The organism is Haliscomenobacter sp. (assembly GCF_041740695.1).
In the GTDB taxonomy this organism is placed as follows: Bacteria; Bacteroidota; Bacteroidia; order Chitinophagales; family Saprospiraceae; genus Haliscomenobacter.
Map to the genome: position 1 here is coordinate 57,672 of NZ_JBGSLK010000044.1, position 55,972 is coordinate 113,643.

Consider the following 55,972-nt stretch of genomic DNA (forward strand, 5'->3'; position numbering starts at 1 on the left):
GTATTCCTTCAAATACTGTTGCAGTCGTTTAGGGTCAAAAATGCCCGCTTTTTCAATTTTTTTAGGACTCAAATACCGATCGAGAAGCAACTGAAATGCCTGCTTTTTTGAGGCAGAAGTATGACTTGGCGGTGCCATAAACGCAAATTTTTCCCGAGTATACAAAGTATGTGGAAGAATCTGGCGCATGGCTTCCCGCAAAACCCATTTTTCAGTATTTCCTTTGATCCGCATTCTTGGTGGGATCATTTTAGCCACGGAGGCTACCCGATGGTCAAGAAAGGCAGGTCGACTTTCCATAGAATTGGCCATATCTACTCGATCACCGCCCCAGTTCAGTATTTGACACTCCAGCATGGTCTTGATCCAGGTATATTGAGCCTTGTCGAGGGCATGACGTCCGTCAAGTTGATCCCGATCAAAAGACAAGGCAATGGCTTCAACCGGGTCATAATTTTTTAAATCAGCCAACAGGTCATTGCTCAACAATGGTCGAGCCATGGCCAGGGTTTGAATCCAGGGCTGAATCCAGGAGGGCGTAAATCCACATGCGGCCTCCAGTGCAGGGTGTGAAACGGGAGATTCGGCTAAAATGGCCCCTTTGAATAGTTGATTGGATTGAGCTAGGGCTTCCAGATGCATTTTATCTTCAGGACTCCCAAATCGAAACATGTCCTGCTTAAATGCAGGATATCCACCAAATAACTCATCGGAACCTTCACCCGTAACGACAACTCTAAATCCACATTCATTCACCCGCTTGCTCATGCACCATTTCGCTACCCCCAGCGTATTGTAAAAGGTGCGTTCGGCATGGTACATGGTTTGAATGTAGTTGTTGCCGTATAATTCATCCGCACCCAAGCGTATTTCTTCCTGATTTGCACCAGTTTTGAGTGCCATTTCACGGGCGATGGGTGCTTCGTCATAAGCGTCATGATCAAAACTAATCGTAAATGCTTTGACCGGTGATTGTTGCAGAGAAGAAGCTAGTCCCAACATGGAACAACTATCAATTCCGCCCGAAAGATAGCAGCCAACGGGAACATCTGCTTCCAGGCGGCAGGCTACAGCATCCGTCAACGCTTCCTGCACCTGTTGAATGTGGAAAGCTGCGGGTTTACTGCTATCCCGGTCAGTATCTTTGGGGAAGTCCATGTCCCAGTACTGCCGCTCAAGCACCTCAAATCCATCCTTCCGTTTGCTAACGATCAGCATATGCCCAGGTTTCAATGCATGGATTTGGTCAAAAGCCGTATCTCCAGGCACCATGGTATGCATCAATTGCTGCAATACGCCTGTATTGGAAAAGCGCCGTGGAACCTCGGGGTGCGTAAAAAGTGCCTTGATTTCCGAACCGTAACAAATCCGGTTCGGCCCAACATGGTAAAAAAGTGGCTTGATGCCAAAACGGTCACGCACCAAAATCAGCTGCTGGGATTTGTGGTCAAAGAGCGCAAACGCAAATTCTCCTTGTAAATGCTCCACAAAATCAAGGCCATATTTTTGATAAAGTGGGAGTGCAATTTCACTATCGGATTTACTACTGAATGAAAAACCTTCCAGGCGCAATCCGGTTCGGATCCTTTTGTAATCATAAAATTCACCATTGACCGTAATGACTTGGCTCTGATCCCGATTGTAAAGGGGCTGTTGCCCGGTATCTAAATCAATAATCGAAAGTCGGGCATGGGCCATAGCCAGGCCTTTGTTTTGATCCATATGGTAACCAAAACCATCCGGGCCACGATGTTTTAAGCGGTAAATCATGTCCTGCAATTGATGCTTTGCCTTGATATGCAAAGGTTGCAGTTGCCAAAAGCCAGTAATTCCACACATAGAAATATGTTTTCCCGGGTTTCCATAGGTTTTGAGATCAAACCCTATGGGGCGATAAAAAAATGAACATTTATTTTTGCCCCACTACTATGGAAACCCGGGTAGTTGATTAAAGCATTAATTTTTCGGGTAGCCGATCAAATCGATTTAAAATAGAAATGAAGAGTGCCTGACGAATAAATACAGCACCATGTGCTTGGGTAAAATAGAGGTTGTGATGGGTCTCGTCCAAGAGCGGATCCAACTCATCAAGACGAGCCAAAGGATGCAATACTACTGCATCCTCCTTCAGATTACTATCGGCGTCCAGCTTGAATCGGGAATTGAGGGATCGATAGTGGTCTCCTAAAAAGGCGATCGAATTCATATAAATCACATCCAAATCGGGCAGTACCTCATTGATGTCATTGGCAATGAAAAAATCGATGCCGGAGGCTTCCATCTTTTCGGTAAGCTCCGGGCCTAAAGGATCAGCCAGTTCAGATACAATTGAAATCTTGCGGATTCCTGATTTAAAAAGGATGGACATCCGCAAAAAACTGTTTACAGCTCGCATGCTCCCCGGAGTGCCCAAGATGCCCAGATGAATTTGAGACGCTGGCCTGATTTGCTTTTTCTTGAGCTCCGGTTTCCATTTCAACAAGGCAAACCAATCAGCCAGAGCCTGGGTAGGATGTTCACCAGAGCCATTACCCGCATTGATGAGCGGCAAACGCAAATTGTGCATGATTTCTTCTACCGAACTGGTTTCAGTATGCCGCATCACAATCAAGTCGCCGTAGGCATTGAACATCTCTCCGATGTCTGAGAGTGATTCTCCTTTCGCAATTCCGGTAATTTGTCCGGTAGGAATACTGATGATTTTACCATCCAGGCGTTGTACCGCACTTTCAAACGACAGCCTGGTGCGGGTACTGGCTTCAAAAAATGCGGTGATGATAATCTTCCCCGTCAATGGTCGGAAGGTGGAGATATCCGTTGCTTCCAGCATGGCCGCAAACTTGCACAATTCCAAAACCAGGTTTTTATCGAATTGGTCAGCCGAGACGATGGATTGTCCAACCAATCGCCTGAGCACACTAATATTGACTTGTTCGTGTTCCAGTAAATTGACCGGGTCGGGATACAGTCCAGTAGAGTCCAGGGGGTTTTCCAGTAGATTTTTAGACGATGAGGTAGAGAATCTGCTTACCATAACTTTCTGTTTTTGACGTCTGCGAATAAGAGCACAAGAAGCGCTAACGCACAGCCGAGCATCATTGACAAGGAAATAAAGATGATGACGCGAAAAAAAAGGGGTGAAAAGAGTAAGTCCATTCCGCTATAGTTTTGATTCATCCAGTTTTTTCCAATCAAACTGTTCGGGTTGCCATTGGGAAAAAACAAAAGTGACCACAATCGATACACTAGCCCCAATCAAGGAAGCAGTATACCAACCTATCGTAAAATAGGCGACCAATCCAGTGGCCGAACCCAGCACCATAGCCCAAAATGCCCCGTTTGCACTCGCCGAGCGCCAAAACAGGCCCATCGCAATGGGATAAATGGTACTGGTAACCAGTGGGCCAGCAAAAAACAACACAGAAGCAAGGGTACCGATGCGGGGCAAACAAACCATCCAGGCCAGAACCCCAATTGCAACAATGACGTACATGGAAACTTTTCTGATTTCTTTTTCCTGAGCTGCAGGTTTGAGCATCTTTTTATAAATGTCCTCCACAATCAAGTCTGATGTAGCCGCCAACAAACTATCAATGCTGGAAGCCAAAGAACAGAAAAAGACAATAAATACGATCACTGCGCCTGCTTTACCTAAAATGTGACTAGCCATTAAAGGGCCAACCATATCTGGACTGGGAATATTGATGCCCAAAGTGCTACTGGTTAGTGCTATAAATCCAGCAGCAATAGGAACTGGGAACCAGAACAATCCGGCCAGCAGGTAGGCCTTTTGTCCAATTGCCTTGCGCATGGCAAAGGCTCGACTCCACCAAACATTGCTGTGAAAAACCTCCCCAACCCCAAACAGCAGGTTGTTGAAAACAGCCATGAGTGAGGCGGGTAACATGACTTTTAGCAACATTGGTTTTTCCACTTTTATATCGGCGTACACCTGATTCAAATCGATGGAGTACAACACGCTAGCTCCGAGTAAAACAATGCCGATAATAATGACCAAAGATTGAATGTAGTCAGTACCGATCACTGCATATAGTCCACCGAATAAGGTATAAATGATACAAACCAGCAAAATGGCCGTCATGCCAATCGGATACGGAATGCCGGATAATGCATTCATCAAAATGCCACCAGCCATACCCATACTCACCAACCAGGTGAAACCATAAAAAATAGAAATGGCTAAAAAAACATACCAAACCCGCTTGCCATACCGCAAGCGAATAAAATCGCCACTCGTATACCCCGCAGGCATCAATTGTTTGATACGTTTGGCCAATGGCGCAAACAAAAACAAACCAAAGGCTGCGGTGGAGTAAGCGATCATTCCCCAAATGCCCAGTTCAAGGGCAAATTGGGGGGCGAGCATGGTCGTGTTTGACGTGACCCAGGTTGCCATCGCAGTAGCTGTCCCAAATGCCAGCCCCACATTGCGGCCTGCCAACATGAAACCATCAACACTTTTCGCTTTGCGCCCCCAATAAATACCCAGGTAAATCCAAAGCACTGCAAGTAGCGCTAGAATAATAAATCCAGATTTCGCAGAGAGAATTTCGGATTGGTGCTCCATAATTTTACTGATTTTTTGAGGTAGACACGGCCCCTTGAACGACGATTCCCACGGTGATCAAAAAGACGGTAGCACCAATTCCAAACAACCAAAGTGCCAAGCTGAGCGAGTGATGTTTGACTTTAACCAAAATTGTGGATGACCAATCGCTATGGGCTACTCCCCTTATACTTGTTCGTACCCGGTAATAATAGTTACCATTGGGAAGCCCCGATAAAAAAGTAGCCAAATCAGGTCCTTGATACAGTTGAATGGATTTACTAAAATTTGGATCGTTTGATTTTTGCAGCTCGAAAACCCAAGGTGTTGCGCTGGATGAAGATGTTGGAACCTTCCAGCTGAGCTTGACATGCCCTGATTCAGTTTGCTCAATTGGGTTGTTTACAAATGTGGGAATAGGAAGATTGGATGCCCATACCCATTGAGAAAAAGAAATTAAGGCAATTGAAAATATCCATTGGAGATGAGGCATGAAAACAAATTGTGCAGCGATTGAAAAAATAGGTCGGCACAATTTTTTGAAATTCTCTGATGACAAAACCTGATAACTATCAGGTTTATGCCGATTTTTACTTTTTTTGGATAAGATTAAACGATGAAAAGGTGAATGCGGAGCAACGACAAATGGAGTTACGGAAGTATTATTTTAAGCCAGAACCATTTTGGGAAAACCTATCCCCCATGGTTTGGGAAGAGCTAAAAAGTGCATCTTTCACCAAAAAGCACCCCAAAAAAAGCATCATTTACGAGGAGGGAAAGTACCCAAGTGGGCTATACATTATCCGTAAAGGCCTGGTCAAAGTATTTGTCATCAATCATGATGGATCAGAGCAGATCATTTATTTTATGGGCAAGGACGAAATGTTTGGGCTTCGCTCGATCGTCTCTGAAGATACCAGCCCGGTTTTTATTGAAACCCTTGAAGACTGTACAGTGGATTGTATTCCCAAAGCAGAATTAATTCGAGCGCTTTATGGCTCAACCGAGCTAATGGCGGCAATCCTGCGGTATTTAGGCAATGAGTTTCGGGTATTTGTAAATAAGATCAGCTTTTTTACCAACCGTCCAGTCAGCGAACGGGTAGCCCTGGCTTTACTCGTGCTCAATGAAAAATTTAATCCCCATCAGCCTCTGGTCAAAGCCATTTCTTTTTCTCGGAAAGACCTTGCCAATTACATTGGAATAGCCACCGAAAATTTAATTCGTCAACTAAGCAATTTAAAAAATTCTGGTGCCATAGTTGTCAAAGGCCGCAGGATCATCCTGCACAACTTTGAGCTTCTTTTTGAACAGGCAAAACTATCTTGAGCGCTTCATCTGCATTTAGTTAATGCCCATCAATAACTCCCCAAATACCTTCTCAAAAACCACTCCGTAGCAATCAACAGCAACAGTATTGCAAACAACCATTTGAGGTTGATCAACGATTTGGTGGTGGCATTTTCATAAATGACGGGTTTGACCGTACCGACCGCTTTGATCATAGCCGGAATGTCATTCATCTCCGCCTGGCTGACCATTTTACCCCCATATTGCTCGCTCAACAAGCGCAGGAGTCGATGATCCGCAGTAGTTTCATACTGCTCCAATTGGATCGGTTGTACGCTGAACTGGCCATTGTAGCTCAATTGTTCGCCACCACTGTTGACTTTTCCCACAAACTTGTAGTTGCCTACAGGGAGCGTACCGGCATTGAGGCTGTAGGCTTTGCCCGACTTATTAAAGGTGTAGGTATAATCTTTTCCTTTTTCACTGGTAATGACGAGGAGTACATCCGCCTCATTGATCAACTCGTAACTCTTGTTGTACAATTCTGCATCAAAAAACACCTGTTCATTTTCACGGTAGATGTTTTTGGACACATTGACCCGGAATTTGCGTTTGTCCTCTTTTACACCCAGGTATTGGGTCACTTTGCTCACCCAATCGTCAAACAACTCATGGTTGTCCACATTCAGGAAGTTGAACAAACGCCAGCGCCAGATTCCTTCTGCGAGGAGTGCTCCCGTACGTGCGCCATTTTGTTCGCCAAAAATAAACAAAGGGTATTGGGTATCAATCTTTCGAATGCGCTGGTACATCATTACCTGTGCGGAACCACCCACTCGGAATTCGCCGAATGGCGCCTGAATCGGAGGATAATTGGCAAACTCGGTTTTGAGTTTGTCATCCAGCAAAAACAGACTAAAATTCCCCGCAAAACGCCCCTGTACATCATTGGTATTGCGGCCATCCGTTTGGACAGTGACGAGGTTTTGCACCCGGTTGAACTGGCCATAATCCGTCTGGGCCCCCGTGACGAACAAACGGGGAATTCTTTCCCGATCCAAAGTGGCCAAAACACCCGAAGCATCTACCCCTTTACCGGGCAATTGGTGCAGCACAACATAGTCATAAGCGGCCACATTGCCTTTAAAATCCCGGAAATCCGCTACTTCAACCTGGTAGTTTTTATTGGCAGAAATACTTTGGCGAATGGCGGAAATATCGGGGTGGGGGGAATGGGCCAGCAACAGAATTTTTTGCCGGGCATCCAATACATCCACAAAAATATCCTGGCTGTTGTTGTTGCTTGAGGCCTCACCCAGCACTTTGTTGACCACTACCCGGTAGCGCTGTACACCCGCCTCGTTGGCGTTGAGGATGATTTCTTTGGTGGAAAAATAGTCTTTGCGATCAATGTTCAGAGGCTGGGAAGACATCAATTGTGTTTTGCCACCATCCACTTTATAAACCGAAAGTGAGGTCGTATTGCCTGCACAATTGATGGCCGAAATGTCGACCAGCACGCTAAACTGATCACCGAGGTAAACAATTTTATTGTGAAAAACCCGCTTCAACACCAGGTCTTTTTTCGGCGTAGTATCTCCTAATGCAATAGTAAAGACAGGCACTGCCGATTTTTCACCCGAATACAAGGGATTGTTGCCTTCGTTGTAAATGCCATCGGAGGCTAGAACAATGGCACCCAGATTGTCACCTCCGTACAAATCGTAGGTACTGGAAAATAGGTCGGCCAGATTGCTGATTTTGTCTTCGTATTTTTCAGGAAGTCCTTCTCGTACCGAACTCCCAAAAGCAAAGGATTTTACTTCGTAATCAGTGCCCAGGTCGCGCTGCAGGAGTTCGAGTTTTTGCTGGTATTCGGCTTTACTTTTCCCAATCGCATTGCCGACCGATTCCGAAGCATCCTGAGCCAGTACTACAATGGGTTTGCGGGTGTCAATTTGTTTGTAGCGCAACAGCGGCGACAATAAGAAGAAAGCGAGGAAACTAGCACCCAAAAAACGCAATCCGCTCATCAACCAACGCAACCAGGGGGCCTGGTCTTTGAAACTATTGTCTCGATAATACAAAACAAAGGCATAGCCTAAGCCAAGCAACAAGCAAAACAGCACAAACCAAGCAGGGTAAGAAAAAGTCAAACGATCCATAATTGTACCTAAATTGTCGGGTTATCGAGCGAGAAGTCAGCAAATATAAACGATTTTGCTCTCTCAATGGTTGCAATAGAAAATTTATTGTCGCGAAGCAACCCAAGCTATAGTAAATTCGTTTCGTAGTAAATTCGTTTTGTGGTAAATTCGTTTTTTAATACGAACTTAAATAAATCTGGCAATGATCAAAAAATGCTTGCTTGTTTTGGGGCTGATTGGCGCAACCCTTGGTCCCCTTAAAGCTGCCTACATGCTACTGCCCATGGAGGCTGACAAGCAGAAGGACCACTTGAAGGCGTATGGCATCACTTTTTGGGTGCTGAACAACGGGGTAGAGGCTTGGTGGCTCCTGAATTACCGGGGCGGAAGTTTTGCCTTTCAGCACAGTAAAGCTTTTGAAAAAGAATGCCTCACCCGTGGGGTTTCTTTTGAGATCGTCCCCGATGCTCAGTTCAATGGGATACTCAATCAAATTGCCGATCCAGAGGCCAACATGGAGGCCATGAAGCTGGAAAAGGCACCCAAAATCGCCGTGTATACCCCCGATGTAGACTCCAAGGGGCAACGCATCCAACCCTGGGATGACGCCGTAACCCTGGTGCTCACCTACGCCGAAATCCCTTATGATGTGATTTATGACCGCGAGGTAATGAGCGATAAATTGGCCCAGTACGATTGGCTCCACTTGCACCATGAAGACTTTACAGGGCAATACGGGCGTTTTTATCGTTCCTTTAGCTCCTATGCTTGGTACCGGGAAAACCAAAGAAGATCAGAAGAATTGGCCCGAAGTTTGGGTTTCAACAAGGTCTCTGAGGCAAAATTGGCGGTAGTCAAAAAAATTCGCGACTTTGTTGGCGGCGGCGGCTTTATGTTTGCCATGTGTTCAGCAACGGATACTTACGACATTGCCCTTGCTGCCGATGGCATCGATATTTGTGCCGAAATTTACGATGGCGATGGTTCCGACCCCAACGCTCAAGCCAAACTGAATTACAATAACACCTTCGCGTTCAAAAACTTCACCCTGGTGCGGAATCCCCTGGAATACGAATTTTCCAACATTGACGTCGGGCAAGCCCCCGGCCGGGATGTACCCTCTGATCAGGACTATTTTTCCCTCTTTGATTTTTCAGCAAAATGGGATCCTGTACCCACCATGTTGACGCAATGCCATACTCGTACCGTCAAAGGTTTTATGGGCCAAACCACTGCTTTTAGAAAACAATACATGAAAACGAACGTACTCATCCTGGGTGAAAACAAAGCCCATGGTGAAGCCCGTTACATCCACGGCATTTTTGGCAAGGGTTTTTGGACCTTCTACGGTGGTCACGATCCCGAAGATTACCGCCACCTGGTCAACGACCCCGAAACCGACTTGAGTTTGCACCCCAATTCTCCGGGATACCGCTTGATTTTGAACAATATCTTATTTCCAGCGGCGAAGAAGAAAGAACGGAAAACCTAAATAAAAAGGTTCCAGGGTACCAAAGTTCCTGGGTTCAGCCAGTCACTGAGCGGAGTCGAAGTGCTGGCTGAACCCAGGAACTTGGAATTTACTCATCTATCTCTCTATTTTTTTTGTTTACAAATTAAATAAATTAGAGATGATTAGGAAATGTTTACTCATACTAGGGTTGATAGGGGTGGTCCTCGGCCCGCTCAAGGCTGCTTATATTCTGCTTCCGATGGAGCATGACAAGCAAAAAGACCATCTAAAAGCATATGGCATCACCTATTGGGTGCTGAACAAAAATGTTGAAGCCTGGTGGTTGCTCAATTACCGGGGCGGAAGTTTTGCCTTTGAACACAATAAGGCTTTTGAAAAAGAATGCCTCACCCGAGGAGTATCTTACGAAATTGTCCCCGATGCCCAATTCAATGGCATTCTCGATCAAATTGCTGATCCAGCGGCCAATATGGAAGCCATGAAGTTGGAAAAGGCACCAAAAGTGGCAGTTTACTCCCCGGAAGTGGATGCCAGTGGCAAAAGTGTTCAGCCTTGGGATGATGCCGTGACCCTGGTGCTCACCTATGCAGAGATTCCTTTTGACATGTTGTACGACCGGGAAGTGATGGGGGATAAACTGGCGCAGTACGACTGGCTGCACTTACATCACGAAGACTTTACGGGGCAGCATGGCCGCAACCATCGTGGGTATCGATCGAATTCCTGGTATGAGGAAAGCAAGCTGCGTTCAGAAGAATTGTCGCGTAGTTTGGGTTTCAACAAAGTATCCGAATGCAAACTGGCGGTGGTCAAAAAAATCCGCGATTTTGTGGCTGCAGGTGGTTTTATGTTTGCCATGTGCTCGGCTACCGATACTTACGACATTGCCTTGGCGGCGGATGGAGTGGACATTTGTGCGGAAATTTTTGATGGAGATCCCGAAGATCCCCAGGCGCAGTCCAAAATTGATTTTAATAAAACCTTTGCCTTCAAGAACTTTACCCTGGCAAGTAGCCCCTTCGAGCGTGCATTTTCGAATATTGATGTGGGTCGCATGGGGCGGAATGTATCCCCTGATCAGGATTATTTCAGTCTTTTTGATTTTTCGGCAAAATGGGATCCCGTGCCCAGTATCCTTACTCAATGTCACACCCGAACTGTCAAGGGTTTTATGGGGCAGACTACAGCTTTTAAAAAACAATACCTGAAAACCAACGTACTCATTCTTGGTGAAAACAAAGTGCACGACGAAGCCCGGTACATCCACGGCATTTTCGGCAAAGGTTTTTGGACCTTTTATGGCGGCCACGACCCGGAGGATTACCGTCACCGGATAGAAGATCCCGAAACCGACCTGAGCTTACATCCGAACTCCCCAGGATACCGCTTGATTTTGAACAATATTTTGTTCCCAGCGGCGAAGAAAAAAGAACGGAAAACCTAATAAAGTTGAAGTCCTTCAACTTCTTTTCAACCTTTCAACTACTTGACAATGACATCTGGCTTTATGCGCATCCTGCTCGCACTTCTCCTCTTGGTTGGTGCCTTTTTTGCTGGCGCAGCATGGCGAAACAAAGACACCAATGACGAATCTGGCACCGAAGTGGTGGCCAGAGACAAAAATGGACACAGTTCTTTACCCACCCGGGCTGCTAGAGTGCGGGAAGGTATGACCCCGGAAGAATCGCATACCATCGACCTGTTTGAAAAGGCCGCACCCAGCGTATGCTACATCACGACCTCGGTGGTACGCCGCGACTTCTGGTCCCGCAACGTCATGGAAATTCCGCAGGGATCGGGCTCCGGGTTTGTTTGGGATCGTAGTGGGCACATCATCACCAATTACCACGTGATTCAGGGTGCTTCCAAAGCCCAGGTTACCTTGGCCGATCGCAGTACCTGGGACGCGGAACTCGTAGGTTCTGCGCCTGAAAAAGACCTTGCGGTATTAAAAATCAAAGCACCCAACAGCAAAATGGTTCCGATCTCAGTCGGTACTTCGGAAGATTTGCGCGTGGGACAATCGGTATATGCCATTGGTAACCCCTTTGGTTTGGATCAAACGTTGACTACCGGGATTGTCAGCGCATTGGGCCGGGAAATCCAAACGGAAAGTGGCTTCCCTGTACGTGATGCCATTCAAACCGATGCTGCCATCAACCCAGGCAATTCTGGCGGGCCATTATTGGACTCTTCCGGTCGGCTCATTGGGGTGAATACCGCGATTTATAGTCCCTCTGGTGCTTCCGCAGGGATTGGTTTTTCTATCCCTGTAGCAGTGGTGCGCTGGGCGGTGCCTGAATTGATCAAATACGGCAAAATCATGCGCCCCACCATCGGAGTAGAACTGCTGGAGACGTCCGACATCAAGCGCAATCAATTGGAGGGCCCACTCGTAATGGAAGTGACCAAAGGTGGCCCGGCTGCGAATGCTGGATTGCGCGCAACCCGCCGCGACGAATACGGTCGCATCGTTTTGGGAGACATCATCATGGCCATGAACAACAAACGGATTGCTACCAAAGAGGAGTTGATCCTGGAGTTGGAGAACTATCAGGCTGGAGATGAAGTGACGCTCACCCTATTGCGGGATCAGCGGGAAGTAAAGGTAAAAGTGCGGCTGGCGGCTTCGAAGTAATTTATTTTGCCACAAAGACACAAAGGCACTAAGGCGACGGCTTCTTAGTGCCTTTGTGGCAAATAAACAGGGTGAAACCTTCCCATTTACCCAATCCTCAATAACGAAAATCAAATAAAGGAACGAGAAAAATATATACGGATTACTGTTTCAAGATCTTGAGCGTATTTACACCCTGACCTTGTTTCAAACTGAGGAGTAGTAATCCAGAGGGACCGGTAAGACGCAAAGGAATTTGATTGAGACCAGTATTAGGTCGCTTGATCACTTGATTAAAAATGGTTCTGCCTAGTAGATCTGAAATGGTAATTTCAATGGGGGTATTTGAATCTTCGAGTTCGAATTCAAGTAAACTTTGTTCTGAAAAAGGGTTTGGACTTACCCTCAAATTTACATTATTCAAACTGGTATTATCTATACCCGTGCTGACATTACCCTCCCATTTAAAAATTGCGGGATTTGAGGTGCCATAATCGAAGTCTGGCACCCTTCCAGCCCAGCCAACCGTAGGAGAAACAAAATCGATTGCATTTCTGGGAATACCTTGATCTATGATCTTCCAAGAATTTCCACCATCCTTGGTAATTGCGGTGGTGTATTTTCCAATTTGTTGACCAATGGTAAACCAATTACCAGAAATGCCTATAAATGAATTTTCAGTTCCAGGTATATAGGTAAGTATCGAAATAGGAAAAGGAAGGGTATTTAATTGATTCCAGGTTTCGCCAAAATCTTGACTTTGTAAGATTACTGTTTCATTGATTGAGGTGTAGTTCCCGACGGTTACAACATCAGACACCGCAAGTCCTAACCCTTTAGGATTAAATTGAATAGATTGAATGGTATTTTGTTGGGGCAGGTTCAGACTAAATAAATCCCAAGATTTTCCTCCATTCAGACTTTTGGCGATGCTTCTGCTAGTCCCCCACCAAAGCGTGTCTCCTTTTACATCCCACCAATTATTTTGAGCAATTTGCCCCCAATACCATCTGCTACTTGGTATGGGTAGTGGGTTTGTTGTCCATGTATTGCCCCCATCCTCGGTTTGCCCAACCAGACGTCCCCAGACATCAATGAAAAACCCTTTCTGCTCATTGACAAATTTTACTGTTGGTGCCCAAATGAAATTAGGGCGTGCCAAAACTGAATATTGTTGTACCCAGGTTTCACCCCTATTGGTGGTTTTAAAAATTCCCCGCTGCACCGTAGCATTATTTTCTGTAGTGATCCATGCGACAGAATCACTGATGGCAAAGAGTCCAACCACATAATTGGGAGCTATGCTGTTTAAGTCGGTTATTTTCCAGGTTGTACCTCCATCAACCGAGCGGATTAATTTGCACTCAATTGATTCACCAACATCTTTACGCATCAGTGCCCAAACTACTTTTTCGGAGACTGCCGAAAGATCCCAGGTAAAATAATCTTTGGGAAGTAGGTCATTACCTTGAGCAACCCATTTTCCCTCTTGTTGGGCATAGGAAAAAATCATTGAAGTGGCTAAAAGCAATAAAAATAAAGTAAACCTTTTCATAGGGTAAGATTTAAATGAATAATTACCCTACAAATGTCCATCACATTTCAAAAAAGCACTTGTATTCAGCGTGTATTCATTTGGACGGATCGCTCATTTTCTATTTTCTATCCGATATTTTAATGGAGACGCTCCATAAATCTTGCTGAATGCTCTGGAGAAGTAAGCGGGGTCGCTAAATCCGCAATCGAAGGCGATGCTAGTCACAGAATCCTCAGTTTGGAGTAAGCGTAACAGTGCTTTATGCAAACGGAAATGCAAGAGGTAGTCTTGTGGAGGCATGCCTGTAAGTGCCTTTAATTTGCGTCGCAAGTGGGGCTCACTCAAATACATTGCCGCAGCAATTTCAGGTATCGTGAGGGTTTCTTTTTGGTAATTTTGTTCAATAAACGCTTGGAGTGACCTGACAAAAACATCCTCTTTGGCAAAAGGAGAAATGGTCGATTCTGAAACAAGTATCATTTTACGCCCATAGTATTCACGAAGTCGTTTGCGTAAATCGAGCGCCTTGCGCAAGCTGACTTCCAGTTCTTGTTCGTGGAATGGCTTGGTCAGATAAGCATCAGCACCACCCTCCAAACCCTCGATCCGTGAATTCATATCCGCTCGGGCGGTCAACAGGATAATGGGAATATGGCTGGTACGCCTATCCGATTTAAGGGTTTTGCAGAGGTCGAAACCATCCCGTTCGGGCATCATGATATCACTAATGATGAGGTCGGGTATGCGCTCTAATGCGGTATCAATTCCATCTTGACCATTTCGGGCAATCAATAGGCGGTATTGTTGCTCCAGGCAAATCGTCAGGTATTGCACTACGTCTTCATTATCCTCTACGATCAACAATAAGGGCAACTCCGGATCTTCAACTCGGTTGGCTTCTAATTCTCTTGTTTTTGGTGTTGTGTTGCTGGGAACTATTTCCGCTTGGTGTTCCATTAAAGGAGCCGAAGCATCTACTGGAAGCACTACTGTGAAGATTGACCCTTTGCCAAACTGGCTTTTCACCTGAATGGTTCCACCCATCAACCTCACCAATTCATGGGTAAGCGCCAGCCCAATGCCCGTACCCTCCGCCCGACGGGTTACAGAATCATCACCCTGATAAAACCGGTCAAATATATACGGCAATTTTTCATCCGCAATGCCATAACCATTGTCTTCAACCATGATCATGATTTGCTGGTTTGGTGCTTCAACCAATCGCAGACAAATGATGCCTCCTGCCGGAGTAAATTTGATGGCGTTGGAGAGTAGATTTGAAACGACATCCTTAAGCTTTTGCTCGTCGAAATCAATCATCAATTGTTCCAAAGCTGGCTCAAAGCGCAGGGTTTTGCCTTCTGCCTCAACATAAGATGCAAATGTTCCAGTCAATAGCCGTAGATAGGCCACCACATCGCCCTGAACCAGGTGAAGGGGCATAATACCCGCGTCAAGTTTTGACAAATCGAGAATTTGGTTGATCAATTGGAGCAGTTGGGTACCGTTTCGCCGGATCATGGCCAGCCCCTCCCGAAACCATCGGTCTGGAGCTTGTTCAATTTTGCCCACCATCCCCAAGATGACGGTCAATGGGGTACGAAATTCATGGGTGATATTGGTGAAAAAACGGGTTTTGAACGCATCTAACTCTTGCAGACGTTGTACATCGGCTCGGATTTTTCTCCTCCGCTGGTCATAGTTATACAAAAAAGTCAAAACACTTAGGGCACCAATCAGATACAATATTTTGGCTAGATTGGTCCACCACCAAGGTGGTTTGATATTGATCTGCAAACTTACCCCCTTTTCATTCCAAACCTGGTCTCCGTTGGAGCCTTTTACCCGCAAGGTGTACCGTCCTGCTGGTAATTGGGCAAAGGACACTTCCCGATTGGTACCCAGTGCGATCCATTGCTTTTGCAAACCTTCCAGTTTATAGGCGTATTGGTTTTTGTTGGGTTTGCTAAAACTCAACGCGGCAAACTCAACCTGCACGAAAGTCTTTTGTTGATGATCGAGGATAATGGATTTTTTTTCACCAATCCCTTTTGCTTCTATTAATTGGGAAGAGTTTTTCCCCTCTGCATAATATTGCAAACGGCTAATGATGATATTGGGACGTATTGGATTGTCGCGAATGCTGTCTGGGTGAAAAACGGTAAGCCCGTTGATACCTCCAAAAAATAATTCACCAGTACGGAGGCTATGGTAGTAAGAGCCGTCGTTGAACTCATTGCTTTGCAATCCATCGGATACATCATAAAGTCGAAAACTACCATCGGCATTCATACGTACGATTCCCTTATTGGTACTCATCCATAAATTCCCGTATGAATCTTCTAAAATTCCATAAACATAATTATTTGGCAGGCCGTCTTTTGTGCTGAATCGGGTAAACGTACCGTCTTTATTGCGTCGATTAATGCCCACTGGTGTACTTATCCATAACTGGCCTCTATGGTCTTTCATTAGGCCGTGCACTACATTGTCACTTAAAGACTTTGGATCATTAGGATCATGCTGAAAATGTACAAAAGTCTTTTGTTTTCGATCGAATCGCACTAGGCCACCGCCTCGTGTTCCCAACCACATAGAACCTTTACCGTCGTCGAGAAAATGGTTCACTCTATTTGGTCCTAGCCCATAACGATTCTTCGAATCATGAAAGTAATTTTCAAATTTTTTTTCTGCGGGATAAAAAATGCTAATTCCCCTGGCCGTTTTCAACCAAATCGTCTCATCTTTAGCAAGATAAACATTCCAGATTGTGTCGCTTCCAATTGAATTATTATCGTTAGGCCTGTGCCGATAACGTTGAGTTAAATTATTTTTCCAGTTCCAGCCAATCAGTCCCTCGTTTCCACCGATCCAGATGTCTCCTTGTTTACTTATAGCAAATCTTCCTTTTTTAAGTAATGATTTCCCTAGAGTAGGGGTGATTTCTGAGTCCAAAATCAATCCTTTCTTAAGATCAAGAGGAACTCTGCCTTGATTTGTAGTTATCCAAAATACGCCATTATTGTCCTCGTTTATTGTTCTTATAATTTTGCCTGGTAAACCGTGCGAATTACCTGGCTCTTCTGTATAATGACGAAATTGATGTATTTTTGGGTCGTATCGATTGACTCCATCGCTGCTTCCAAACCAAATTCCATCTTCTTTATCGGCATAAATACAATAAATACCACAGGAACTCAAACTGCTGGGATCAGCAGCATTGTAAGTAAATTGACGAAGTTGTTTTCGTTTGAAATCAAAAAACAAAACGCAGCGATTGGAAGTTCCTAGCCAGAGTCCGCTAGAGGGGTCTTCCTGGATAGCAACAACACCATAATCTTTTCCCAGAGACATAGTGACTTCACTCCCCATCGGAAGTACATGATCAAAGCTGCCTTTTTTTGGGTTATAACGGTCCAGCCCACGAGAGGTGCCCACCCAAATGTTTCCTGCCCGATCCTGGTAAAGTGCATTAATAGTATTCGAACTAAGACTTTGGGGATCTCCCGGAACCTGGAAGTATCGTTTAAATTTTTTGGTTTTGGTATTGAAAAGATTTAACCCGTTGGGAGTACCCACCCAAAGAGTATCTTTTCCAATGGGCAATAGTGCGGTAATTCGATTGTCACTCAAACTATTTGCATCCTTTGGGGCGTTTTGGTAGCGTAAAAACTTTCTTTTTTTTAGATCAAAATGGTTCAAGCCCCCTCTGAATGTTCCAACCCAAAGCCCATTTTTGGCATCCTCAGCCAATGCCCAGATATTGTCATTCGTGAGATCGTTGGGATTGCTAGTTGGCATTTGAAAACGCTGAAAAGTCTCCGTCTTTCGATCAAAGCGATGCAGAACCCCATAAAAGCTACCCGCCCAGAGGTTTTTATTCCGATCTTCCAAAATTGCTCTAATGTTATTGTAACTCAAGCTCGTGGTATCTGCTGGTACATTACGGTATGCTGTAAAGCGGTAACCATCAAACTTGTTCAACCCATCTTCAGTACCAAACCACATCTGCCCTCTGCTGTCCTGCAACATGCAGAATACATAACTTTGTGACAAACCCTCTTCTAAGCTATATCGCTTGAACTTGACTTTAGGCTGGGCGAAGCAGAAATGAGTGCACAATAAGCATGAAAAAAATCCAATAGTCCAGATAAAATAAAGCAGTTTGCCTTGCTGAAGGCTAAAAAGGTAGATATCACAGGAAAATTTTAGCATACGGGCTGACATTTTTACCCCTAAATTAATCAAAACATCCAAATGTAATCATACTGCCAATTGGAAATGGGTGATTATATCTATCTAAACTAACTCCGCTTCTTTTTTTTCTCGTTCCAAAGAAAACAAAGCATTTTTTAGCACAAAGGAAAAAAGAGATCACAAAGCGAAGCTTCGTCAACGTCTAACTTTGTGTCCTTTGTGCTGCCTTGAGGTTTTCTTTGTGATAAAAAAATGTCGCTTTGGTCACATTAATACAACAGTGTCCTTAGGGTGAAACCTTCCCATTTACCCAACCCTCATAAATCGCTCGTTGCAATTTCCCTGGGTTAGCCAGTGGACTCATCTTGAAAGAGCGCTCCATTTTTTTACCCATCACAAAGCGCAGATAACGCTTTTCCTGCCCTTGCAATACCATCAACTCGATCTCATCCCCAGGAAACTGATCCGGGATCATGTTGGCAAAAGAGAAAGACTTGGCAGGTTCATTATACACTTCCAGGATGAAATTCCGGCGGCGCAGACCGGCTTTCCAGGCTGGGGAATCGTATTCCACGGCAGTAACCACGGTGCTATCTTTGGCCACCCGGGTAGTCAACCCCAACCAGGCACCCGGCACTGCTTTTGGTTCAAGATCGATACTATTACAGCAGTAAAGCAGCAGAAAATAAAAACTGCAAATAGTAGATTTCATTGGTATAAATTGTTGTGTTTGCAGGTATTAAAAAATGCTAATGTGCTTATTAAAAAACGAGTCCAAGCTCCCAACCTGAAAGCTACCGCAATTCCTACGACCAAATTTAACATTCCTGAACTTCAGTTCACCCATTTCCCAATTATTCTACTATCTTAAATGCTTGTTTGAACAAGTTCTAAAAATGGTCAATATGTGTACCCCTAATTAACTGTTTAAAGACCGATTGTGCATTTATTTTACATCCATGCCCAACAGCCTATGAGACTACTTTTCCTTGCCCTTGGTTTGACCCTTTTGACAATTGGGTCTTTGTCGGCACAAAATGCCCGGACTGAAATTTGTGACAATGCTATTGACGATGATGGTGATGGATTCATCGATCTCAATGACACCACTGATTGTAAATGTAAGGTGATCGAACCCGTCTCGCTCATCCCCAATCCTTCTTTTGAAGAATACGATTGTTGCCCAACGGATCGTTCCCAGCTCAATTGTGCAGTAACCTGGATTCAGGCTTCTGATGCAACTACCGACTATATCAATAACTGTGGTTGGATTGGTCGGCCCAATCTGCCAGCACCCCTTCCTTTTCCCGACGGAGAGGCGATTGTTGGCTTTCGCAATGGTACCTTTGGACTACAGAATTCAAATCCACAATGGAAAGAATATACTGGAGCTTGTCTACTCGGACCACTTAAAGCCAATACGGCCTACCGCTTCAAATTCTGGATTGGTTTTACCCATGCCGTCAACTCTCCACCTATGGACGTAGTGTTTTATGGAACGCCTGATTGTAAATACCTTCCCTTCGGCAAAGGTAACGAACGTTATGGCTGCCCAATGAATGGACCGGGGTGGGTAGAGCTCGGGCGGGTATCCGTGAATGGCATCAATCAGTGGAAGCAATACGAAATCAATGTTACCCCTCAGGAAGACATTCAGGCCATTGCCATTGGCCCCGATTGTTCGGAAATCAGTTGGATGACGGATACTTATTACTTCTTTGACAATCTGGTGCTCGACGAAGGCATCAATTTTGAATACGTCATTTCACCTAAAAACCACCCTTGCAATGACAAACACATCCTCAGTGTACCCACCATCAATGGATATACTTATCAGTGGTACAAAGAGGGGATTGCATTGGTTGGGGAAACCGAACCAGAGTTGCTGGTGACCACAGGAGAAGGGGCTTATCAGGTGCGGATTGAATCCTCCAACGATTGCCGCATTACCTCGGTGTACCACCATGAAATCCCGGTTGACGAAACGGCGGTTACCCATAAAATTTGCCCAGGAACCTCATTCCGATTCAAAAACAGCAACATCAACAGGCAGGGCGTTTACGTGGAAACCTTTAAATCCATCTACAATTGCGATAGTATTGTTACTCTGAGCCTCAATCTCGAAGACGATTTGATCGATTCGGTGCAAACCCGCATTCTCGAAGGTGATTTTGTGGCTATAGGTGGCATCCATCAAATTCGTACGCCAGGGCGTTATGCCCTCAATGTCAAATCAACCCTGGGCTGTGATAGCACCGTTTATCTCGATTTGGATTACCTTAAAGTATACATGCCTACCGCTTTCTCACCCAACGACGATGGGGTGAATGATACTTTTGGACTTTTTGCCAACTCCTCTGAACTGACCATTGTTTCACTAAGGGTATTTGACCGTTGGGGCGAACAAGTATTCAGTGCAAAGGATTTGTCTTCCGAAGAATCCACTACCCGTTGGGATGGCACCTCGCGTGGCAAACTAGCTCCCGAAGGCTTGTATGTCTATGTGGTCAATGTCGTGTTGAAAAACGGACGTGAACAAACCCGTTATGGGGAAGTACAATTGGTGCGATAAAAAAATAAGTTTAAAATGGTTTTTTAAATTAAAAAAATGTTTATTTTTGTATTGAAAAATACGAAGCACACTTCTATTGTACACCTTATGAGGCAAAATGAATTTAAAATGCATTTTTGCTCCCACTTTCTCCCACAGCAATAAACTCCATTTTGCCTAGGTTTGTCACCAAAAAAATGTATTTATATAATTATAGTAGTGATATTGTAAAATTTACAGCAGGCAAGTGGGAAAAAAGTTGGAAAATTTGGATAAAAAAGTGGGTAAAAGTGGAAATTTGTGGAAAATGTCCTTAGTTTTGGACACACAAACCTTCTAAAGGTGTATCCATGCGTAAACTATTGGGCGAATTCGAATGCAAGATCGACGAAAAAGGTCGAATGCGTTTGCCCAGCGGGTTGATCAGTCAACTCGGTGAGCGCGAAGCCTACACCTTTGTGATGAACCGGGGCTTTGAGAAATGTCTCATGTTGTATCCCCGGGAAGTATGGGACAAAATCACCGAAGAAATTGACCAACTGAATTATTACGATCAGGAAAGTCGAGCCTTCCAACGCTATTTCTACCGGGGTGCTCAAGAATTGACTATGGATGACAACTTACGTATCCTACTCAACAAGCGCCTCTTGGAATACGCGGGTATCGAAAAGGAAGTCATCTTGATGGCTTACAACGATAGGGTAGAGGTGTGGTCAAAAGATCGTTACGATGAGATGCTGGATGAAGAACCAGCAGATTTCTCTGACCTGGCCCAACGCGTAATGAGCCCGAAATAGGGTGTGAGAGTGTGAACGTGTGGGTGTGTTGGAGCCCTGATTTGAAAATTTGAAAATTTACGCACCCCACGGATTTATCCGTGGGAGCGCATATACAACCACAGCCCACGAATTTATTCGTGGGAGACAAAGAGCATGGAATATCACAATCCAGTCCTAGCAACCGAAGCCATCGAGGCCCTAAATCTCCAAACATCCGGCACCTACGTCGATGCAACTTTTGGAGGAGGCGGGCACGCTCGCCTGATTCTGCAAGCACTCGGGGAACAAGGCCGCTTGATTGGATTTGACCAGGATGAAGACGCACAACGCAATACTTTGGACGACCCAAGATTTACGTTTGTGCCCCACAACTTCCGCTTCTTGCGCCGTTTTTTGCGCTTACATGAAGCAGACCAAGTGGATGGAATCCTGGCCGATTTGGGGGTATCCTCGCATCAACTGAACGAAGCCGAACGAGGCTTTTCTTTTCGTTTTGACACCCAACTGGACATGCGCATGAACCAACAAGGGGAGCGCAGCGCCGCCGATGTGTTGGCCACTTATACCGAAGCCGAACTGCAAAACATGTTTGGCACTTTGGGTGAAGTGCGCAACGCCCGCACCCTTGCGCAAGCCATTGTACGCGAACGCCAGGTACGCCCAATGCGCAGCATTGGTGACTTGTTGGCACTGCTTGATCCTTTGGTGCGCGGACAACGCAATCGTTACCTCGCACAAGTGTTTCAAGCACTGCGCATGGAAGTAAACGATGAAGTTGGGGCCTTGCGCGATTTTTTAGAACAATCACTGCAAGTGCTAAAACCCGGTGGTCGTTTGGTGGTAATCGCGTACCATTCCATTGAAGACCGGATGGTGAAAAATTGCATTAAAACGGGCAATGTGGATGGAAAAATGGAACAAGACTTTTATGGCAATATTGCCCGCCCTTTCGAGGTGTTGAGCAAAAAAGCCATCCTGCCTTCCGAGGCAGAAATAAAAGAAAACCCGCGCTCTCGTAGCGCAAAAATGCGGGTAGCCGCGAAATCGTAAGGGCAACCCTACGTGGTTGCCCCTGCAAGGGCGACCACGTAGGGTCGCCCCAACAAAAACGTAAAAAATGGCAAAAAAATCAGGCATCGGACAATACTTTGAGCTTGGCTTCCTCACCTCGGAACTCATCCTCAAAAACCTGTCCTTTATCCTGTTTATGGGTTTTTTGGCAGTCATTTACATCGCCAATTCCCGTTTTGCTGAAAAAAACGTACGCCACATCCAACAGTTGCAACGCGATTTGCGCGAACTGCGCTGGCAATACATGACTCTGGAATCAGAAAACATGTACAACAGCCGCCAGTCCGAGTTAGCAGAGCAGCTCAAGGATGAAAACTTTGAAGCGTTTGGGACGCAGCCAAAACGCATAGTAGTGCAAGACAAAAACGATTATTAATCTTTGATTGTTGGGCGTCGCTTCCCACAATTGACAAAACAAAATGATGGAAATCAAGAACGAAATTCTTTATCGGATTTACTTCTTGTTGTTCGGTATCTTCATACCGGCCGCCGTCATTATGGTATACCGCACCATCGTCATCAGCGCGGTACAAGGGGAAGAGTGGCGCCAAAAAGGTAAGGACAATTATGTACGTTTTAAAGCCATCGAAGCCGATCGGGGAAATATCCTGGCTTTGGATGGCAGTGTGTTGTCTACCTCTATCCCTTATTTCGATTTGTATTTCGACCCGGTAGCTCCACAGATCAAAGACTTTAATGAAAACATTGATTCTTTGTCTTATTGCCTGGCCAGCTACGTGGATGATACTTATACCCCCGGAGGTTTGCGCGACTACCTCATCCGGGTGCGTGCCGATTCCAGCAACCGCCATATCCTAATCAAAAAAGGAGCCACTTTTATTGAAAAAGCCAAAATTGAACAGTATCCATTGTTCAACAAAGGCCGCTTTCGGGGTGGTTTAATCGTTGAGCAACGCAATGAGCGCCGCCGTCCATTTGGGCTGTTGGCTCAACGTACCATTGGTTACGTAAGGGAAAATGCCAAGCCAGTCGGGATTGAAGGTGCGATGGACTCCATCCTGCGCGGTCAGCCCGGCGGGCAAATGATGATTCGGGTCGATGCTAAAAAAGACCTCTGGTTGCCCCTCGAAGATCTCACTGGCATGGACCCCAAAAGTGGAGATGATGTCCTCACCACTATTGATGTCAATGTTCAAGACATCGTAGAAAATGCGTTGTTGCGCGGGCTGAATGCCCACGACGCAGAATGGGGAACTGCGGTAGTGATGGACGTAAAAACCGGTGCGATCCGCGCCATTGCCAATTTGGGGCGTGGCGAAACCGGTTGGTGGGAATCGTTCAACTACGCGATCGGCTCTTCAGTTGAACCGGGTTCTACCTTTAAAACTGCCACCATGTTGGCACTTTTGGAGGACAATGTGATCAAACTAAAAGACTCAATCAACATCAATCACGGTAAAGCGCAGTTTTTTGAACAATTGATGGTGGACGCTTCGACGGAAAGCATCGACTTAGACACCATATCGATCCAAAAAGCTTTTGAAATATCTTCGAATGTAGGGATTGCTGGACTGGCTCAGCGTTTTTATGGCTCCGGAAATGGGCCAGATCGGTTTATCCGCCGACTCAAACAATTCAATTTGCACTTGCCCTCAGGGGTAGAAGTGGAAGGAGAGGCCAATCCATATTTGAAAGAAGCATTTAGTGAAACCTGGAGCGGTATTTCTTTGCCCTGGATTTCCCATGGCTATGAACTGCGCATCACTCCGCTGCAATTGTTGAATTTTTACAACTCCATCGCCAATAATGGGACGATGATGAAACCTTATTTGGTGTCTGGAACCCAGCGGTATGGCGAAATTTTGGAAGAATTCCCGCCAACTGTAGTGAAAAGGCAGATTGCTTCAGCGAACTCGATTCAACTCATTCGCGAATTGCTGGAAGGGGTGGTCAATGATGGAACGGCCAAAAAGTTGAAAACAGACGCATACAATTTTGCAGGTAAAACGGGTACTGCGCAGATCAACTACAAACGTACCGGAAACAACATCCGTATTGGTGGTTACCGGGCTTCATTTGTAGGGTACTTCCCTGCTGAAAACCCAAGATATTCCTGTATTGTCGTCATCCATCGGCCGCGTAAAGCCGGATTTTATGGTTCAGATGTAGCTGGCCCCATTTTCCGGGAAGTGGCCGATAAAATTATGGCGACGGGCACCAATCACCAAACTCCAGTCAATTTGGCCGAGCGACCCGTGATGAAAAACGAAGCGCTCCCTGGACTGGACGCTGGCTCCTCCGGAGACTTGCGCACGGCCATGAAGTACCTGGATTTACCATTTTTTGGACGTCCTGGAACTGAAATGGCGGTAATTCGCACCCATTCCGACTCCATCCTTTTCCAGGATCGGGTATTGACGGAACGTGTTGTACCGAATGTATTGGGAATGACTTTGAGAGATGCACTATATGCCCTGGAAAATGCCGGGCTTAAGGTTCGACTCAATGGGGTAGGGAAGGTAATCAGTCAATCGATACCCCCCAATTCCAAAATACGTGGACAGACGATATCGATCACCTTGCGATGAAAGAAGACATGGAACAGCCTAGCAAAACCTTAAAATCATTGCTGCAAGGACTAAAAACTTTGCAGATTTTGGGTTCGACGGACATCGCGATTGAAGAAGTGATTTTTGATTCCCGCAAGGCGGGCCCAGGTAAATTGTTTGTAGCCGTAAAAGGAGTGCAGGTGGATGGTCACCAGTTTATTCCTCAGGTTTTACAAGCGAACACCAGCGCCCTGATTGTGGAAACGATACCGGAAAACGTTCCGGATCAAGTAACCATTGTTCAAGTTGCCAATTCGGCTCAAGCGTTAGGTTTTTTAGCCTCCGCTTTTTATGAGCACCCTTCACGCCAACTCGACTTGATAGGCGTCACCGGGACGAACGGCAAAACCACAACGGTTACTTTACTCTATGACCTATTTAGTGGTTTAGGTTTCAAATGTGGTTTGCTATCGACGGTAGAAAATCGCATTGCCGGCCAGGTGATCGCTTCCACCCACACAACGCCCGATGCCGTAGCCATCAACGCATTGTTGGCCCAGATGGTGGAAGCTGGTTGCGAATATGCCTTTATGGAAGTGAGTTCTCATGCGGTCGACCAAGGTCGCGTTGCTGGACTGGACTTTAAAGGAGGTATTTTCACGAACATCACCCATGATCACCTGGATTACCATAAAACGTTTGACAACTACATTCGCGCCAAAAAAGGCTTTTTTGACCAGCTGTCTAAAAAAGCTTTTGCCCTGGTCAATGTTGACGACAAACGTGGAATGGTGATGACCCAAAACACCGCAGCGACGGTTTACCGCTACAGCTTGCGGCAAATGGCCGAGTTTCGGGCCCGCATTATTGAGAACAGCCTAACGGGGCTGCATCTGGACATTGACAATCAGGAATTTTATGGCCGCCTAATCGGTGAGTTCAACGCCTACAACCTCCTGGCAGTATATGCCACAGCAATTTTGCTGGAACAGGACAAAGTAGACACCCTCACCCAACTGAGTCAGCTCAAAGCGGCGGAAGGCCGCTTCGATTATGTACTCGACGCCAAGCGCAAGGTCACCGCAATCGTTGACTACGCCCATACGCCGGATGCTTTGGAAAAAGTGCTGGAAACCATCCAGGCTCTGCGCAAAGCAGATTCCAAAGTGCTGACCGTGGTAGGTTGTGGTGGCGATCGGGATCGGACCAAACGGCCTACCATGGCCAAAGTGGCTTGCCAGTACAGCGATCAAGTGATCCTGACCAGCGACAATCCACGCTCGGAAGAACCCGAAGCCATTATCCGCGAGATGGAGGCTGGCGTTCCTGCCGAAGCACGTCGCCAGGTGCTGAGCATCACCGACCGCAAAGAAGCCATTCGTACGGCTTGCCGTTTGGCACAAAGTGGTGATGTTGTATTGGTTGCGGGCAAAGGCCATGAAAAATACCAGGAAATTAAGGGGGTGAAACATCCCTTTGACGATAAGGAAATTCTGAACGAAGAATTTTCGCTTTAGCTTATTTAAACAACAAGCTAAAATTGAGGCTTTGTGGATAACTCTTGCGCCACCAACAGTGGAAAGCAGGGGAGAATTGCTATTTTTGCGCCTTTAAAAGTAAATGGGGTGTTTGCCAGTTGATTCAAAACCAACTGGATCCTTACAATCATCAAGACTTATGCTGATTAACTTAGTCGATTGGCTTAAAGCCAATTTTGGACACTTTCTAGGCTCTGGTTTGTTTCAGTACATTACTTTCCGGGCCGGGGTAGCAATCATTCTTTCCCTGATCATTTCATTGGTGTTGGGCGGACGCATCATTAAGTATTTGCAAAAGCAACAAATTGGTGAAACGATCCGCGAACTGGGCCTAGAAGGGCAGACCTCCAAAAAAGGTACCCCAACCATGGGTGGGGTGATCATCATTTTGGCCATCCTGATCCCTTGTCTCCTGATGTCCAAACTTGACAACATCTACGTCCTCATCATGGTGGTCACAACCTCCTGGATGGCGATCATTGGTTTTGTCGACGACTACATCAAGGTCTTTATGAAAAATAAAGAAGGCTTAAGTGGGCGCTACAAAATCATCGGCCAGGTTGTACTGGGCATCATCATTGCTACGGCGATGATGTTCAACCCCGACATCAAGGTGCGGATGGAAACCAACGCAGCGCTAGAAGCAGGCTTAACGGAGTCGGATCGGGTGAGCAGTTTCATCTCTTCTGAAGAACCGGACGGGACAGCAGTGCAAAAAGCGGACTACAAAACCAACGTCACCAACGTGCCTTTTTTGAAAAACAACCACCTGGATTACGCCTGGCTCATGCCGGGTGATCAGGAGTCGGGCAAAAAATGGCTGTGGTTGTTATACATCCCTTTCATCATTATAGTGGTAACGGCCGTATCCAATGCTGCCAACCTAACTGATGGAATTGATGGCTTGGCGACGGGAGTTTCAGGGATCATTGGTGCGACGTTGGGCATTTTGGCCTATGTTTCTTCCAATGCGATTGCCGCCAACTACCTCAACATCTTGCATTTGCCAGGAACTGAGGAATTGGTGGTTTTTGCAGCTTGTTTGGTGGGGGCTTGTATCGGCTTTTTGTGGTACAATGCCTTTCCGGCGCAGGTATTCATGGGGGATACGGGCAGTTTGACCCTCGGTGGCATCATCGCTGCACTGGCCATTTTGCTCCGCAAAGAGTTGTTGATCCCTATGCTCTGCGGAATTTTTGTGGTAGAAAACTTGTCAGTTGTCCTGCAAGTCGCCTACTTCAAATACACCAAGCGGAAGTACGGCGAAGGCCGCAGGATTTTCCTGATGTCACCCTTGCACCACCACTATCAGAAGAAGGGGATGCACGAGGTGAAAATTGTGACCCGCTTTTGGATCGTGGGGATTTTATTGGCCGTGATGACCATCATTACCCTTAAAGTCCGCTAGAACCATGAGCCTCGATCAAAAATTGAACATCGCCATTCTGGGCGCAGGCGAAAGCGGCGTCGGAGCAGCAATACTGGCTTTACAAAAAGGCCATCGAGTATTTGTATCTGACAAAGGTCAGATCAAAGAACAGTACAAAACGGAGTTGAACCAGCAGGGCATCACTTTTGAAGAAAATAATCACGACCACGACCGCATTCTGGCCGCTGACCTGATCATCAAAAGCCCGGGTATCCCGGATAAGGCCCCCCTTTTACAGGAAATTTTCCAAAAAGGATTGCCAGTCATCTCCGAAATTGAATTTGCAGCGCGGTATACCCAACATTTTACCATCGGCATCACCGGAAGCAATGGTAAAACGACCACGACCAACCTGACCCACCACCTGCTCGCCAAAGCGGGCCTGGATGTGGCAATGGGAGGGAATGTAGGCAAAAGTTTCGCCCGAATTATGGCCGAACGTGATCATGCCTACTACGTGTTGGAACTGAGTAGCTTCCAATTGGAAGGCATTCAGGAATACCGCCCGGACATCTCGATGATTTTGAACATTACGCCCGACCATTTGGATCGTTACAACTACCAATTGGACAATTACGCGGCAGCAAAATTCAACATTGTACGAGCACAAGAAGCCGGGGATACTTTTTTGTACAATGCCGACGACCCCAATGTGGGCGGGCAGCTACAAAAGTACCCCACCCAGGCTAAACCGGTAGCCATTTCCTCCAGCATGACGGAGGGGACTCGCCTTAAAGTTGGCGGGCTTACATTTGAAATGAGTACAACTCCATTGATGGGGCAGCACAATTACATGAACGCACTGTTTGCAATCCAAACTGCGCTTCAACTGGGCATCGCGCCCGCTGTAATCCAGGAAGGTTTGAACACCTTCGTGAATGCGCCCCACCGACTCGAAAAAGTAGCTACTGTAAATGGTGTAGAATACATCAACGACAGCAAAGCGACCAACGTCGATTCGGTGTATTACGCCCTGCAGGCTATGACCAAACCTACCGTTTGGATCGTGGGTGGCCAGGACAAAGGCAATGACTACGGGCCTCTGCTCGATTTTGTCAAAGCCAAAGTCAAAGCCATTGTTTGTATGGGGCTGGACAACCGCAAAATTGTCCAAAGCTTCAGTGGAGTCATCCATACAATTGTGGAAACCGGATCGGCGGTGGAAGCGGTACAACAAGCAGCACAATTAGCAAGTGCTGGCGATACCGTTTTGCTTTCTCCCGCTTGCGCCAGTTTCGACTTATTCAAAAACTACGAAGACCGTGGCGAGCAATTTAAAGCCGCAGTTTTTGGAGTGATGAGTGATGAATGATAAGTGATGAGTGATGGGTTGCCCCTTACTCGGAGCAGATTCATCACTCATCACTATTCATTCATCACTACTATGAGCGTTTTTGCGAGAATCAGTTCAGAATTACAGGGGGATCGTTCCATTTGGGCGGTGCTGTCCATTTTGGCAGTATTCTCGCTGCTGGTGGTGTATAGCTCCACAGGTACACTTGCCTATGCCAAAGGTGGTGGCAATACCGAGGCTTTCCTCGTTCGGCAAACCGTGTTTGTCATTGGTGGTTTGTTGATCACCTACTTTTGCCACACCTTTAATTACATGCGTTTTCACCGGGCGGCGCCGTATTTGTTCTTCATTTCATTATTGCTACTCTTTTATACGCTGTTTTTTGGAGCCAACATCAACGATGCCCGGCGCTGGATTGCCATACCTTTTACGGGATTGACTTTTCAGACTTCGGATTTTGCCAAAATTGCGCTGGTGATCTACGTGGCCCGCTCCATTTCCGCCAAACAGGATTACATCAAAGACTGGAAATCGGCCTTTATCCCCATCATCGTACCGGTACTCATCGTGTGTGGATTGATCGCTCCAGCTGACCTTTCTACTGGCGTTTTGCTGTTTTTTACCTGCCTGATGATGATGTTCGTAGGGCGGGTAGACGTACGTTTTATCATCGCCCTCTTGTTGTTGGGTTTGATGGTTTTTGCGCTTCTGATTTTTTCAGCAGATGCCTTTCCGGGATTCATTCGAGTAGATACCTGGTCTTCACGGATTCGGGATTTTGTAAGCAATCCAGATGGAGGATATCAAGTACAACAAGCTAAAATTGCCATAGCGAATGGGGAGTGGTTTGGCGTTGGGCCTGGCAATAGCATTCAACGCAACTACTTGCCTTCTCCCTATTCCGATTTTATTTATGCCATCCTTTGCGAAGAATATGGCGTGATCGGTGGGGTGATCGTGATTTCGATGTACATCGTCCTCTTTTTCCGCATTACCCGTTTGGTGACCAAAAGTTCCAAAGCCTTTGGAGCGATGGTGGCCCTGGGTTTGGGGATTGTATTGATTACCCAAGCTTTTGTCAATATTGCTACAGCACTACATTTGATTCCAGTAGCTGGGGTTACACTGCCCATGGTGAGTCGAGGGGGTACTTCCACTTTGTTCACCTGTATTGCTTTTGGGATCATTCTGAGTGTGAGCCGATTTGTAGAACTAAACGAAGCAGACTAAATGAATAAGAATAGTGCACCAAGAATCATCATCAGCGGCGGCGGTACGGGGGGACACGTGTTCCCGGCGATTGCCATTGCTGACGCGATCGTGGCAAAAGTGCCCGGCGCTCAGATTCTTTTTGTAGGTGCACAAGGAAAAATCGAAATGGAGAAAGTACCCAAAGCCGGGTATCCGATTGAGGGCTTGTGGATCAGTGGATTCCAACGCTCTTTGTCGCTCCGCAATTTGCTTTTTCCGGTAAAATTACTGCACAGTTTGCTCAAGGCCCGCTCCATCGTGCGGAAGTTTAAGCCTCAGGCAGCAGTAGGTGTAGGTGGATATGCCAGTGGACCCCTGTTGGACATTGCCACCCGCAAAGGAGTACCCGCCCTGATCCAAGAGCAAAACTCTTACGCCGGGGTGACCAATAAGTTGTTGAGCCAACGGGTTCAAAAAGTATGTGTGGCCTACGAAGGTATGGAGCGCTTTTTTCCAGCGGACAAAATTGTCCTCACTGGGAATCCGGTGCGCCGGGCGGTAGCCCAGGCTACCGATGTTGGTGCTGCGCGTACTCATTTTGGATTGGAAGCCAATAAGCCAACACTGCTCATATTTGGCGGTAGTTTGGGTGCCTTGTCCATCAATGAAGCGATGGCGCAAAACACGGCTTTTTGGCAAAACAACCCTGAAATACAAGTGCTTTGGCAATCTGGCGGAAGCCACCATGAGAAATACCAAAACTGTGCAACGGCACAGTTGTCCAATGTAAAACTAATGGCCTTCATCGATCGGATGGATCTGGCTTATGCCGCAGCAGACGTCGTTTGCTCGCGGGCAGGAGCCCTGACCATTTCGGAACTGTGCCTGGTAGGGAAACCTGCCATTTTGGTGCCTTCGCCCTTTGTAGCAGAAGACCATCAAACGAAAAATGCCCAGGCGTTGGTGGATAAAAATGCCGCGATCATGGTCCGCAATGCGGATACGGTCAGCGCACTTTTACCGGCAGCCCTGGAACTATTGCAAAACGAAACCAAACGCAACACTCTTGCTCAAAATATCCTGGCGCTGGCGAAGCCAAATGCTGCTGAGGAGATTGCGGAGCAAGTACTGAAGTTAGTTGAGGGAGGTTGAGGAGGTTTAGGAAGGTTTAGGCTGCCGCAGCGATTTTGACTATGTCGCTGCGGCAGCCTAAACCTCACTAAACCTTCCTAAACTTTCTCAACCAAAATACAATGTTATGCTTGACCTTCAAGACATTAAAAAGCTTTATTTCATTGGAATTGGCGGTATCGGCATGAGTGCCATCGCCCGCTATTTCCTGCAACGTGGGGTAGAAGTACACGGTTACGACCGCACTTCCACTGAACTGACCCGCGCGTTGGAAGCTGAAGGCATGCATGTACATTACGAGGAAGATTTGAGTAAAGTCCCAACGGGCGTTGATTTGGTGGTGTATACCCCCGCAGTTCCAACGAGCCATGCGGAGTACCAGCATTTTTTACAAAAGGGTACCCCCATTAAAAAACGGGCCGAAGTACTGGGCATCATCAGCCGGGGCATGAAAACCGTGGCTATCGCGGGAACGCATGGCAAAACGACGACATCCTCGCTTACTGCCCACTTGTTGCGCAGCACCGGAGTGGATTGTACCGCCTTTTTGGGGGGTATTGCTCGCAATTTTGAATCAAACTACGTGCTGGGTAGCAGCGATTGGGTAGTGGTGGAAGCCGACGAGTTCGACCGTTCCTTTTTGCACCTTTATCCCGATATTGCGTCCATCATGTCGATGGATGCCGACCATTTGGACATTTATGGGGACGAAGAAACCCTGCTAAATACGGGCTTTAAAGCCTTTGCCAAACAGCTTAAACCGGGTGGCACCTTGTGGTTGCAACACAACTTGCAGCACCACTTTGAGGACAGCACGGCCTACCGGAGTTTTGGCGTCGAAGGTGGGGATTATCAGGCCCACAACATCCGGGTAGAAAAAGGCTACTTCGTTTTTGATTATACCAGCCCACAAGGGACGATTGAAGGTTTACAGATGCCTTTACCTGGACGGCACAACGTGGAGAATGCCACCGTAGCCTTGTCTATTGCGCTGCAATTGGGTGCCAAAGAAGCCGATATTCGCAGTGGTTTAGCCGCTTTTCGGGGGGTGAAACGTCGATTTGAAATCATCTACCGCGATGAAGAAACGGCATTTTTTGACGACTATGCGCACCACCCCACCGAGTTGAATGCAGCCATTGGAGCAGCAAAGGAATTGTTTCCAGAAGCCAAAATTACGGGTGTGTTTCAACCCCATTTGTTCAGCCGTACCCGTGACTTTGCAGACGGTTTTGCGGATGCCCTGGACCAATTGGACGAAATATACTTGTTGGATATTTACCCGGCACGGGAACTACCAATCCCCGGAGTGAGTTCTGAACTGTTGGTAAAATTGATGAAAAACCCCAACGTGCACCTGATCAGCAAGGCGGACTTGTTGCCAGCCCTGCAAAACAACAAACCGGAAGTATTGCTGACCCTGGGTGCCGGAGACATCGATACCCTGGTAGAACCAATCGGGAATTGGTTGAACAATACAAAAAGACAAAACAACCCGAAATAAAATAAACCATAGCATGGCCGAATCGACAAATAAAAACAAGATCACGCGACAACAGCTCAAAGCATTGGCCTGGATGGGCACTCTGCTGATGGGGGCGATGATCGTGCTGTCGGCCGTAAACCACCGCAAAAGTGCAGCGGTAAAAGGAGTAGAAGTCGACATCAAACCCTTGCCGAATGGCGATTTGCTGATGCAACCCGTGGACGTTACCGAATTGATCCACAAAGCCTTTGGTTATGAGTTTCAGTCTCGTTCGGTACGCACCGTGGAAATTGAACGCCTGGAACAAGTCTTGGAAAAAGATCCCCTGGTGCAAGACGCCGAAGTATACCTGGATGCCCGCGATTATGTGCGGGTAACCGTGACCCAAAGAGAACCCGTAATTCGCATCATCGACAAAGATGGTTGGAATTACTACCTGGATAAAAACGGCACTCGGATGCCCCTGTCCAAACACTTCACTGCTCGGGTGGTAGTGGCTACAGGGAGTATACCCGTGTATGTGCCCGATTTTTTGGAGCGTGAAAAACACTTATTGCGACAATTGTTTTTGCTCAGTAGTGACCTCCGCAAGGACGCATTTTTAAATGCCATGATCGGACAAATCTTCGTGAGCAGCAACGGCGACTTCATTTTGGCACCACTAATCGGCGACCAAAAGATTGTATTTGGAAAGTACGAAGATGCACAGGAGAAGATTCAGAATCTGAAGATATTTTACCGTGAAGCTATGCCCTACGAAGGCTGGCGCAAATACCGCAGTATTGATGTTCGCTATCGCGGACAGGTGATTTGTAAGTGAAACAAAGGTTTTACTCAGCAACAAATTAAAATCCCATTTTACGGAGACAGGATTGCAGCTAACTTACTGAAAAAACGCTTACACAACCCGCTCCGAATTAACCGCCTACATTCCCATTTTGGTGAAAAGGCCAAATTGAACATTCATGATGGAAACAAATGCTCGCAAATCAGACGTGGTGGTAGCCGTAGACATCGGCACGACCAAAGTATGCGCCATCGCGGGACGTAAGAATCAGCATGGAAAACTAGAGATTTTAGGCGTTGGTAAAGTCAACTCAGAAGGCGTTTTGCGCGGAGTGGTCTCCAACATCGAAAAAACCGTTAATGCTATTTCTGAAGCAGTCATCGCCGCACGTAGAGGCGTGAACGCCAATTTCGATTGGGTACACGTAGGTATTGCTGGCCAGCACATCAAGAGCTTGCAACACCGGGGCATCCTCATGCGCGACAACAATATCGTGGAGATTAGCCAGGAGGACATCGATCGGCTGATCGGAGACATGTACAAACTGGTTCTGCCTCCAGGGGACAAAATCATCCACGTCATTCCACAGGAATACGCGGTAGACAACGAACAGGGCATCCTCGATCCAATCGGGATGTCGGGCGTTCGTTTGGAAGCCAACTTTCACATCATCACCGGGCAAATTGCTGCCTCCAACAACCTGTACCGCTGCGTTGAAAAATCCGGCTTGCGGGTGGCCAACATGACCTTGGAGCCAATTGCTTCAGCCATGTCGGTGCTCAACGAAGAAGAGCGGGAAGCAGGGGTAGCCCTGGTGGACATTGGTGGCGGAACCACCGACATCACCATCTTCCAGGACGGCATCATTCGCCACACGGCCGTGATTCCATTTGGGGGTAACGTGATCACCAAAGACATCAAAGAAGGCTGTACGGTGATGCCCCAACAGGCTGAAAAACTGAAAGTAAAATTTGGTTCAGCCTTGGCCGACGAAGTATACGACAACCGCATCATCACCATTCCCGGGGTGCGCGGTCGTGACCATAAAGAGATTTCGGAGAAAAACCTGGCCCGGATCATCCAGGCTCGGGTGGAGGAAATCCTCGACTACGTGGTATGGGAAATCCGCCGTTCCGGCTATGAGCGCAAACTCATTGCAGGAATCGTACTCACGGGTGGTGGAGCACTACTCAGCCACATTGAAAAACTCTCCGAATACCACACCGGAATGCCTACGCGTATTGGTCTCCCCATTGAGCCCTTGGCGCATGGTTATACCGAGCAACTGAGCAGCCCGATTTACGCCACGGCGATTGGCCTGCTGATGCGGGGCATTGAAGACCGCGAAAAAGGCCGCTTCAATGAACCAGTTACGGAGGCTCCAGTAGTGGCAGAAACACCCAAAGAAAACCTAAGCACACCCAAAGTGGCCAGTGTGGAGGAGGAAGAAGAAGCCCGAACAGCACCAGGAGGACGATGGATCGATAGCCTATTCAAAAAAACCAAGGAATGGTTCGAAGCGGAACCGGACGCGGATTTGTAAACCCTAAAAAATGCAAGGTATGCTTTTCGATATGCCAAAAAATAAGGGCTCCATCATCAAGGTGTTGGGCGTCGGTGGAGGCGGTAGCAATGCCGTCACACACATGTTTAAACAAGGCATTGTTGGTGTGGATTTTGCCATCTGCAATACCGATGTACAGGCCATGGAAGCCAGTTCCGTCCCGATTCAAATTCCTTTGGGTACTGAAGGTTTGGGCGCAGGCTCGCACCCTTCCCGGGGGAAAGAAGCTTGTGAAAGCTCCATTGATGAGGTGCGCAAATACCTGGGTGAAGGCTGCAAAATGCTGTTCGTTACAGCAGGTATGGGTGGTGGTACTGGTACTGGTGCTGCGCCGATCATTGCCAAAACGGCCCGTGAAATGGGTATCCTCACGGTAGGTATCGTCACTTTGCCCTTCAATTTTGAAGGCCGCCGTCGGGTCATGCAAGGCGTGGAAGGATTGTCTGAGCTGCGCAAAAACGTGGATACGATCATCATCATTTCCAACGATAAACTGCGGCAGATTTACGGCAACTTGTCGGTTTCAGATGCATTCGCCAAAGCGGACAACATCCTAACCACTGCTGCCAAAGGGATCGCCGAAATCATCACGGTACCTGGTTACGTCAACGTGGATTTCGAAGACGTTCGCACCGTAATGTGCAACAGTGGTATGGCCATCATGGGCACTGCCAGCGCTGAAGGAGATGACCGCGCTCGCCGCTCTGTGGATGAGGCACTGCACTCCCCACTGCTGGAAGAAAACGACATCAGGGGCGCACGCCACATCCTGCTGAACATCACCTCGGGCCGCAAGGAAGTGACCATGGACGAAATCTTTGAGATCACTGAGTTCGTACAAGAGGAAGCGGGTTATGGTACCGATTTGATCTGGGGTAACTGCTTCGATGAGCGCCTGGGCGACAAACTCAGCGTGACCATCATCGCTACCGGATTTAATGCTCCTTCAGTAGACGAGGTTATACCAGCTAAAGGCGACCAGAAGATCAAGGTCGCTTTGGACGACGACGATGTGCGCCAAAAAAAAGACCTTGGGAACAATCGGACTGGTTTGAAAGAAATTACCCAGTCTGAGCCGGATACCCGTAAGGGGCAAAATACCGTGGAATTTGACAACATCCGTTCCACCATCGAGAAGTACCAGCGCAGCAACAAGCACGGGTACGATGAGCCTTTTGTAAAAGAGGACCATGACCGCATGGAAGAAGAGCGCCGCCGCCGCCAGGAAATGGAACAGCGCCGCAAAGAGCGTTTGCGCAGCGAAACCAATCCACAGAAGTTGAACAATCCACAGATGGTCAACAACATGGAGGGTGAACCTGCCTACATGCGCCGTGGCATCCACCTGGACGACGTACCCGCTGCCAACGAACAAGCTTTCTCCCGCTGGACCATCAGCGACGATGAAGAACTCGACATTTCCGAACGCAATGCTTTTTTAGACGATAATGTTGACTAGCGTTATTGAGACGTTTTAGTCTTTTTTATTTTTTTGTTTTCCATCATGTAAGCGACACTTTTAAAATGCCTGGCAAGGGGAACCTTGCTGGGCATTTTGTTTTTTGGGGAGGGCGGCTTACACCATTTACAGTTGCCAAAGCTTTACAGCATTTATTCGGATTATGGCATTTTGTAACTATTTTTGACCACAATTTAAATCCCGTGAATCACCCACTCCACCTCGACCAAATCACCACCCTCAACGCCCTGGCCCCCGGCTACGCTACCGCCATGCTCGAAGCCGCCGTGGTCTGTATGGCCGATCAAAACCACCAATCCGGCGTAAGCCTCCCCGTCAACATCAACGACCGTGGTGATAAAAACAACATCCAGGCGAACTGGGCGTTAGCAATATCGGAAAACATCCACAAGTCCTACCAAGAGCCCAGCCGCACCACTGACTATGGCGCGATGTGCATTGCGGTGTTGCTCAGCACCATTTTGGTAAAAAAATGCAGTGCGGTGGAACCAACCATGGGCAACAATGGTTTTGACTTCTACCTCTGTGATGAAGAGGACGAATACAATTTTTACCTGGCGCGATTGGAAGTGTCGGGTATTCGCAAAGAGAGCAAAACCAATACCGTAGAAAAAAGAGTGGCTGTCAAAAAACAACAGACGCGGCGATCGGATAATTCCGGTTTGCCTGCGTATATTTGTGTAACCGAGTTTGGAACACCAAAAGCTTCCTACGTAAAAAAATGACACAAACAGCACGTCAATTGCGCAGTACCCACCGTCAGGCCAACCTCCTGGCCCAGGAAGCTTGGATGGCCAAGGAGAAAGGACAGTTTGATCGTTCTTTGGATTTGTACCAAAAAGCTTACCTGCTGGAAAAAGAAGTGGCCCAAGGATACCTGGAATTGTTGGACGCTGAGCCAACTCGCTCCATCATCCTCAAAAGTGCCGCCGTTTTGGCCAAAGAGTGTGGCTTGCTGCGCGAAGCCGAAAAGTGGTTGAGCCATGCCCTCAGTGGGAACCCATCTGATGAAATTGCCGCAGAATTGCGCACCTTGTTCAAAGAAATCAACAAAAAGCACCGCAAAGTCAATGGAACTGCTAAAGTTGAAAAAGGCCCATTGCGCGTTGTAGAAGGGATTTTGGGCATGGTCGACTCCACCAAACACCGCATCGGGGTGGATGCTGCGGATGGCCGGGTGAAAATCCAGGTGCCGCAAGAAGCCAATGATATGGTGTTGAAATTCATCGACAATCAAGTGAAAGTGACTTACCGAGTAGAAGGGCGCAGGAAATGGTTGAAGCAGATTCAGAAGGCAGGGTGAGTAAGTGAAAAGTGAATAGTGAAAAGTGAATAGCTAAAATTAAACACTATTAAGATGATTTCCCCAATCCTTTTCTCCATCATTCTGTTCTTTTTCTCCAATCCAGCACAAAAAATAGCCTCCTCCACCGACCCCGAATTCCTCACCGTTACCATCGACGGCGTTACCTGGACTGCCGAGGATGTCCATGTCCCTATCCCCGGCAGCAAATGCCTGGATAGCACCTGCCAGCAAGTGCTTTATTCCTGGAAAGAAGCCAAACAACTGGATGAACAGCTTACTGGATGGCGTTTGCCGACCTGGAAAGATTGGCGCAAGCTGGAACGCCATTTTGGTTCTGGCCTGATGGAAGAATATTCCTTGGTAACGGTAGGCAAAGAAGTCAAAACGGGCTTGAACATCACCTCATTTCCTGGCTTGTATTCAGAAGGGCAGTACAGCTTGGTGGGCGAGGAAAATGTATATTGGGTGAAACCAACTACCGAGGCGGTTGGAACAGATGGGATTGTCAATATTTTTCAAAAGCATTTTTATGGGCCAAAATCGGAAAAGAAGGATCAGATTTGGCCTTTTATCACCGATTCGGAAAGTGACCTTAAATGCTCGGTTCGGCTAATTAAAGAAGAATAATCACTCCTCTACCTCCTTCATCAAACCCAAGCCATATTCCCTGATCCGCGTGATCAACTCAATGCTCCCCTTGCCTTTTTCCGTCAGGCTGTATTCCGTTTTTGGTGGCACCACCGCGTATACCTTCCGGTTGATGTAGCCATTTTCCTCCAACTCCCGCAATTGTGAGGTCAACATTTTATCCGAAATATGGGGAATGTCCCGGCGCAGTTCACTGTAGCGTAGGGTGTTAGACTGCAAGCGCCAGAGGATGGGCATTTTCCACACGCCACCCAGCTGCTCCATCACCAATTGTACCGGATTGTAGTAAACTTTTCCTTTGTAGATAAAATCTGGCATGCTGTAAGGTTTGGTATTGGGGCAAAATAAGTGCCCTCGATTTATCCATACTTACCAAAAAGTGTGTATCGCACTTTTGGGTTAAACACTTTACAAAGGTAGGTATAAGCCCGAATTTTGTGGGACTTTTTAAAGTCTATAAATTTGCAACCAATGAAAAAGATCATCCTTACTGTTTATGCCTTACTCTTTCTGATTCCAACTTTTGCCCAACACAATGCCGGAAACAATGGCAAAGTGTTGATGATTGCCTCCAACCCCTCGGTGAGCAAACAAACGGGCTGGCCCATCGGCGTTTGGTACGCGGAGTTGGCGCACCCGTACTGGGTATTTAGCGAAGCCGGATACAGCGTAGACATTGCCTCCCCGGAAGGCGGAGAAATCAAATTTGATGGATTCAGCGACCCCGAAGACCCCAGCCAATACGCGGCCTTTGACTACGTGTCACTAGGTTTTAAAAAAGACCCCACCAAAATGGCTTTGACCAAAAACACCCTCAAACTGTCTACGGTCAATCCCCAGGATTACAAAGCCATCTTTGTTTGTGGCGGGCAGGGGCCGATGTATACCTTTTACGAAAACACCGAGTTGCACCAGTTTTTTGTCAATTTTCACCAAACCGGCAAACCCACTGCGGCCATTTGCCACGGCACTTGTATTTTGCTCAAGGCCAAGTTGCCCAATGGCAAGTATTTGGTGGAAGGCAAACGTTGGACGGGCTTTGCCTCCAGCGAAGAACAATACGCCGACAACTACGTAGGCCAACAAATCCAACCCTTCCGCATCGAAGACCTGGCCCGCAAAATGCCCAACAGCAAATACGAATGTGGGGCACCATTCTCAGCCTATGCAGTTAAAGATGGCAACCTGATCACGGGCCAGCAACAAAACAGTGGGGAAGCCGCCGCCAAATTGGTCGTCAAAGCCCTGGAGGATGACAAAAAACGCTACCCCACTTACGTCCTGATCCACGGGGCCTGGGCTGACGAGAGTGCCTGGGGTTTTGTTCGCAACGAACTCGCCAAACGCGCCAACGTGGTGGTGCTGAATTTGCCCGCACACGGCATTGACCTGACTCCTGCAAACCAGGTTTCTTTGGCCGCTTATGTCAAAACTGTCAGCAATGCCATCAATGCCCAACCGGGTAAGGTGATTGTAGTGGCCCACAGTATGGCGGGAATAGTGGCCTCACAAGTGGCGGAAAATTTGCCCGCAAAAATTGACAAAATCATCTACGTCAGCGCTTACCTGCCCCGCAATGGTGAAGATTTGTTGACTTTGTCCAAAAAGGATGCGGAGAGCAAAGTAGGAGGCGCCCTGGAATTCAATGCAGATTATTCAGCGGCGACCATCAAAAAAGACCTGATTGCGCCCGCGGTATGCGCTGATTGCCCCGATTTTATGAAAGAAGCTTTGGTCAAATACCACAAAGCGGAACCCGCCAAACCACTGGGTGAGAAGGTAGTATTGACAGCCAAAAACTTTGGCGCGGTACCCAAATACTATATCCACACCAGCAAGGACGCCGCCGTAGGTTATGAACTCCAACAACAAATGGTTAAGGCCAACGGTGGCATCAAAAAGACCTTTACAATGGCCACTTCACACCTGCCTTTTGTGGTCAATCCGGGCGAATTTTTGGGCCTCCTCACGAGTATCAATTAAGATGAAGTACCTGAAATCCTTAAGTTTGGCCCTGGCATTGCTCCTGATTGGGGGCAATGCCAATGCCCAAATCCCAGTGGAGATTTTACTCGGGCACGAAAAGACCAGCTTCGACTTGATGTTTTTTAAATACCTCAAGAAGCACGACGGCAACAACTCCCGCATTTTGTTTTTCAACCGCAACCGCGCCAGCATCGATTACCGCCAAACTTCCAGCGCGTATCTGCCTCAATTCGGATTCACCGAAGCGCTTTCTTACAATCATCCGGCCTGGAAAGGTTTTGCTCCGGTAGTTGTGGCTCAACTACTCAATCGAGGGATTTATGCCAAAGCGGGGCTTCAATACGCTAGGCTGGCCAAAGATTTTACCTTTTTCAGCTGGGTCGTTGCCGAGTTACAGGAAGAGCCGAATGTTGACTTTTTTGTGTTGACTCGGTATACGCCGCCACTTTCGGAACGCTTACATTTGTATACTCAGCTGGAATTGGTCAATGCTTTTCCTACTACCGAAAGCAAAACATTTAGCCTGATTCAAAGGTTTAGACTAGGGCTAAAAGCAAGGGATTGGCAGTATGGCCTGGGGGCTGACTTCAGCCAAAGCGGTCGGAATACCTGGACCAATACGGACAACCTTGGCATCTTTTTGCGTCATGAGTTTTAATGGACTAACTGATAACTCATATGGAATGGATTCGGCTTCGCCAAATCTTTTAACACGACGACGCGACGGAACGACGACACGACGGAATGGCTACCGCCTCAATACGACGCAAAGCGTCGTGTACACTGAGCGCGAAGCGCGAAGATCGTCGTGTCGTCGTTTCGTTGTGTCGTCGTGTTAATAAAAAAAGCAGCGAAGCTGCTTTCTATCCGCGTAATGTGATCTGATCATTCTGTTTAAAAGACTTAACATATGACACTGGCATTCATCGGCATCGGCAATGTAGGTTTTGCCCTCGCCAACCGACTACAACACCTCGGCCACCAAATCATCATCGCCCATCAGGATGGCAACTCGGATAGTGTTCGCGAAGCGCTTGGGCAAAACCCTCATTGGCCGGTTCAGCCCTTACAAATGGCCATTGACGCAGCCGATGTGGTGTTTTTGGCTACACCCTTCAAAGTTGTCTCGGAACTATTGAGCGGATTGCAGTTCAAGGGAAAAACCCTGGTCGATTGTACGAACCCCGTTGGCCCCGGTGTTTCACACGGACTCAAAAGTGAACGCTCAGGTGCAGAGGTTGTGCAAGAATTGGCACCCGACGCCCACGTCGTCAAAGCCTACACGATCTACGGCTACGAAAACCTGGAAGACAATAGCTTTCCCCAATACAATGTAAAACCCGCCATGTTTATTTGTGGAAATGACGCCAAGGCGAAAGCCCAGGTTACGCAGCTCAATACCGACTTGGGTTTTGAAACCCTCGATACAGGCGCACTAAGTCAAGCTCTGCACCTGGAGCACATGACCCTGTTGTGGGTAAAAATGGTAAGGATGGGCGGGAGTTCGCCGAGGATGGTGTGGGGCGTTCTGAGGGAGTGAAGAGTGAAGAGTGAAGAGTGAAAAGCAGGTACACCGCTTGGTTTTCACCGTTTGGTGTATTTTCTTCACTCTTCACTCTTCACTCTTCACTCTTCACTCTTCACTCTTCACTCTTCACTCTTCACTCTTCACTTACTCCGCTGCCTTAAATTTCTTAAACGCCTCCGTCAGCTTCGGTACCACCTCAAAAAGGTCGCCTACCACGCCGTAGTCCGCAGCCTTGAAGAACGGAGCTTCGGGGTCTTTGTTGATGACCACGATGGTTTTGGAGTTGTTGACCCCGGCGAGGTGTTGGATGGCCCCAGAGATACCGATGGCGATGTAGAGGTTGGGGCGAATGGCGATCCCGGTTTGGCCCACGTGTTCGTGGTGAGGACGCCAATGTACGTCGGCCACAGGGCGAGAGCAAGCGGTGGTAGCGCCCAGCACATTGGCCAGGTCTTCCACGATGCCCCAGTTTTCCGGACCTTTCATACCCCGACCTGCGGATACGACCAGTTCAGCTTCGGGCAATGGCACAATGCCTTCAATCCGGCTTACCGATTTTACTTTTACGCGGCTGGCAGGTACGGCAATTGCGAGTGCTTCGACCGCAGCGGCGCTACCAACTACGGCTGGTTGTAAGGAGTTGCCCATAACAGACAAAATCTTCACCTCCGATTTGATTTCATACTCGGCGATGGCTTTCCCTGAAAACACGCCTTTTTTCACTTTGAATCCGCCATCAGCAGTTGGAACGCTGTTGACACCAGCTACCGAACCCGCGCTCAAACGAGCCGCCAGACGGCCGTGGATCGACTTTCCGGTAGAGGTGTGGCTGAGCACAATCACTTTGGCACCCACTTGTTGGCTCGCCTCCGCGATGACTTTGGCATAAACCTGGCTATCAAATTGATCGAGGGCCGCATCAGCAACGTGCAGTACCTTGCTCGCACCGTACAAACCCAGGTCAGCGGCATTGTGCGCAGTACCCAGAGCCAAGGCCACACACTCGGTGCCAAGTACCTGAGCAGTTTTGTATCCGTAGGTAACCGCTTCGAAGGCGGTTTTTTTGAAATTTCCTTTTTGGCTTTCAGCAAATACGAGAACCATTTTTCTATATTTTTTAGTTAAATAACTTTCGCTTCTTCATGCAAGAGTTTCACCAACTCTTCCATGTTTTCGGGGGCAATCATTTTTACTGCAGACTTGGCTGGGGGCAAGGTGTATTTTACCGTAACTGCTTTGTCTTCAAACGCAGCGGGTGCCACCACTTTCAGAGCCTTGGATTTGGCCATCATGATGCCTTTCATGTTGGGAATGCGCTGTTCGGCTAGGCCTTTGGCAGCACTTACCACAAAAGGAGTATCTACTTCCACTTCTTCTACCCCACCTTCGATGTCGCGTTGGATTGTTGCCGTTTTGCCATCGCTGGTGTCCAGTTTGGTCGCATAAGAAACGAAAGGCAAATCCAGGTATTCGGCGATCATGGCCCCAATTTCGGAGCCATTGTAGTCAATGGTTTCTTTACCCAATAAAATCAGGTCGTAACTTTCGGCGCGGGCGTGTTCTGCAATTTGGAAAGCCACATTCAGGGCGCTGGGAGGGTTCATGTCGATGCGTACGGCATCGTCGGCACCAATGGCCAAACCTTTGCGGATGACCTGGTCGTTGTCGCCAGGACCAACGTTGATCAGGGTAACGGTTCCGCCCAAGGCTTCCTTCAATTCAAGTGCGCGGACCAGGGCATACCACTCATCGTAGGGGTTCATGATGTACTGTACCCCATTGCTGTCCAGCTCAGTGTTGCTGGCGTTGAAAGCGATTTTGGTGGTGGTGTCGGGCGTTTTGCTCACGCAGACCAGTATTTTCATCGAATACGTATTTTTGGCAAAAATGAAGTTTTATTTTAGCTTTGGCAAATATATGGATTTCGCTAGCAAAGCTGAAACTAATTTAGCGAATTTTCGCTAAATTCTCTTTTGTAACTTTTTTAAAGGGCAAAAAGTTCACCCTAATAACAAATCAGTGTTTATGTCCAGTAATCGTTTACTTCAACTGTTGGAAATGCAGGAGTCTGATCCAGGGGATACCTTTGTACTGTTTGCGTTGGCGAAGGAGTACGAAGGGCAAACGGATGACTCCGAGGCATTACATTACTACCAGCAAGTGCTGGAAAAAGACCCACGTTATGTTGGGGCTTTTTACCACCTTGCCAAGTTGTACGAGCGTCAGGATGCCTTGTTGGAAGCGGTTTCAACTTATGAAAGGGGCATTGAGGTGGCCAAAGCTGCCAGCGACCAACATGCCCTGGCGGAATTGCAGTCGGCGAAGTTGAATTTGGAATTGGAACTTTGATTTTTTGAACCACCTTAGAAACCTCAGATACCTAAGAAAACCTCAGGCTTATTCTTCTTGGGTGTGCCTTAGGTGTCTGAGGTTTCTAAGGTGGTTCAAAAAATCAGCCCCAACAACTCCCCATGGATCTCCCGCCAGTGCGCATTCAAATTCACACTACGAATCAAAATATCGTGTGTTCCAAAACGGTAGTCAAGCCTGATTGGCTGATCCGTTTGTGGATAAATGAGCATTCCCGTAGCCACCCGCGAACGTTCGTCGCGTTGCTCCTGATTGAGTAGGTAGCTGTACATTTGGTAAAGGTTAGTGGAAAAAAGTTTGTCCACTTCAAAACGGCTTCCTCCCAGCGGCTGCCGATAATATTTGGCGTCGATGATGATTTTTCGATTGGGACTTTCCAGGGTAACATCCGTTTCCATGATAGGCAGGTAATTCAAATGCTGCGGATCTTGCGGGGCTTCCCATTGCCAGCGGATTTGCTCCCGCCGTACCCAATACTCCTGTTGTTCTTTTTTGTAAAAACGAAAAAGGAAAGATTCAAACACGCGGTTCATCTTGCGGTCGTCGCGGCGAAAATCGACAAATTTGAACTGGCCTACGGTTTCAGTCGGCAGCAGATTTTCGGCAACGATGCGGCAAATGTGTAGCAAGAAATGATACAAACGTTGGTCGCGCCGCAACTGCACTTGTTGAAAAGCGCGAGGTGTTAGGGCAATCCGCTTCAGTGGTGGAAACATCCGTTGGAGTTGTTGCAACTCCGCTTTGAGGGTTTTGTCCAATGCTGGTGTTTGTAACAAATGTTGTACCGTGGCCGCCAGAATTTGATTGCTGGGCGTATCGGCGCTGTATTCATCAAACTGGCAGATGCTGCGCCGGTGCCACAACTGCTGGGTTTTCAGCGTTGCACTCAAGTTTATTTTTCCCTTGATGCCCTCCACCACCTGTTCGAGTTCTTGATAATCATGATCCAGTCCACGTTTGAGCAAAACCCGCAGGCCATTGATCAAAACCTTGGCAAACAAATCCGGCAGGTTTTTGAATTGTTCGATTTGGATGTTGACCCGCTCGGCTTCATCTAGGGTATTCCAGGCATAACACAGCAGGTAGTACAGGTTTTGGATGGGGATCATGGCCGGGCGATTTCCAGGTTTTGGAAGATTTTATCCACCCTTTCCGGTTGATCAAACCACATTTCTTCCAACATAGGCCGAATCTCGTAGCGCAACAAATCCTGGTACCACTGCCACTCGTCCAGGGCAGGGCTGTAGGTGCAAAAATAGCTGTGCCCCAGGCGAAAATCCTTGCCGAGATTGGGATCGCGGGCAATTTCATCGTTTAGTCTAGGAATTTGTTGGGCAATAAACTGGGCCAAAATTGCCGAAACGCCCTGTTTTTGCAAATGATCTACAAAACTTTGATCATAACAAGGTTCGATGTCGATGAAGGCAAAACGCCGGCGTAGGGCGTAATCAATGATCGCCAGGGAACGGTCGGCGGTGTTCATCGTGCCAATCAGGTACAAATTGGGGGGCACAAAAAAATCAGGATCAGTAGCCCGGCTATAGGTGAGGCGAACGGCGTAGGTTTCAGCGCGTTTATCGGCTTCAATCAGTTGCAGCAGTTCACCCAAAATTTTACTCAAATTGCCCCGATTGATTTCATCGATGATCAAAAAATAGGCGCGATCGGGATGGGCTTGCGCGGCTTGGCACAATTGGTAAAAGACGCCATTCCGCAATTCAAAGCCTCCATTCGGTGCAGGCCGCAAGCCTTGTACAAAATCTTCATAACTGTAGGATTGGTGAAATTGAAGCCGCTGAATTTGGGCGCTGTCTTTAAAGCCCATTAAGCCATAGGCCAGTTTGGTGGCCAAAAAGGTCTTACCCACCCCAGGAGGCCCTTGCAAAATGACGTTGCGTTTGCGCTTCAACAAGTGCATCAGGCGGACAAATTGCTCGGTGGGGATAAAAGGGCGATCGGGGTCGTCTTCGTAGCGATAGCGGGGGATGTAAGTTGCTTCTGGTTCTTTGGCGAGAGTTGCAGCAGGTGCACTGTCACCAAAGGGGGCTTCGGACGGTAAGTAAGAGGAGTCGAGGGGGGGCTCAATTCCTAGGATTATATCATTAAACGTGACGACCTCTGGCTTGATTTGTTCAAAAATAGTCTGTACTTCTGCATAGGATTGCACCACCCAAAGTTGGTTCTCCACCATTTTATCAGGAGACAATCTTGCAGCGGCCATTTTACCCGCAGTGCTGATGTTGCCAATTTTTAACAAAAACTGATTGGATCTTAAATGCCCTTGCGGAATGTCCAAGTGGATAGTAATGCTTGCTGTACTGCTTCCAAAAGGGGAACTGGAACGAAAATCGCCAATTTTTACCACGTATTTCTTCAAATGTAAACTGGCACTGAGTTGTTGGCCAATTTTTTCAAGGTAGGCTCGGGTTTTCTTTTGAATCTCACCCTCAAAAAGAAGGGGTAAAAAGACACTAAAAGGTTTTTGGTAACCATGAAAAGGATCCCGATTGCTCAGTGGGTATACATCAAGTTGATCCAGGGTATCCGCGTCCAGGTGTGCAAAGTAACTGCGGTTTTTTTGGCGAATGCGTTGTTTGATTTCTTCAACTTTCCCTGAATCTATTTTTTGCTGCGTCAGCAGTTGCCGCAGGCATTCCGTGCGCAAGAGCTGGATGGGCTGGAAGGGGAGCTGTTGGTATTTATTCAGCAGGTTTTGCATAGTCTGCTGATCTAAGCGCTCCAGGTGTGCATACAATTGCGCTGGATCTTCTGAAAATTGATGGTATTGTTGAGCGAGTTGTTGAAGGTATTCAAATTCGGCTTGCATGACTTTAAGATATACAGGAAAGGTAAATAAAAATGCCATTTAAACAAAAAGAGCCACCGAAAATGCTTCAGTGGCCCATATACATTCAAGCTCAATATTTGTCGAGAGAAGTTGAAGAGTTGAAGAGTTGAAGAGTTGAGAAGTTGAGAAGTAGCTACCGCAGCGTTTTTGACAAGGTCATTCCCTAAGTCACTGCGGTAGCTACTTTTCAACTTTATTTGCAATTGGCCAATAGTTGACGTAAATCTTCTTTGTCTTTCAGGACTACCGTTTTGCCATTTTTGGTTTTTACCCGGTAAGGGAAAACCAACTCGGGACGATCAGTAGACAATGGGTTGTTTTTCACCCAACGCTCGATCAATTCGCGGAAAGCATCCGCAGATCTGATTTCCACCACTACACCACTGGGCAGTTTTACTTTGGCCGGGAAAACGACATCAAAGCAAGGCGTAGGATCAATACCACATTTTGCGTTGGCTTTACGTAAGTCTTCGGCTGAAGCAATCACTGCCGTGGTGCTGTCGCGATAGACAATGCCAAAAGGTATTTTTACAATCGTTACACCAGTAGCGGCAGGGTGTGCTCTGCGCCAGGCCAGTGCTTGTTTGGCAAAGTCTTCTGCATTTGTTGCTACAGCGGTGCTGCCATCAGGGTGCTGAATGGTGTCCGGGAAAACAATGCGGAAGCAGGGGCGCAGGTCAGGACCAGGGCCGGGACGATCAGGGCCTGGCTTGCATGCTGCCAGGATTTTCCGCAAATCTTCAGGGCTCGTGATTCGCACGATGGTGCCATCCGCTTTTTCCACACCATAAGGGAAAACAAGCTCAGGATGTTTGTCGGCATTGGGGTGGCTGCTGCGCCATCTTTTCAACAGGGCTGCAAATGCGTCGGCGCTATTGATTGTAATGGTACTTTCGTTGGGCAACTTCACCTGTACCGGGAAGATGACCTTGTAGCAAGGCGTTGGAGTTGGTCGATCCGGCAAGCAGGATTCGATCAGTTTTTTCAGTTCTTCAGGGATGTTAATCGTAGTGTTTGAACCATCGGCAAGGGTTACTTCAATTGGGAAAATGATTTTGGGACGGCCATTTGTATTGGCATTTTTCCAACGATCGATGAAGTTTTTGTGCTCGCGTTCGCCCTTAATTTCCAGCGTATCGCCGTTGGGCAATTCTACACTGATGGGGAAGACAAACTCAAAACAACAACGAGTCGTGTCACGTGGGCCTCGTGGTCCCTGGCCCAGTAAGGGATCGCCGAGGGTGAAGTTGTCTTCACTCACGACAAGGTCTTCTTTCTGGCAAGCCGTGAATAACACTGTGGCGAACAGTGCAAACACCACTCCGGTTTGTAAAATGGACTTTAACATGGTTTTTGAAATTTTTGGATTAAGAATGCTTAGATTACTCAGGTAAGCCCAGGTTTTTTATCTTGTACTCACTTTTTTGAAAAAAAATTCAAAAATTGTGGGCTGAACAAAAGCAAGGAAATTTAAATGCGTTTGTTTTTCAAATTTCACCAGGATTCGTCCTGTTCAATTTTTGTCTAGATGTCGGATTTAGAGCGTTGGCAAGCATTAAAGGATGGAGATAAAAGGGCCTTGGAATACATTTACCGCGACCATGCTGCTGTACTGTTTAAATATGGACGCAAATTCATGCCGGATGCCCAGTTGGTGGAAGATTGTATTCAGGATTTGTTTATTGAACTGTGGGATGCTCGTCAGCGGATTTCGGCTACAGATTCCATTCGCAAGTATTTATTTGTTTCCCTCCGCCGCAAAATTGTCAAGACTCTGGATCGCCAAGTGAAAAAAATTGCCTCCGAAGAACCCGAAGAGCGCCATTTTCAAGCTGATTTTGGCATCGATCAACTCATCATCCAGGGTGAAATGGACGCCGAACGCGACTCCAAATTGAAAGCGGCCATGGCTGCTCTGAGTGAACGCCAGCGCGAGGTCTTGTACCTGAAATATTTTGCGGATATGGACTACAATCAGATTGGTGAAATCATGGAATTGAACTATCAATCCGCCCGAAATTTGTCACATCGCGCCCTCGAATCGCTGAGGCAAATCCTTTTGGTAGTTTTTATTGTCTGGTTGTGTAATTTTTTCGGATTAATCTGAGTACACAATTGAAAGTACTGGCTTATCCAATTAAATGTAGAATCAATGCACAAGCTCATTATAGTGTCATTACTGTTGATCACAAGTTTTTCTTGTACCAAAGACGAAACTGCCAGCGTAGATGCCGCACTACAACCCTTGTTTGATGATTTTGCTACTGAAGCCCAAACCCGAGGACTAAACCTGGATATGAACCAGTACAGTGGGATTTTTATGGAACTGGAAGACGCCAATGTGGCGGCCAAATGCCAAACGATCTCCAACGGCACCAAAAGAGTGGTCGTGGATCAAAGCTTTTGGAATGCAGCCAGTGCTATGCAACGAGAAATGGTGGTTTTTCACGAATTGGGACATTGCGTGCTCAATCGTGCCCACCTCGATGAGGCCCGTACCGATGGCGCTTGTATCAGTATGATGCAGAGTGGACTCGGTCTTTGCAAAATGAGCTATACGAACCAAACGAGAAGCGCTTATTTAAATGAGTTGTTCAAATAATGTTTTAACCATCGCAACGGCGCCATGCGGCGCTTCGGCTTCGCTCAGCGACCGTATGGCACCGCTGCGATGGATAAAACCCAAACCCTGAATATGTGAAATCAGAAACCTTTACATCTTACACTTCCCTGGACTTTGCCCAGGAACCTTCCTTCATCCGCTGGGTCAGGGCCGGTGATGAAGAAGCTGCCGTTTTTTGGCAAAACTGGCTGCAAAAACATCCGGAAAAAGCCACCGAGGTAGAGGAAGCTCGCTTGCTTGCTCGTGCCATTACTGTGCGCGAGGAAGAGCCCAGTGCCTTGCAGTTGTCCAATCTGTGGAACCGGATCGATGCAGCTACTCCCGAAAAATCAACTGTTACTGACCATACACCAGTCGTACCGATCAACAGCGGAGCCAAAATTCTTCCCATTCGCCGCTGGCTGACTTATGCAGCCGCTGCATGTGTGACCCTGTTGCTGGTGGCCTTATTCTACAACCCTACCCGCAGCATCAGTGCGGGCATTGCCGAACAAAAAACGCATCAATTGCCCGATGGCTCCAGTGTGGTGCTCAATGCAGCTAGCAAGGTGAGTTACCATCCCTTGCGCTGGGGCTTGGCCCGCAAGATTGAATTGGAAGGGGAGGCATTTTTTGAAGTGACCAAAGGCCGTCGTTTTGTGGTACAAACGGCCCAGGGAGAGGTGGAAGTACTGGGCACCAGCTTCAACGTGCGAGCCCGAGGCAACTCTTTTGCGGTGTCTTGCGTTACGGGTAAAGTGAGGGTTTCCAATCCAAAGGGAGAACAAATTTTAACGCCAGGATTGAATACCCAAACCAACGAAAACGGGGATTTGGTGATTCCTTATACCATTGCCGAGTATCCTGCTGCCGCTTGGCGCGAAGGGGCCTTTCATTTTGAAGACGTGCCTCTGCAAGAAGTATTCGAAGAAATCCAGCGGCAATTTGAAGTGCGGGTACAAACTTCGCCTGAGATTGCCAATCGTAAAGTGACTACTTATTTTGAGGGCAACAACCTCGATTCTGCTTTATACAACGTGTGCTGGCCACTAAGACTGGAAACGAGCATACGTGGAAACCTGATTATTGTAAAATGAGTTTAGAAGGTTGAGGAAGTTGAGAAGGTTGAGGCTGCCGCAGGAACTTAGACAATGGCTTTGTCAAAATCGCTCGCGGTAGCCTCAACTTTCTCAACTTCCTCGACCTCCTCAACATTCAACCAAAAACAACCATGCCCATCAAAACGCTGGTCGTATGGCTTGTCTTTTCCTTTTTCTCCTGCACCTTGGTGGGCCAGTCCACTTATGCCTTTGTTGAAAAATTTCAGAATACTCCTCTTGAACAGGCTTTCGACATTTTAGCCAAAAAACACAAGCTCAAATTCTCCTACGAAAACCTGACGGTAGCCAATATCCGCGTTTCTCAAAGAATCAATGCCAAAGATTTACCTGCGGCTTTAACCCAATTGTTGGCTGGGCTGGGGCTGGAATACCACATCACCGGCACCGGACAAATACTGGTGCGCAAGGCCCTAAGTGAATCTGAACTCAGTGTGAGTGAGGTAAAAATAAAGGTGCCGCGTAAAGTCAACGGTGTACTTATTGATGCCTGGACACAACAGCCTTTGGCTTATGGTCACGTGCTTTGTGGTCAAGGCGATGGGGTGATTAGTGACGAAAATGGGCGGTTTGAAATCAACCTAGAAGATGGGAGTGCTACTACTGAAGTGGCCGTGCAATACCTGGGCTATCAGACGCGAAAAACCTGGATAACACCAGGAACAGAGCCGCTTGACCTCAAAATAAGACTCACCCCGAAGGTGGAACAACTCCAGGGCATGACGGTGACCGCACGGCTACCCACTATGTCGAATAAAGTATTGGAAGATGAGACTGTTTTGCATGGCCAAGCCTTGCAACGTTTGCCTGCCTTCGTCAACGGGGCCGACGTCATGCGCAGTCTGCAATACCTGCCAGGAGTAAGTGCACACGACGACCTTTCGGCAGACCTCAATATTCGAGGGGGAAGTGGAGATGAGAACCTGATCATCCTGGATGGTATCACCTTGTACAATGTAACCCATTATTTTGGCATTTTTAGCATCGTCAATCCCCATGTAGTTGACGAGGTGAAGGTGTACAAAAATGCTTTCCCTGCCGAATACGGTGGCCGTACTTCTGCAGTGGTAGACATTCGTTCGGCCCAGCGCAGTCAAGGGGACACCGAAGTGCAAGCCATTGCGGATGTCAACCTCATGACCAGCAGTGTATTACTGGATGTACCGCTGGGAAAACAATTTCGGGTGATGGCGGCGGGGCGGGTCACCAATCAGAATCTGGCCAATAGCAAGTTGTTCAACTTACTCAACTCCGAGGTGCAGGATACCCGGATTTTTGATGCAAGGCCTGGGTTTACAACCGTTAGAGAGGTGGTTTCGCAAAAACCAGAACTACGCTTTTTTGATGCCAACCTCAAGGCAAGTTGGCGCCCTTCCGCTCGCTTTAGTGCCGATTTGAATTATTTTAGTGGAGCGGATAAATATGCCTATTCCTATTCTCGCTCAAGTACCCAAACCATCAACAACCGCCGGGAAATTTTAAATGAATCCTATGATGAAGAAGCCGATTGGTTCAATCAGGGCTTTGGTTTGCAACTGAATCAAAGATGGAGCACCCGCTTAAGTTCCAATTTGAACATCGCATTTTCAGAATACGGCATCAGCCGGGATTTTTCCCAAAAATCGATCTTCCAGGTAGGCAATCGTTTGCGGCCAAATTTTATTTTTACCAATAACCACGACAACCACATCAGCGGACTGGACTTGAACTGGAAAAATGAATGGCAGTTGAATGCACGCCAAAGGCTGGTGTATGGTTTTGAAAGCATTGAAAACAAGTCAACCTTGTACCTCCAGGATGGGAAGACGGCATCGCTGAACCTGGATGACCATGGTTTGCAACAATCTTTGTATGGAGAATACCAGGCTGATCTGGCCGATTCTACCTTGAACCTCAGCTTTGGATTGCGTGGCACCCGCTACAATGGGAACAATTATTTTTCCCCCCGCTTGGGCCTTTTTGTAAAAGCTTCTGACGAGCTGCGTTTGAAAGCTTCCTGGAGTATTTACCAGCAGTTTTTATACCAGTTTTTCCACGAGGATATTTACGGTCGCTCTTATCCGTATTGGGTTTTGGCCAAAGGGGATCCTCGTTTCCCGGTGACTACTGCTCACAACACCATGCTGGGCGCGAATTTCCGGAAAGGGGGTTTTGAACTGGACGCGGAGTTTTATGTCAAAAACACCAACAACATGGTCGAGCACGCCCGTACCTTGGTGGCTTTGCCTGATTCTTTTGAATACAGATTCACCACTTTTCAGGGTAGGGGGAGAACAGTAGGCCTGGATCTTTTGCTCAAAAAATCGTTTCCCCATTACGATACTTGGGTAGCTTATACTTTGAGCAAAAGCAGCCAAAGTTTTGCCAACATTGCCCGCGGACAGTGGTTCCCCTCGCCCAATGACCGCCGTCACCAACTAAAGTTGATCAATCAATACAACTGGAAAAAATTTGATTTTTCGCTGGCCTATGTTTTTGCTTCAGGTCGCCCGTATACTGACTTATCCAAATTGAGTGAAAAGCCTGCCGACCGGGGAGAAACGACCCCCGAAAACCGCCTTTCTTACCTGGAGGATTACCATCGCGTCGACTTCGCTACAACCTATTCTTTCCGCATCGGTAGAACCAATGTCCAAGCCAATCTCAGCTTCTTTAATTTGTTCAACCACCAGAATGTCAAGTACCGCCAGTACATCTATTCCTTCGTCCCAGCAGACCCACGTAACGGGCAGACTAAGCCGCAGAATACGGTGCAGGGACTGGAGTTGCAGTCTTTGGATTTTACGACTTCGGTGGGAGTGGTGGTGCGGTTTTGAACAAAATGCTTGAAAATAAAACAAAAAATATTTTTTAAGATAAAAAATAACTATTTTTACTTGAATTAAGAAGAATGATTAATGGAAATTTCAGACCTGTATATACTCAGCCTCACTGATGATAACAACCATCAAGTTGTTGAAATAGGCTTAATAGATTTGGAATTAGCCGAAAAGATATTTCAATATACTGGAATTGACTTGGAAGGATATGCTATCACAATCGATAACTATGGGTTGAAGCATACCCTTAAAAGGCATGGAGATTCGGACAAAGAAGCACTTCATGGACAAGTAGAAGTGAAATTGGAAGATTTTGAGCTAATTCCGTTAATTCTTAGAGAGGCTGACAACATACATTTAAGTGCTAGGCAAAAAAGCAAAAATAGCCCCTTTACCGAGACCTTGATCTTTGAAAAAGAAGTACAAAATTATTATTATGTATTGAAAGAAATCAAAAGAGTAACAAAGAAGGGTAAGGTAAGGCGGTTGGTCTTTCAAACAATGTACATTACTAAAAAGCGCAGAACTTTTTGAAAAAAAAGGGAAACCGACGCCAGATGCACCTTTGAAAGTCCTCCGCTCAAACGTCCTAAACGTTTCGGTTTCCTAAGACAAAGGTAAAGGAATTTTTTGTGAGAGTCAAGCTTGAATCTATCTTGCTGGTATAATAAAATAATGTTTTCTATGGCTCACTAAGTTGGCTTGAGTTTTTCCCCAAACTTCTTTAACTTGCTGAATCAATAAGCGAAAGTATGAGAATTGACCATATTCCTCAGGTACCAACTATCGTTGCTTTTTTAAAGTCTAAAGGCTGGCTAGAGCAGAGTCGAGATCAGCATGTTTGTGTAATGACGCCTCCTGCTTCACTTTCTTTGTCTAAAAACTTCGAGTACCAAGTCCCACTAAATGACACCCTTATTGATTATCGAGAATATGCAATTCGTTTGGTATTCAGCATAGCAGAGTTATACGAGTTGAACAAGTGGGATTTACTGGAGTTGCTGTCTCAACGTATTGAAGACATTCAAAAGGATATTGAGTTGCGAAAGGAATTGGTGGCACACGCGATTTGAAAAATTGGTACTTGTTAGAACATTCTCTAATGACTGAATCAGTTCTTAATTTTATTACTGGTTATAAAAGCAAACTATCCCTATTGATAGATGGAGAATGGGGCGCTGGAAAATCTTACTATGTTAAAAATCAACTTATTCCGAAAATTGAAACAGAAGGATATAAGGTTTATTACGTTTCACTTTTTGGATTATCCGACCCGAATGACATTTATGTTCAAATATTTTCAAGTAAACTGTCAAAATCTGCTTTCGGTAAATTTGCTGTTTATGGAACAAAGGCTTTAATAAGTTTAGGATCTAGTAAAGTTGGCTTGGACAAGAAAGATGTCAATACTATATATTCTGAATTAGCTGAATTTGATAAGTGTGTTTTTATTTTTGATGATCTTGAGCGCATAAGCACAAATTTGATTTTATCAGATGTTTTAGGCTTCATTAATTCAAATTTTATTGACAAGGATGGCACGAAAGTGATTTTTATTTCAAATGAAGTAAAAATTGATCATCATAAAGAAGCTTACCTACTCTATAAGGAAAAGGTTATTGGATGGAGCCTACGCTTTGAGCCATCCTTAAAAGAGATCATGGACTCAATTCTAAAGACATATCTTGATCAAAAAGATTTCTTTAGATTTATTGAAGAGTATAAAGAATTTGTCTTGGATTTTTTACAATATTTTGGTTATAAAAACCTTAGAACTCTAATTTTCTTTTATGACTGCCTGTTTAAAATCTATCATTTGATTGCCGAAAAGTATACGTTTATTCAAAAAGACATAGTCTATTCTTTATTAGTCTTGTGTTTTCAGGTAAAAGAAGGAAAAATTAAGGCAAAAAATATCAATGACGTGCCTAAATACATAAAACAAAGAGGAGTTGGCACAACTCGACAGGGTGTAATTCAAATTGTCGCACCTCATCATTAAGCTGCGGATTTCCTGAAAATATTAGTGATGAGATCGAATTTTTGGCTGCGTAAAGCGACCCTAAGTTTGATCATCTTATCGCAACCATCATCAGACCAGCGTTGC

General features: G+C 46.8%; 46 protein-coding genes (1 of these 46 running past the window's edge). 32 read left to right on the forward strand and 14 right to left on the reverse strand.

The genetic code is table 11. The features are described 5' to 3' along the window. The 4 genes from asnB to ACEW9O_RS09745 form a co-directional block, all read right to left on the reverse strand. On the reverse strand, positions 1 to 1,839 hold the 5' portion of the coding sequence (gene asnB / locus ACEW9O_RS09730; RefSeq protein ID WP_373549963.1) for an asparagine synthase (glutamine-hydrolyzing). 156 nt of this gene lie to the left of the window's left edge; the window shows 1,839 of its 1,995 coding nt (coding positions 1-1,839); it begins with the start codon at positions 1,837 to 1,839; its stop codon lies off the left edge, out of view. A 109-nt stretch (positions 1,840 to 1,948) separates the two neighbouring features. Then, positions 1,949 to 3,034, reverse strand: coding sequence for an aspartate carbamoyltransferase (locus ACEW9O_RS09735; RefSeq protein WP_373549964.1), 1,086 nt, complete (start codon positions 3,032 to 3,034; stop codon positions 1,949 to 1,951). Between the two features lie 126 nt (positions 3,035 to 3,160). Continuing rightward, positions 3,161 to 4,588, reverse strand: coding sequence for a sodium:solute symporter family protein (locus ACEW9O_RS09740; RefSeq protein ID WP_373549965.1), 1,428 nt, complete (start codon positions 4,586 to 4,588; stop codon positions 3,161 to 3,163). Positions 4,589 to 4,592: 4 nt separating this feature from the next. Continuing rightward, the gene (locus ACEW9O_RS09745) at positions 4,593 to 5,060 is read right to left on the reverse strand and encodes a hypothetical protein (protein WP_373549966.1); all 468 of its coding nucleotides are present in this window, start codon (positions 5,058 to 5,060) and stop codon (positions 4,593 to 4,595) included. A 59-nt stretch (positions 5,061 to 5,119) separates the two neighbouring features. On the opposite strand from ACEW9O_RS09745, the gene ACEW9O_RS09750 reads away from it, so the two are divergent. Next, positions 5,120 to 5,896 carry a Crp/Fnr family transcriptional regulator gene (locus ACEW9O_RS09750; protein WP_373549967.1) on the forward strand — a complete coding sequence of 259 codons (777 nt, stop codon included), beginning with the start codon at positions 5,120 to 5,122 and terminating at the stop codon, positions 5,894 to 5,896. Positions 5,897 to 5,925: 29 nt separating this feature from the next. Here ACEW9O_RS09750 and ACEW9O_RS09755 read toward each other — a convergent pair whose 3' ends face one another. Beyond that, complete coding sequence (locus ACEW9O_RS09755; RefSeq protein WP_373549968.1) at positions 5,926 to 8,022, reverse strand: hypothetical protein; 2,097 nt, start codon at positions 8,020 to 8,022, stop codon at positions 5,926 to 5,928. 184 nt (positions 8,023 to 8,206) lie between these two features. Between ACEW9O_RS09755 and ACEW9O_RS09760 the strand changes: the two genes are divergently transcribed. From ACEW9O_RS09760 to ACEW9O_RS09770, 3 genes are all read left to right on the forward strand, one after another. Next, a complete protein-coding gene (locus ACEW9O_RS09760; protein ID WP_373549969.1) occupies positions 8,207 to 9,496 on the forward strand; it encodes an asparagine synthetase B in 1,290 nt (429 codons plus the stop codon). Between the two features lie 139 nt (positions 9,497 to 9,635). Next, a complete protein-coding gene (locus ACEW9O_RS09765; RefSeq protein ID WP_373549970.1) occupies positions 9,636 to 10,922 on the forward strand; it encodes an asparagine synthetase B in 1,287 nt (428 codons plus the stop codon). A 48-nt stretch (positions 10,923 to 10,970) separates the two neighbouring features. After that, positions 10,971 to 12,116, forward strand: coding sequence for a S1C family serine protease (locus tag ACEW9O_RS09770; RefSeq protein ID WP_373549971.1), 1,146 nt, complete (start codon positions 10,971 to 10,973; stop codon positions 12,114 to 12,116). A 142-nt stretch (positions 12,117 to 12,258) separates the two neighbouring features. On the opposite strand, the gene ACEW9O_RS09775 is transcribed toward ACEW9O_RS09770, so the two are convergent. The 3 genes from ACEW9O_RS09775 to ACEW9O_RS09785 form a co-directional block, all read right to left on the reverse strand. Continuing rightward, positions 12,259 to 13,650: a WD40/YVTN/BNR-like repeat-containing protein gene (locus ACEW9O_RS09775; protein WP_373549972.1), complete on the reverse strand. Its 1,392-nt coding sequence runs from the start codon at positions 13,648 to 13,650 to the stop codon at positions 12,259 to 12,261. A 93-nt stretch (positions 13,651 to 13,743) separates the two neighbouring features. Then, on the reverse strand, positions 13,744 to 17,847 hold the full coding sequence (locus tag ACEW9O_RS09780; protein ID WP_373549973.1) for a two-component regulator propeller domain-containing protein: 4,104 nt from the start codon (positions 17,845 to 17,847) through the stop codon (positions 13,744 to 13,746). A 268-nt stretch (positions 17,848 to 18,115) separates the two neighbouring features. Continuing rightward, a complete protein-coding gene (locus tag ACEW9O_RS09785) occupies positions 18,116 to 18,541 on the reverse strand; it encodes a hypothetical protein (RefSeq protein WP_373549974.1) in 426 nt (141 codons plus the stop codon). 261 nt (positions 18,542 to 18,802) lie between these two features. Between ACEW9O_RS09785 and ACEW9O_RS09790 the strand changes: the two genes are divergently transcribed. From ACEW9O_RS09790 to ACEW9O_RS09870, 17 genes are all read left to right on the forward strand, one after another. Next, positions 18,803 to 20,401, forward strand: a complete 1,599-nt coding sequence (locus ACEW9O_RS09790) for a gliding motility-associated C-terminal domain-containing protein (protein WP_373549975.1) — start codon at positions 18,803 to 18,805, stop codon at positions 20,399 to 20,401. 329 nt (positions 20,402 to 20,730) lie between these two features. Further along, the gene (gene mraZ, locus ACEW9O_RS09795) at positions 20,731 to 21,177 is read left to right on the forward strand and encodes a division/cell wall cluster transcriptional repressor MraZ (protein ID WP_373549976.1); all 447 of its coding nucleotides are present in this window, start codon (positions 20,731 to 20,733) and stop codon (positions 21,175 to 21,177) included. A gap of 135 nt (positions 21,178 to 21,312) precedes the next feature. After that, a complete protein-coding gene (gene rsmH / locus ACEW9O_RS09800; protein WP_373549977.1) occupies positions 21,313 to 22,209 on the forward strand; it encodes a 16S rRNA (cytosine(1402)-N(4))-methyltransferase RsmH in 897 nt (298 codons plus the stop codon). A gap of 67 nt (positions 22,210 to 22,276) precedes the next feature. Then, on the forward strand, positions 22,277 to 22,606 hold the full coding sequence (locus ACEW9O_RS09805) for an FtsL-like putative cell division protein (RefSeq protein WP_373549978.1): 330 nt from the start codon (positions 22,277 to 22,279) through the stop codon (positions 22,604 to 22,606). A 43-nt stretch (positions 22,607 to 22,649) separates the two neighbouring features. Then, positions 22,650 to 24,779: a penicillin-binding protein gene (locus tag ACEW9O_RS09810; protein WP_373549979.1), complete on the forward strand. Its 2,130-nt coding sequence runs from the start codon at positions 22,650 to 22,652 to the stop codon at positions 24,777 to 24,779. Beyond that, a complete protein-coding gene (locus tag ACEW9O_RS09815; RefSeq protein WP_373549980.1) occupies positions 24,776 to 26,257 on the forward strand; it encodes a UDP-N-acetylmuramoyl-L-alanyl-D-glutamate--2,6-diaminopimelate ligase in 1,482 nt (493 codons plus the stop codon). The genes ACEW9O_RS09810 and ACEW9O_RS09815 overlap by 4 nt, the downstream gene beginning before the upstream one ends. A 160-nt stretch (positions 26,258 to 26,417) precedes the next feature. Beyond that, positions 26,418 to 27,686, forward strand: a complete 1,269-nt coding sequence (gene mraY / locus ACEW9O_RS09820) for a phospho-N-acetylmuramoyl-pentapeptide-transferase (RefSeq protein ID WP_373549981.1) — start codon at positions 26,418 to 26,420, stop codon at positions 27,684 to 27,686. 4 nt (positions 27,687 to 27,690) lie between these two features. Further along, positions 27,691 to 29,019, forward strand: coding sequence for a UDP-N-acetylmuramoyl-L-alanine--D-glutamate ligase (murD, locus tag ACEW9O_RS09825; protein WP_373549982.1), 1,329 nt, complete (start codon positions 27,691 to 27,693; stop codon positions 29,017 to 29,019). Between the two features lie 72 nt (positions 29,020 to 29,091). Continuing rightward, positions 29,092 to 30,231, forward strand: a complete 1,140-nt coding sequence (locus ACEW9O_RS09830; RefSeq protein ID WP_373549983.1) for an FtsW/RodA/SpoVE family cell cycle protein — start codon at positions 29,092 to 29,094, stop codon at positions 30,229 to 30,231. After that, entirely contained in the window at positions 30,232 to 31,344 is a 1,113-nt protein-coding gene (murG, locus tag ACEW9O_RS09835; protein WP_373549984.1) for an undecaprenyldiphospho-muramoylpentapeptide beta-N-acetylglucosaminyltransferase, read from the forward strand. It begins immediately after the preceding gene. Between the two features lie 106 nt (positions 31,345 to 31,450). After that, positions 31,451 to 32,827: a UDP-N-acetylmuramate--L-alanine ligase gene (gene murC / locus ACEW9O_RS09840; protein WP_373549985.1), complete on the forward strand. Its 1,377-nt coding sequence runs from the start codon at positions 31,451 to 31,453 to the stop codon at positions 32,825 to 32,827. A 13-nt stretch (positions 32,828 to 32,840) separates the two neighbouring features. After that, complete coding sequence (locus ACEW9O_RS09845) at positions 32,841 to 33,629, forward strand: cell division protein FtsQ/DivIB (protein WP_373549986.1); 789 nt, start codon at positions 32,841 to 32,843, stop codon at positions 33,627 to 33,629. A 145-nt stretch (positions 33,630 to 33,774) separates the two neighbouring features. After that, positions 33,775 to 35,139, forward strand: a complete 1,365-nt coding sequence (gene ftsA, locus ACEW9O_RS09850; RefSeq protein WP_373549987.1) for a cell division protein FtsA — start codon at positions 33,775 to 33,777, stop codon at positions 35,137 to 35,139. A gap of 19 nt (positions 35,140 to 35,158) precedes the next feature. Beyond that, positions 35,159 to 36,619 carry a cell division protein FtsZ gene (gene ftsZ / locus ACEW9O_RS09855; protein ID WP_373549988.1) on the forward strand — a complete coding sequence of 487 codons (1,461 nt, stop codon included), beginning with the start codon at positions 35,159 to 35,161 and terminating at the stop codon, positions 36,617 to 36,619. A gap of 203 nt (positions 36,620 to 36,822) precedes the next feature. Beyond that, entirely contained in the window at positions 36,823 to 37,365 is a 543-nt protein-coding gene (locus ACEW9O_RS09860) for a hypothetical protein (protein WP_373549989.1), read from the forward strand. Continuing rightward, complete coding sequence (locus ACEW9O_RS09865; RefSeq protein WP_373549990.1) at positions 37,362 to 37,943, forward strand: hypothetical protein; 582 nt, start codon at positions 37,362 to 37,364, stop codon at positions 37,941 to 37,943. Before ACEW9O_RS09860 ends, ACEW9O_RS09865 begins: the two co-directional genes overlap by 4 nt. A gap of 54 nt (positions 37,944 to 37,997) precedes the next feature. Beyond that, a complete protein-coding gene (locus tag ACEW9O_RS09870; RefSeq protein WP_373549991.1) occupies positions 37,998 to 38,573 on the forward strand; it encodes a hypothetical protein in 576 nt (191 codons plus the stop codon). On the opposite strand, the gene ACEW9O_RS09875 is transcribed toward ACEW9O_RS09870, so the two are convergent. Beyond that, positions 38,574 to 38,912 carry a winged helix-turn-helix transcriptional regulator gene (locus tag ACEW9O_RS09875; protein ID WP_373549992.1) on the reverse strand — a complete coding sequence of 113 codons (339 nt, stop codon included), beginning with the start codon at positions 38,910 to 38,912 and terminating at the stop codon, positions 38,574 to 38,576. A 153-nt stretch (positions 38,913 to 39,065) separates the two neighbouring features. Between ACEW9O_RS09875 and ACEW9O_RS09880 the strand changes: the two genes are divergently transcribed. The 3 genes from ACEW9O_RS09880 (at position 39,066) to ACEW9O_RS09890 (ending at position 42,120) form a co-directional block, all read left to right on the forward strand. Beyond that, on the forward strand, positions 39,066 to 40,577 hold the full coding sequence (locus ACEW9O_RS09880) for an alpha/beta fold hydrolase (RefSeq protein ID WP_373549993.1): 1,512 nt from the start codon (positions 39,066 to 39,068) through the stop codon (positions 40,575 to 40,577). A gap of 1 nt (position 40,578) precedes the next feature. Next, positions 40,579 to 41,238, forward strand: coding sequence for a hypothetical protein (locus tag ACEW9O_RS09885; protein ID WP_373549994.1), 660 nt, complete (start codon positions 40,579 to 40,581; stop codon positions 41,236 to 41,238). A 252-nt stretch (positions 41,239 to 41,490) separates the two neighbouring features. Next, positions 41,491 to 42,120, forward strand: a complete 630-nt coding sequence (locus ACEW9O_RS09890) for an NADPH-dependent F420 reductase (protein ID WP_373549995.1) — start codon at positions 41,491 to 41,493, stop codon at positions 42,118 to 42,120. A 132-nt stretch (positions 42,121 to 42,252) separates the two neighbouring features. On the opposite strand, the gene ACEW9O_RS09895 is transcribed toward ACEW9O_RS09890, so the two are convergent. Together ACEW9O_RS09895 and ACEW9O_RS09900 are read right to left on the reverse strand one after the other, a co-directional pair. After that, positions 42,253 to 43,212, reverse strand: a complete 960-nt coding sequence (locus ACEW9O_RS09895) for an electron transfer flavoprotein subunit alpha/FixB family protein (protein ID WP_373549996.1) — start codon at positions 43,210 to 43,212, stop codon at positions 42,253 to 42,255. A gap of 17 nt (positions 43,213 to 43,229) precedes the next feature. After that, the gene (locus ACEW9O_RS09900) at positions 43,230 to 43,973 is read right to left on the reverse strand and encodes an electron transfer flavoprotein beta subunit/FixA family protein (protein ID WP_373549997.1); all 744 of its coding nucleotides are present in this window, start codon (positions 43,971 to 43,973) and stop codon (positions 43,230 to 43,232) included. 160 nt (positions 43,974 to 44,133) lie between these two features. Between ACEW9O_RS09900 and ACEW9O_RS09905 the strand changes: the two genes are divergently transcribed. Continuing rightward, the gene (locus ACEW9O_RS09905; protein WP_373549998.1) at positions 44,134 to 44,457 is read left to right on the forward strand and encodes a tetratricopeptide repeat protein; all 324 of its coding nucleotides are present in this window, start codon (positions 44,134 to 44,136) and stop codon (positions 44,455 to 44,457) included. A gap of 95 nt (positions 44,458 to 44,552) precedes the next feature. Here ACEW9O_RS09905 and mcrC read toward each other — a convergent pair whose 3' ends face one another. The 3 genes from mcrC to ACEW9O_RS09920 form a co-directional block, all read right to left on the reverse strand. After that, on the reverse strand, positions 44,553 to 45,587 hold the full coding sequence (gene mcrC, locus ACEW9O_RS09910) for a 5-methylcytosine-specific restriction endonuclease system specificity protein McrC (protein WP_373549999.1): 1,035 nt from the start codon (positions 45,585 to 45,587) through the stop codon (positions 44,553 to 44,555). Continuing rightward, positions 45,584 to 47,305 carry an AAA family ATPase gene (locus tag ACEW9O_RS09915; RefSeq protein WP_373550000.1) on the reverse strand — a complete coding sequence of 574 codons (1,722 nt, stop codon included), beginning with the start codon at positions 47,303 to 47,305 and terminating at the stop codon, positions 45,584 to 45,586. The genes mcrC and ACEW9O_RS09915 overlap by 4 nt, the downstream gene beginning before the upstream one ends. Before the next feature lie 214 nt (positions 47,306 to 47,519). Continuing rightward, positions 47,520 to 48,674: a hypothetical protein gene (locus tag ACEW9O_RS09920; protein ID WP_373550001.1), complete on the reverse strand. Its 1,155-nt coding sequence runs from the start codon at positions 48,672 to 48,674 to the stop codon at positions 47,520 to 47,522. A gap of 180 nt (positions 48,675 to 48,854) precedes the next feature. Here ACEW9O_RS09920 and ACEW9O_RS09925 point away from each other — a divergent pair, with 180 nt between their 5' ends. From ACEW9O_RS09925 to ACEW9O_RS09955, 7 genes are all read left to right on the forward strand, one after another. Further along, on the forward strand, positions 48,855 to 49,433 hold the full coding sequence (locus ACEW9O_RS09925) for an RNA polymerase sigma factor (RefSeq protein WP_373550002.1): 579 nt from the start codon (positions 48,855 to 48,857) through the stop codon (positions 49,431 to 49,433). A 45-nt stretch (positions 49,434 to 49,478) separates the two neighbouring features. Beyond that, positions 49,479 to 49,928, forward strand: a complete 450-nt coding sequence (locus ACEW9O_RS09930) for a hypothetical protein (RefSeq protein WP_373550003.1) — start codon at positions 49,479 to 49,481, stop codon at positions 49,926 to 49,928. 95 nt (positions 49,929 to 50,023) lie between these two features. Further along, positions 50,024 to 51,025: a FecR domain-containing protein gene (locus ACEW9O_RS09935; RefSeq protein WP_373550004.1), complete on the forward strand. Its 1,002-nt coding sequence runs from the start codon at positions 50,024 to 50,026 to the stop codon at positions 51,023 to 51,025. Positions 51,026 to 51,159: 134 nt separating this feature from the next. After that, the gene (locus ACEW9O_RS09940) at positions 51,160 to 53,862 is read left to right on the forward strand and encodes a TonB-dependent receptor plug domain-containing protein (RefSeq protein ID WP_373550005.1); all 2,703 of its coding nucleotides are present in this window, start codon (positions 51,160 to 51,162) and stop codon (positions 53,860 to 53,862) included. 81 nt (positions 53,863 to 53,943) lie between these two features. Next, positions 53,944 to 54,399 (forward strand): hypothetical protein, encoded by a 456-nt coding sequence (locus ACEW9O_RS09945; RefSeq protein WP_373550006.1) that lies wholly within the window; start codon positions 53,944 to 53,946, stop codon positions 54,397 to 54,399. Between the two features lie 218 nt (positions 54,400 to 54,617). After that, positions 54,618 to 54,938 (forward strand): hypothetical protein, encoded by a 321-nt coding sequence (locus ACEW9O_RS09950; RefSeq protein ID WP_373550007.1) that lies wholly within the window; start codon positions 54,618 to 54,620, stop codon positions 54,936 to 54,938. A gap of 29 nt (positions 54,939 to 54,967) precedes the next feature. Beyond that, the gene (locus ACEW9O_RS09955) at positions 54,968 to 55,867 is read left to right on the forward strand and encodes a P-loop NTPase fold protein (protein WP_373550008.1); all 900 of its coding nucleotides are present in this window, start codon (positions 54,968 to 54,970) and stop codon (positions 55,865 to 55,867) included. Positions 55,868 to 55,972 lie beyond the last annotated feature (105 nt).

Coding starts and splice junctions, on each gene's coding strand:
- ACEW9O_RS09735 (WP_373549964.1), bottom strand. CDS start 3,034: ATGGTAAGCAGATTCTCTACCTCATCGTCTAAAAATCTACTGGAAAAC.
- ACEW9O_RS09740 (WP_373549965.1), bottom strand. CDS start 4,588: ATGGAGCACCAATCCGAAATTCTCTCTGCGAAATCTGGATTTATTATT.
- ACEW9O_RS09745 (WP_373549966.1), bottom strand. CDS start 5,060: ATGCCTCATCTCCAATGGATATTTTCAATTGCCTTAATTTCTTTTTCT.
- ACEW9O_RS09750 (WP_373549967.1), top strand. CDS start 5,120: ATGACAAAACCTGATAACTATCAGGTTTATGCCGATTTTTACTTTTTT.
- ACEW9O_RS09755 (WP_373549968.1), bottom strand. CDS start 8,022: ATGGATCGTTTGACTTTTTCTTACCCTGCTTGGTTTGTGCTGTTTTGC.
- ACEW9O_RS09760 (WP_373549969.1), top strand. CDS start 8,207: ATGATCAAAAAATGCTTGCTTGTTTTGGGGCTGATTGGCGCAACCCTT.
- ACEW9O_RS09765 (WP_373549970.1), top strand. CDS start 9,636: ATGATTAGGAAATGTTTACTCATACTAGGGTTGATAGGGGTGGTCCTC.
- ACEW9O_RS09770 (WP_373549971.1), top strand. CDS start 10,971: ATGACATCTGGCTTTATGCGCATCCTGCTCGCACTTCTCCTCTTGGTT.
- ACEW9O_RS09775 (WP_373549972.1), bottom strand. CDS start 13,650: ATGAAAAGGTTTACTTTATTTTTATTGCTTTTAGCCACTTCAATGATT.
- ACEW9O_RS09780 (WP_373549973.1), bottom strand. CDS start 17,847: ATGCTAAAATTTTCCTGTGATATCTACCTTTTTAGCCTTCAGCAAGGC.
- ACEW9O_RS09785 (WP_373549974.1), bottom strand. CDS start 18,541: ATGAAATCTACTATTTGCAGTTTTTATTTTCTGCTGCTTTACTGCTGT.
- ACEW9O_RS09790 (WP_373549975.1), top strand. CDS start 18,803: ATGAGACTACTTTTCCTTGCCCTTGGTTTGACCCTTTTGACAATTGGG.
- mraZ (WP_373549976.1), top strand. CDS start 20,731: ATGCGTAAACTATTGGGCGAATTCGAATGCAAGATCGACGAAAAAGGT.
- rsmH (WP_373549977.1), top strand. CDS start 21,313: ATGGAATATCACAATCCAGTCCTAGCAACCGAAGCCATCGAGGCCCTA.
- ACEW9O_RS09805 (WP_373549978.1), top strand. CDS start 22,277: ATGGCAAAAAAATCAGGCATCGGACAATACTTTGAGCTTGGCTTCCTC.
- ACEW9O_RS09810 (WP_373549979.1), top strand. CDS start 22,650: ATGATGGAAATCAAGAACGAAATTCTTTATCGGATTTACTTCTTGTTG.
- ACEW9O_RS09815 (WP_373549980.1), top strand. CDS start 24,776: ATGAAAGAAGACATGGAACAGCCTAGCAAAACCTTAAAATCATTGCTG.
- mraY (WP_373549981.1), top strand. CDS start 26,418: ATGCTGATTAACTTAGTCGATTGGCTTAAAGCCAATTTTGGACACTTT.
- murD (WP_373549982.1), top strand. CDS start 27,691: ATGAGCCTCGATCAAAAATTGAACATCGCCATTCTGGGCGCAGGCGAA.
- ACEW9O_RS09830 (WP_373549983.1), top strand. CDS start 29,092: ATGAGCGTTTTTGCGAGAATCAGTTCAGAATTACAGGGGGATCGTTCC.
- murG (WP_373549984.1), top strand. CDS start 30,232: ATGAATAAGAATAGTGCACCAAGAATCATCATCAGCGGCGGCGGTACG.
- murC (WP_373549985.1), top strand. CDS start 31,451: ATGCTTGACCTTCAAGACATTAAAAAGCTTTATTTCATTGGAATTGGC.
- ACEW9O_RS09845 (WP_373549986.1), top strand. CDS start 32,841: ATGGCCGAATCGACAAATAAAAACAAGATCACGCGACAACAGCTCAAA.
- ftsA (WP_373549987.1), top strand. CDS start 33,775: ATGATGGAAACAAATGCTCGCAAATCAGACGTGGTGGTAGCCGTAGAC.
- ftsZ (WP_373549988.1), top strand. CDS start 35,159: ATGCTTTTCGATATGCCAAAAAATAAGGGCTCCATCATCAAGGTGTTG.
- ACEW9O_RS09865 (WP_373549990.1), top strand. CDS start 37,362: ATGACACAAACAGCACGTCAATTGCGCAGTACCCACCGTCAGGCCAAC.
- ACEW9O_RS09870 (WP_373549991.1), top strand. CDS start 37,998: ATGATTTCCCCAATCCTTTTCTCCATCATTCTGTTCTTTTTCTCCAAT.
- ACEW9O_RS09875 (WP_373549992.1), bottom strand. CDS start 38,912: ATGCCAGATTTTATCTACAAAGGAAAAGTTTACTACAATCCGGTACAA.
- ACEW9O_RS09880 (WP_373549993.1), top strand. CDS start 39,066: ATGAAAAAGATCATCCTTACTGTTTATGCCTTACTCTTTCTGATTCCA.
- ACEW9O_RS09885 (WP_373549994.1), top strand. CDS start 40,579: ATGAAGTACCTGAAATCCTTAAGTTTGGCCCTGGCATTGCTCCTGATT.
- ACEW9O_RS09890 (WP_373549995.1), top strand. CDS start 41,491: ATGACACTGGCATTCATCGGCATCGGCAATGTAGGTTTTGCCCTCGCC.
- ACEW9O_RS09895 (WP_373549996.1), bottom strand. CDS start 43,212: ATGGTTCTCGTATTTGCTGAAAGCCAAAAAGGAAATTTCAAAAAAACC.
- ACEW9O_RS09900 (WP_373549997.1), bottom strand. CDS start 43,973: ATGAAAATACTGGTCTGCGTGAGCAAAACGCCCGACACCACCACCAAA.
- ACEW9O_RS09905 (WP_373549998.1), top strand. CDS start 44,134: ATGTCCAGTAATCGTTTACTTCAACTGTTGGAAATGCAGGAGTCTGAT.
- mcrC (WP_373549999.1), bottom strand. CDS start 45,587: ATGATCCCCATCCAAAACCTGTACTACCTGCTGTGTTATGCCTGGAAT.
- ACEW9O_RS09915 (WP_373550000.1), bottom strand. CDS start 47,305: ATGCAAGCCGAATTTGAATACCTTCAACAACTCGCTCAACAATACCAT.
- ACEW9O_RS09920 (WP_373550001.1), bottom strand. CDS start 48,674: ATGTTAAAGTCCATTTTACAAACCGGAGTGGTGTTTGCACTGTTCGCC.
- ACEW9O_RS09925 (WP_373550002.1), top strand. CDS start 48,855: ATGTCGGATTTAGAGCGTTGGCAAGCATTAAAGGATGGAGATAAAAGG.
- ACEW9O_RS09930 (WP_373550003.1), top strand. CDS start 49,479: ATGCACAAGCTCATTATAGTGTCATTACTGTTGATCACAAGTTTTTCT.
- ACEW9O_RS09940 (WP_373550005.1), top strand. CDS start 51,160: ATGCCCATCAAAACGCTGGTCGTATGGCTTGTCTTTTCCTTTTTCTCC.
- ACEW9O_RS09945 (WP_373550006.1), top strand. CDS start 53,944: ATGGAAATTTCAGACCTGTATATACTCAGCCTCACTGATGATAACAAC.
- ACEW9O_RS09950 (WP_373550007.1), top strand. CDS start 54,618: ATGAGAATTGACCATATTCCTCAGGTACCAACTATCGTTGCTTTTTTA.
- ACEW9O_RS09955 (WP_373550008.1), top strand. CDS start 54,968: ATGACTGAATCAGTTCTTAATTTTATTACTGGTTATAAAAGCAAACTA.